Here is a 54,983-nt window from a genome sequence, read left to right as displayed (position 1 = left end):
CGAGCTGGCCAACCAGGCCGGCCTGCCGCCGGGCGTGCTGAACGTGGTGCATGGCGGCCCGGATGTGGCCAACATGGTCTGCGACCATCCCGATATCAAGGCGGTCTCCTTCATCGGCTCGACCCATGTCGGCACCCACATCTACCGTCGCGCCAGCGAAGCCGGCAAGCGCGCGCAGTGCATGATGGGCGCCAAGAACCACTGCATCGTGCTGCCCGACGCGCCCAAGGACCATGCCATCAACAACCTGCTGGGCGCGGCGTTCGGCGCGGCCGGCCAGCGTTGCATGGCCAACTCGGTGGTGGTGCTGGTGGGCCAGAGCCGCGAATGGATTCCCGAGATCGTCGAGCGCTCCAAGGCCATGAAGGTCGGCCCCGGCAGCGACCGCAAGGCCGATGTCGGCCCGCTGGTCTCCAAGGCCGCCAAGGAGCGCGTCGAACGCCTGATCGGCAGCGGCGTGGAGCAGGGCGCCAAGCTGCTGCTGGACGGCCGCAACTTCAAGGTGGCCGGCAGCGAGAACGGCAACTTCGTCGGCCCGACCGTGTTTACCGGCGTCAAGCCGAGCATGGACATCTACACCCAGGAAATCTTCGGCCCGGCGATGTGCATCGTCGAAGTCGACACGCTGGACGAGGCGATCGCCTTCATCAACGCCAACCCCAACGGCAACGGCACCTCGATCTTCACCAGCTCGGGCTATGCCGCGCGCAAGTTCCAGAACGAGATCGACGTCGGCCAGGTCGGCATCAACGTGCCCATTCCCGTGCCGGTGGCCTACTTCAGCTTCACCGGTTCGCGCGCCTCCAAGCTGGGCGACCTCGGTCCCAACGGCAAGCAGGCGGTGACCTTCTGGACCCAGACCAAGACCGTCACCTCGCGCTGGTATGCGCCGGATGAAGCCGCCGGCCAGGTCAATACCACCATCTCGCTGAAGTAAGGAGGCCGCCATGAGCGCCAATATCGCCAACGTTGTATTCATCGGCCTGGGCAACATGGGCTTGCCGATGGCGCAGAACCTGGTCAAGGCCGGCTTCTCGGTCAGCGGCCACGACCTGGTCAAGGCCAGCGTCGACAAGCTGGTGGCAGCCGGCGGCAAGACCGAAGCCGATTCCATGGCGGCGGTGGCCAAGGCCGATGTGGTCATCACCATGCTGCCGGCCAGCAAGCACGTCGAGTCGCTGTACCTGGGCGACAAGGGCTTGCTGGCCGCGGCCCGCCCCGGCGCCTTGCTGATCGACTGCTCCACCATCGCGCCGGAAGCGGCGCGCAAGGTGGCGGCAGCGGCCGGCGCCAAAGGGTTCGACATGCTGGATGCGCCGGTTTCCGGCGGCACCAACGGCGCCGCTGCCGGCACCCTGACCTTCATGGTAGGCGGCAGCAAGCAGGCGTTCGAAGCGGCCCAGCCTTACTTGCAGAAAATGGGCAAGGCGATCTACCACGCCGGCGAGAGCGGCAGCGGCCAGACCGTCAAGGTGTGCAACAACATGCTGCTGGGCATCCTGATGATCGGCACCTCCGAGGCGATCCGCCTGGGCGTGGCCAACGGCATGGACCCCAAGGTGCTGTCCGAGATCATGTCCAAGAGCTCGGGCCGCAACTGGACGCTGGAAGTCTATAACCCGTGCCCGGGCGTGATGGACACCGCGCCGGCGTCGAAGGACTATGCCGGCGGTTTCGGCGTCGACCTGATGTTGAAGGACCTGGGCCTGGCCGAGGAGAGTGCGCTGGCCACCGGCAGCGCGATCCCGCTCGGGGCGGCGGCCCGCAACCTGTATGACATCCATAGCAAGAACGGCGCGGGCAAGCTGGATTTTTCCAGCATCTATAACTTGCTGGGGAAGGTGAAGTAAGGATGTCCACGAAGTCTGTTTGATCTCCGAGGCGTTATTTTCAGCGCGGCTGCGGCTGCGCTTTTTTTTGCCTGCGTGGATGGCTCCCAACATCGTCCTCCCGGCGAAGGCCGGGATCCAGTGTCTTTCGTTGTGCCTCAATGGCCGTTGAACGACGCTGGGCCCTGACTTTCGTCAGGGCGACGGAGCGTTGCCTGACCGGTCGGCGGTCGATTATTTCTTTACTTCATCTTCAATGTGAGCACGCACGATGTCGGCGAAATTGGCATCGGCGGTAAAGCCCAGCGCCTTGGCGCGCTTGGCTTCGAAGGCGCCCGGCCAGGAGTTGACGATACGCTTGATGGCTTCGTCTTCCTTCCATTCGATCAGCTTGACGACTTCGCGGCCGGCGACCTGTTCCAGCGCGTCGACCATTTCCTTGACGGTCACGCACAGGCCGTCGATCGACAGGAAGCGGGCCAGGCCCAGGTCGGCGCCATTGATTTCATGGCCGTGGATCAGGTTGGCGATGGCCTGGCGCGGCGACATCAGCCACATGCGGGTGTCGGGCGTGACCGGGCAGACCGAAGGCTGGCCGTTGAGCGGTTCGCGGATGATGCCCGAGGCGAAGCTGGAAGCGGCCTTGTTGGGCGCGCCCGGGCGTACCGAGATGGTCGGCATGCGCAGCGCGCGGCCGTCGATGAAGCCCTTGCGGCTGTAGTCGTTGACCAGCAGTTCGCCCATCACCTTTTGCGCGCCGTAGGAGCTTTGCGGCATCAGCAGGGTGTTGTCCGGCACCACGGCCGGCAGTTCGCCGCCGAACACCGCCACCGAGCTGGTGAACACCACGCGCGGCTTGGTGCCCAGTGCGCGGGCGCGTTCCAGGATGACGCGGGTGGCGTCGAAGTTGATCTTCATGCCCAGTTCGAAGTCGGCTTCGGCGTGGCCGCTGACGATGGCGGCCAGGTGGAAGATCGATTGCGTATCGGCGGTGATCGTGCGCTCGATCACAGCGGCGTCGGCGATGTCGCCGGTCACGGCTTCGATGCGCGGGTCGTTGAAGCCTTGCGCCGGCACCACGTCGAGCAGGGTGATGCGCTTGATTTCCTGTTGCTTGCCGTCGCGGCCGGTCAGGGTGCCGCGTTGCAGGAGCTGGCGCGCCAGGCGGCTGCCCAGAAAGCCGGCGCCGCCGGTGATGACGATATGCATGTGTTCTCCTCGTTGGTCTGGTAGTGGGTAGTGGGATATCCCGGTCTGGAAACTTGTGCCGGCCGTCGGGCGGCGGGCATCGGCAGCGATTATAGCAGAAAGTTGTCATACAACTTTTGGTGGCGATGCGGCCAAAAGCGGTATCATTGCGCGCCATGAACAAGCCCGATGCCAAGACTTCCACCGCTACCGCCGCCGCCACAGCCGCCGTTTCCAAACGCGGCAAGGGCACGCTGGCCGACCACGTCACCAGCGTGCTGGCGCAGCAGATCCGCGCAGGCGAGTTCGCGCCCGACGCGCGCTTGCCTTCGGAGATGGAGCTGACCGCGCGCTTCGCGGTCAGCCGCACGGTGATCCGCGAGGCGATCTCGCGCCTGAAGTCGGAGGGCCTGGTGGGTTCGCGCCGGGGCAGCGGCACGGTGGTGCTGGGCGCTAATCAGGCTACGCCGTTCCGGCTCGACCTGCAGGTGGAGGACGTGCGCGATTCGATCCGGGCGGTGCTGCGGGTGATCGAACTGCGGCGCGGGGTGGAAGGCGAAATGGCGGCGCTGGCCGCGCAACGCCGCACGCGTGCGCAAAACCTGGCGATCCAGCAGGCCTTGCAAGACATCGACCGGGCCGCGCAAGAGGGCCGGGATGGCGTGCCGGAGGACTTCGCCTTCCATGCCGCGATCTCCAATGCCGCCCACAATCCGCTGTATACCTCGCTGGTGCAGTTCCTGAGCCAGTTCCTGCATGCCGCCATCCGGGTGGCGCGCATGAACGAGGCGCGCCGCAGCGACTTCAGCCAGCAGGTGCGCAACGAACACGCGGCCATTGCCCAGGCCATCGCCGATGGCGACGCCGCGGCGGCGCGCGCGGCGGCCCTGCAGCATATGGAAAACTCGGCGCGCCGCATTCAGGCGGCCGATAGCGAATTCTGGGCCAGCGAAGGCGGCAAGGCGGCGCGCCATCTGGCGCAGGTCAAGCCGCAGGAGTAGGGCAGCGCTCGCCGCCCGGCTTGGGGCCGGCTTGGCGGGGACGAAAAAAAACGCTGCACGAGGCAGCGTTTTTTTATTGCATCGGCGGAGGATTAACCGCGGACAACCTTCTTGTACTCGTTGGTACGGGTGTCGATTTCGATGTCGTCGTCCTGGCTGACGAACAGCGGAACCATCACGACGATCTGGTTGGCTTCGATCGCGTTTTCGATCTTGGCTTCCTTCAGGACGTTGCCCGAGGTGTTGCCCTTGACTGCCGGCTCCGAGTAGGCAACCTTGCGCACGATGGTGGTCGGCATTTCAACCGAGATCGCCTTGCCGTCGTAGAACACGGCTTCGCACTGCATGCCGTCCTTCAGGTAGCCGATGGCGTCGCCCATGTTCTCGCCTTCGATTTCGTACTGGTTGTACTCTTCGTCCATGAAGACGAACAGCGGGTCGGCGAAGTACGAGTAGGTGACCGGCTTCTTGTCCAGCACCACGACGTCGAACTTGTCGTCGCCGCGGAATACGCTTTCCATCGGGGTGTTGGTCAGCAGGTTCTTCATCTTCCACTTGTAGGTGAAGCCGGTGCGGGAAGAGCCGTTGACGTCGGAACGCAGGACGATCATGGGCTTGCTGTCAACCATGATGATGTTGCCGACGCGGATTTCTTTTGCAAATTTCATAGCGGAGTGTCGTGAAAAGTAGGTTTCTTCAAACTGTCAGTAGCCCACTGGCACAAACTGCACCGCAAGCCCACGTACGATTGAATTTCAAAAAAGTTAGCCCAGTATTTTAACCTATTTTCCGGGCGCCTCTACTACCAGCCGGGCAGCGAACTTGAGCAAATTGGCGATGAAGTCGCCATTTGCCAACAACTTGCGCTGCCAGTCCCCGGCCGCCGCGGTGAGGGCCGGCAACTCGTCCTGCAGGGCTTGCCAGCTTGCCGTCCAGTCAACGTCGGCGTGGCTGGCGTCGTTCCAGGCGCGCGCGGCCTCGGCCAGGGCGGACGAGGCCGGTGTGTAGATCTTCAGGAAAGCGTTGAGCTTGGTGTGGTGCAGGTTCTTGTCTTGCCGGTAGATATTCCAGATGAAGGGCTTGCCGGCCCATTGCGCGCGCACGAAGGAGTCTTCGCCGCGGACGAAGTTGAAGTCGCAGCTCCACAATAGCTTGTCATAGTCGGTCTGCGCCACGAAAGGCAGCACGCGCACCGTCAGGGCGCCGCGGGTGGCGGCCGCGCCGGCTTGCATCGGCGTGCCGAGGAACGCCTCGACGGCGCTGCGCGCCACGCCCTCCGGCGCCAGGCAGGTGACGGCGCGCGGCGCCTGTTGCCAGGCGTCGAACAATGCCGGCAACGGGGCGTCGTCGTAGCAGAACATGGACACCTTCAGATTGGCTTGCTCCTGCGGCGTCACGCCCAGGCCGGAAAGGAAGGCGGTGGCCTGGTTTTCCCGCAGGAAGGTTTGCCGCCGGGTTTCCAGATCGGCTTCGAAGCTCAGCCCGCCGGTGCGTTCATTGAATCCGGGGAAGAAGAAATACTTGGTCAGCTTCAGCGAGCGATGCGGCGAGGGCAGGGTATGGCAGCCTTCCACCCATTGCTCGGCCGACAATCCCTCCAGGTTGAACCACACCGGCTTGACGGCGCGCTGCGCCATCGCTTCGACATAGGCCGGCGGAATCTCGCAGCCGAAGAACTCGATCACGATGTCGGGGATGTCGGCGGCCGTGAATGCGTCGTCCTGGCCGCGCCAGTGCTGCACGGTGACGCCGTCCAGTTGCTGCACCTCGGCGGCGGGATCGACTGGCGGCCAGATGCGCCTGAAACTGGCCAGGTCATCCACCCACAGCCGGACCGAGACGCCGTGCTCGCGCACCAACTGGCGGGCCAGGCGCCAGCAAATGCCGATATCGCCATAGTTGTCGACCACCCGGCAGAACAGGTCGAGGGTCTTGAGCGGGTTGGCAGGGACGGAAATGGCGTGAGGCATGACGAGGAAGGCAGGGAATGCGGAGAAGTGCCGGAAAGCGCGAATGATACCCAAGTTGCGCGGTGCGCGCCGTTGTGTGCGAAAGCGGTTCGGCGGTGTCGAGCAACGACTTCAAGAATTTTATTTAAATTGCTTGCAATTTAATTTTGAGCTGTATATTATGCGCTGCATGGACAACGCCAACACACCGAAGCTGCCGGACGCGCTGATCGACGAAGCCTTGCTTCTCGACAACCAGTTGTGTTTCGCCATGTATTCGGCGTCCCTGGCGATGACCAAGGCCTACAAGAAACTGCTCGGCGCGCTGGACATCACTTATCCGCAATATCTGGTGATGATGGTACTGTGGGAAAAGGATCAGATCACCGTCTCCGAGCTGGGCAGCCGCCTGTATCTCGATTCCGGCACGCTGACCCCGCTGTTGAAGCGCATGGAAACCATGGGCTTGCTGCACCGGGCCCGCGACGCCGGCGACGAGCGGCGCGTGGTGGTGAGCCTGAGCGATGCCGGCCGCGCCTTGCGCGAGAAGGCCAAGGCGGTGCCGGTCCGGATGAGCTGCATGCTGCCGCCGCTGGATGAAGTGAATAAGCTGGTTGGCGAACTCAAGGATGTGCGCAAGAATTTGCTGGATGCGGAAGAGTGAGCATCGGCATGGAAGGATGCGGCAGCGTTTTGGATTGTGTTAATTTGGTTGTTCACAATTTTATTGTAAATAATTTATTTGTTTTCTCAGTTGAACCTTAGTTGAACCTCAGTTGAATTTGACGCAGCGGTAACCCGGCGAATCTTTCGCCACCTCTTATCTCCAATCTCCAATGATTGGCCTTAACTTGAAAACCGAAAGGAAAGAAAATGTCTTCCAACAAGATCGAAAAAGCCCTGTACACCGCAACTGCAACCGCAACCGGCGGCCGTGAAGGTTCCGCCAGGTCCTCCGACGGCGTGCTGGACGTCAAGCTGTCGACCCCGAAGGAACTGGGTGGCGCCGGCGGTCCTGGCACCAATCCCGAGCAACTGTTCGCAGCCGGCTATTCGGCTTGCTTCCTGGGCGCGCTGAAGTTCGTCGCCGGCCAAGCCAAGGTCGCCATTCCTGCCGACGCCAGCATCACCGGCAAGGTCGGCATCGGCCAGATCCCGGCCGGTTTCGGCATCGAAGCCGAACTCAACATCTCGCTGCCGGGCATCGACCGCGCCGTGGCGCAAGACCTGGTCGAGAAGGCGCACCAGGTGTGCCCGTACTCGAACGCCACCCGCGGCAACATCAACGTGACGCTGAACCTGGTCTAAGCCGTCTGCAAGCTGTCTTCTGCAGTAACAAAAAGCCCCGCGAAGCGATTCGCGGGGCTTTTTGCATGGCGCCGGCAACTGCGAGGAATGAGGGGGCTTATTCCGGCATCTTTTCCAACAGCGTACGCACGATGCGCCGGTGGAAAGGCATGATGACGGCCAGGTAGGCTTTGCCGGGCCAGCCCTTGGTGCGCACCACGGTGGTCGCGGTCAGCCATTGCGGCGCCTCGCCCGCAGAGCCGGATGACGATTTTTCTAGGCACAGGCGGAAATCCAGGTGGCGGTCGTCCATGCCCAGCAGCAGGTGCGATGCGTCGCCGTCCAGCACCGGAAAACCCGGCATCTGGTTATCCGCCTGCACTTCGCCGACCGCCAGTTGGGCGCCCTTGAGTCCGAACGGGGCCACCAGGCGGTTGCGCAGAGCCAGAAGCGCCGCGATCCAGGCCGGCTTGCCGCTCATCATGCGCGCGGCAATATCGGCGATCTGCCGCTGTGCCAGCGAGGCAGCCAGGGGAATGCGATAGCTGTCGGCGAAGTCGGCCCCGGGCAGCAGTTGCCAGTGGCGCGCTTCAGGGGCGATTTCAGCGGCCTTGCATGCAGGTGTTGCGTTCATCTTGCCTCCTGGCGAAAGATTGTGACGGAAAGGGCCGTCCAGGCTGGCGCCGGCCTCACTCCTTGTCGCGCCGCTCGCTATCGGCGGCGCTGGCGAAGCGCTCATGCGTTTCCTCGGCCTTGCGGCGGCCGAAGGCGTAGTTTGCTTCCAGCCACATCACGTTGATGATGCCGAAGGCCAGCGCCAGGCCGATGCCAAGTATCCAGGCGAAATACCACATAGTGTTCTCCAGGTTGCGGCGCGTTCAGTACGCCGTGTGTTGGTTGTCGTGGATGTCCTTGAGCGTGACCTTGCCCTTGACCACGCGATATACCCAGCCGGTGTAGATGATGATGATCGGCAGGAAGATCACCACCATCCAGAACATCAGGCCCAGGCTCTTGTGGCTGGCGACCGCGTCCCACATGGTCAGGCTGCTCCTGGGATCGAGCGAGGACGGCATCACGAACGGGAACAGCGAGATGCCGGCGGTCAGGATGATGCCGGTCACCGACAGGCCGCTGGCGACGAAGGCCAGGCGCGGGCGGCGTAGCAGCGCCAACAGTGCGGCCAATGCCGCGCCGGCCAAGCCCAGCGCCGGGAACAGCTTGGTGGCCGGCCAGCGCGCGTAGTTGTCGAACCAGGCTCCGGCGGTGATTTCCACGGTCTTGGCCAGCGGCGTGAAGGCGCTGTTGACGTCCGGCATGGAGGTAATGCGGTAGCCCGGCAACTGCGCCACCCAGAAGCCGCCGGCGATAAACAGCAGCAGCGTGGCGATGGCGGCGACGATGGCGGTCTTGCGCGAGCGTTCGCCCACGGCGGCATCGGTCTTGACGCAGGCGAAGGCGGCGCCATGCATCAGCAGCATGGCCACCGACAGCAGGCCGGCGAGCAAGCCGAACGGATTCAACAGGGCGAAGAAGCTGCCGGTGTATTCCACCCGCATGGTGTCGTCGTAGTGGAAGGGCACACCCAGCAGCAGGTTGCCGAACGCGACCCCGCAGATCAGCGGCGGCACGAAACCGCCGATGAACAGGCCCCAGTCCCAGGCGTTGCGCCAGCGCGGGTCGGCGACCTTGCTGCGGTAGTCGAAGCCGACCGGGCGGAAGAACAGCGAGAACAGCAGTATCATCAGCGCGATGTAGAAGCCCGAGAAGGCGGTCGCGTAGACCAGCGGCCAGGCCGCGAAGGTGGCGCCGCCGGCGGTGATGAACCAGGTCTGGTTGCCTTCCCAGGTGGGGCCGATCGAGTTGATCAGCACGCGCCGTTCGGCGTCGGTCTTGCCGGCGAAGGGCAGCATCATGCCGACCCCGAAATCGAAGCCGTCGGTCAGCGCGAAACCGATCAGCAGCACGCCGACGAAGGCCCACCAGATCAGCTTGAGTGTTTCGTAATCGAAGATCATCTTGCTTTCCTCATTTCTTGAGCGGGCGCGTCAGGCGGCGTTGCCGGAGTTGGCGTTGGGGTTGAGCGGCGGCGGCAGTACGGCGCTGTCATCGTCGGCGCGGCCCTGGGTTTCCCAGAAGTACTTGCCGGTATGCAGGCTGCTGGGCCCGATGCGCACGTATTTCACCATCAGGATCATTTCCACCACCAGCAGGAAGGTGTAGAACAGGATGAAGCCGGCCAGGCTGAAGTACAGGCTGCTCGGCTGCAGCGAGGACGCCGACAGGTGCGTGGGCAGGATGCCGGCGATGGTCCACGGCTGGCGGCCATATTCGGCCACGATCCAGCCCAGTTCGGCGGCGATCCACGGCAGCGGGATGGAGAACACCGCCAGCTTGAGCAGCCAGCGCTGCGGCGCCAGTTGCTTCCTGGCCAGGAACCAGACCGAGGAGGCGAAGATGAACAGCATCAGGAAGCCGATCGCCACCATGCCGCGGAAGGACCAGAACAGCGGCGCCACCTTGGGGATGGTGTCGTCCACGGCCATGGCGATCTGCCCGGGCGTGGCGTCGACCACATTGTTGGTGTATTTCTTGAGCAGCAGGCCGTAGCCGAGATCCTTCTTGTGCTCATCGAAGGCGGCGCGCGCGGCGTCGGACTTGTCGCCGGATTTCAGGCGCATCAGCGCCGCATAGGCCAGCATGCCGTTGCGGATGCGCGCCTCATGTTCCTTCTTCAGGTCCTTGATGCCGACCACCGGCTGGTCGGTCGAGCGGGTGGCGATCAGGCCCAGCACGTAGGGAATCTTCACCGCGTAGTCGGTGCGCTGTTCCTTGTCGTTGGGCAGGCCGAACAGCGTCAGGCCGGCCGGCGCGGGATGGGTGTCCCACTCCGCTTCGATGGCCGCCAGCTTGACCTTGTTGACTTCGCCCGCGGTGTAGCCGGATTCGTCGCCCAGCATGATCACCGACAGCGTCGAGGCCAGGCCGAAACCGGCCGCCACCGCGAACGAGCGCAGCGCGAAGGCGGTGTCGCGCGCCTTGAGCAGGTACCAGGACGACACGCCCAGCACGAACATCGACGCCGTCACGTAGCCGGCGGCCACCGTGTGCACGAACTTGACCTGCGCCACCGGATTGAAGATCACTTCGGTCATGCTGACCAGCTCCATGCGCATGGTCTCGAAGTTGAATTCGGCGCCGACCGGGTTGTTCATCCAGCCGTTGGCGATCAGGATCCACAGCGCCGACAGGCTGGAGCCAAGCGCCACCAGGAAGGTCACCAGCAAGTGCTGCTTGCGCGAGAGCCGGTCCCAGCCGAAGAAGAACAGGCCGACGAAGGTCGATTCCAGGAAGAACGCGGCCAGGCCTTCGATGGCCAGCGGCGTGCCGAAGATGTCGCCCACATAGTGCGAATAGTAGGACCAGTTGGTGCCGAACTGGAACTCAAGCGTAATGCCGGTAGCCACGCCCATGGCGAAGTTGATGCCGAACAGCTTGCCCCAGAAGCGGGTCATGTCCTTGTAGATCGGGCTGCCGGTCATGACATAGACCGACTCCATGATCACCAGGATCCACGACAGGCCCAGCGTCAGCGGGACGAACAGAAAGTGATACAGCGCCGTCACGGCGAACTGCAGCCGCGACAGCGAAACGACTTCATCGATTGGAAGCATTGTTTACCTCGGAGGTGTTGGAGGTTTCAGAGGAGAGAGCGGGAACCTGGGTATCCGGTGCGGCCGGCGCCAGCATGCGCGCCTCGACGCTGGCGGTGGGCATGCGCATGTGCTTGGCCTCGGGGTGGGCGAAGAAGGTCTTGGACAGGATGGTGATCAGCGCGATCTTGACGACCAGCAGCAGCGTGATTTCCGCGCCCAGCGGCAGCTGGGTCAGGCGCGGGATGCGAAGGCGGCGCAGGCCCGGCGGGCGCTGCTGGTCGGAGACGGATGGAGCAGGCCGGCGCATGGCTACTCCCTGCCGATCTTGTCAGTCTTGTCGTTTTTTTCCTGCGCGGCAGCGTCCCCGTCGGCGGTGCCGTCCTTGCCGCCGAAGCGGAACTTCTCGCGCACGTCCAGCAGCTTCTTGACCTTGGCGCCCATCTTCATCAACGACACCAGGGTCTCGGGCTGCAGGCGCTGCACCTCGTCGAACCATGAACTCGACAGTTCGATCAGCTCATACATCTCGCGCATGCGCTTCTGTGCCGCCTTGTCGTCGGCACTGGCGGGCGCCTCCAGCAGCGCGTCGCGCAGCATCGAAAGAGTGGGCTCGATCTCGCGGCGGCGGCGTTCTTCCAGCAGCGCCTTGAAAATATCCCAGATATCGCCCGGCGGTTCGAAATACTCGCGCCGATCGTTGGGGCGGTGCAGCAGCTTCACCAGGCGCCAGGATTGCAATTCCTTCAGGCCCATGCTGACGTTGGAGCGCGAGAAGCTCAGGTAATCCGCGATCTCGTCGGCGTTGAGCGCGCGCCCGCTGATGTAGAGCAGCGCATAGATCTGGCCCACCGTGCGGTTGATGCCCCAGCGGCTGCCCATCTCGCCGAAGTGCATGATGAAGCGCTGTATCAGGGGGGTAAGGGTATGGGGTTCCATGACTCGTCTGCCTTTCTTATATTCTGAATTTTCAGTAATTACTGAAATTTAAAACAATTGTTGCGCCGGCTCAATAGCACGCGGCCATGGTTTTTCTGATAACAGTTATACGATTTGGAAATGATTGCCTTCGGTGGCGAGCCTGCAGGCGGCAACTGTCTGGCGGCAACGCTGCCGTTGCGCCAGACAGGCAAGGGGCATTCATTGCTCCGCCCGATTGCCTGCCGGGCGAGGTAGGCCTGCGGATGTCCCGGTGTCCGTATGCTGCTTGCTCCGCCTGATTGCCGCCTGATTTGCATTGCATGGCAGCATTTTCGCGCTTTTCTGTCCATGCAGAAGGCCGCGACGGAGGCCTGGCTTGATGCCAATCAAATAAACCCTACAAACCGGCGACAGGCGTTGCGCCTTGTCGTGGCGTAGCGATAACAGATCCTAGGCGGGTATCGAGGAGGGCGATGGCGCGGATGCCGGCGGGAAGTGCAGCGTGAAGCGTATCCAGCCCGGCTGCGGGCACTCCACCGTGGCCGTGCCCCGATGCAGCGCCATGATGGCTTTCACGATCGCCAGCCCCAGCCCGTTGGACTCGGTATAGGCGCTGCGCGAGCGGTCGCCGCGGTAGAATCGGTCGAACATGCGCGCCATGGTGTGCGGCGTGGCATCGTCGCTGCGGTTTTCGACGATGATGCTGCTGCCGTTCCCGTCGCTGCGGGCGATGATGCGCACCGTGCTGTCTGCCTCGCCATAACGCACCGCGTTGATCACCAGATTGCTGACCGCACGCCGCCACATCACCAGGTTGGCGTGGCAGCTCCCCTCCGCTTCCAGCGCGAAGCGCATGCCGCGCTCGTCGGCGATGCCTTCGAAGTAATCGACGATCTTGCCCAACTCTTCCCGCAGCTCCAGCGCGGCGCAATCGACCGCCAGCGTGGCGTGGTCGGCCTGCGCCAGGAACATGATGTTCTCGACGATGCGTGAAATGCGCTGCAATTCTTCCACGTTCGATTCCAGCAACTGCTCGTACTCTTCCGGCGAGCGGCGCTGGCCCAGCGCCACCTGGCTCTGGCCCATCAGCACATTGACCGGGGTGCGGATCTCATGGGCCAGGTCGCCGGAGAATTGCGACAGGTGTTCGTAGCCGGCCTCCAGCCGATCCAGCATGGCGTTGAACGATACCGCCACGCGTCGCAGTTCTTGCGGCATGCCTTCCTGTTCCAGCCGCATCGACAGGCGGTCGGGCGTGATCTGCGCGGCGCGGCGGCTCATTTCCAGCAGCGGGCGCAAACCGTGGCGCAGCAGCAGGAAACCGAGCAGGGCGGTCAGCAGCACCGCGCCGGCGGCGGCGCCGGCGATGCGCCAGCGGTAGCTGCGCAGCATGCCGGCCTCCTGCACCATGACATAGGCGGCGACGATTTCGACCGTATCGGCGTGGTCTTGCCCGCTGCCGACCTCGGCCAGCGCCGCCACCCAGCGGATGCGTACGCCGTCGGCGCGCATGGTGGTGAACAGGTCGGCCGCCGACAGCGGCGTGCCGACCGGGACGGGTTCCATCTCCGGCGGCACCAGGTGCTCGGGATTGCTCTGGATGAAGGGCGCTTCGCCGCGGCGGCGGAAGATGCGCACGTCCTGCTCGTTGCCCATCATGCTTTCGAACAGGGCCGGGCGTTGTTCCATCTGCTCGACATTGTCGAGGTCGTGCATCAGGTTGCGGAAGTGTTCGACGCGGCCGGTCAGCGCCTGGTCGGCGCGCAGTTCCAACGCCTCGCGCACCGAACCGTACAGGTACCAGCCGAGCCCGGCCACCACCAGGCAGGCGATCAGCGCGAACAGGGCCGAGACGCGCAGCGTCAGCGTCCAGCCGCGGGCGCCGGAGCGGGGGGCTGAGATGGGAGCGCTCATGGGTTTTCCGAAAACATGTAGCCCACGCTGCGCACGGTGTGGATCAGTTTCTTCTCGAACGGCGCGTCGATCTTGGCGCGCAGGCGCTTGATGGCGACATCGACCACGTTGGTGTCGCTGTCGAAGTTCATGTCCCAGATCTGCGAAGCGATCACGCTGCGCGACAGCGCCTCGTCCCGGCGCTTGACCAGCAGATGCAGCAGCATGAATTCCTTGTTGGTCAGCGCGATGTTGACGCCCTGGCGCATGACCTTGTGGCGCACGTGGTCCAGCTGCAGGTCGGCGATTTCGAGCACCTCGGCCTCGCGCACCACGCCGCGCCGCAGTAAAGTACGGATGCGCAGCACCAGTTCAGTGAAGGAGAATGGCTTGACCAGGTAGTCGTCGGCGCCCAGTTGCAGGCCGCGGATGCGGTCGTCGACGTGGTCGCGGGCGGTCAGGAACAGCACCGGCAGGTCGCGCTTGGCGCGCAGGGCGCCCATCACCTGCCAGCCGTCGATGCCGGGCAGCATCACGTCCAGCACCACCAGGTCGTAGTCCTGCTCCAGCGCCATATGCAGGCCGTCGGCGCCGTTGCGGGCGAGGTCGACCGCATAGCCGGACTCGCGCAGCCCTTTCCTGAGATAGTCGCCGGTTTTGGGGTCGTCTTCGATTACTAGGATGGCCATGCGTAAAAGCTCGTCGGATGCGGGAAAATGCTGGAGATTTTAGAGCGCATTCGATAAAACAGCGTGGTTTTTCTTCATGACAAAATTGTCATGAGATTGCCACCCGGATGTCATCGCGCCACACTTAGCATGGCCACACGTAGCAAAGCATTGCCCGATTGCCGCATCACCCAGCGCCAACCCATTTTTGAGCGAGAGTCCCATGCTGATCAAGATACGCCCCGACCAGATCGAGATACCCACTGCCTCGGAGATCACCCCCAGGGAGATCTACCTCGCGCGCCGCAGCTTCATGGCCAAGGTCGCGGCCGGCGCGGCGCTGGCCGGCGGCTGGGGCGCTTTTCCGCAAGCGTTCGCGCAGCAGGGCCGGAAGCTGCCGGCCAAGCTCAATAACGCCTACGCGGTGATGGACAAGCAGACCGCCTACAAGGACGCCACCACCTACAACAACTTCTACGAATTCGGCACCGACAAGGCCGATCCGGGCAGGAACGCCGGCACCTTGAAGACCAACCCGTGGACGGTGGATATCGAAGGCGAGGTCAAGAAGCCCTTCACGCTGGACCTGGAGGCGCTGCTGAAACTGGCGCCGCTGGAAGAGCGCGTCTACCGCCTGCGCTGTGTCGAGGGTTGGTCGATGGTGATCCCCTGGATCGGCTATTCGCTGTCGGCGCTGATCAGGAAGGCCGAGCCCACCGGTAACGCCAAGTATGTGGAATTCGTCACCCTGGCCGACAAGAAGCAGATGCCCGGCATCTCCGACCCCATCCTCAACTGGCCCTACCGCGAAGGCCTGCGCATGGACGAGGCCAACCACCCGCTGGCATTGCTGGCCTTCGGCATGTACGGCGAGGTGCTGCCCAACCAGAACGGCGCGCCGGTGCGCATCGTCGTGCCGTGGAAGTACGGCTTCAAGTCGGCCAAGTCGATCGTCAAGATCCGTTTCGTCAAGGACGAGCCCAAGACCGCGTGGAACATGTATGCGGCGCAGGAATACGGCTTCTATTCCAACGTCAATCCCAACGTCGACCACCCGCGCTGGTCGCAGGCCACCGAGCGCCGCATCGGCGAAGACGGTTTCTTCGCGCCCAAGCGCAAGACGCTGATGTTCAACGGCTACAACGACGTGGCCGGGCTGTACTCGGGCATGGACCTGCGCAAGTTCTTTTGAGCTAAGGTTCCCATGCAACTCGCTCCCTCCGCCCTCCGCAACCTCGCGCCGCGCACGGTCAACGTGTTGTGGTGGCTGTCCCTGGCGCTGGCCTTCGTACCGCTGGCGCGGCTGGTGGCGCTGGGCTTTACCGGCGGGCTGGGCGCCAATCCGCTGGAGTTCATCACCCACAGCACCGGCGACTGGACGCTCTATTTCTTTTGCATCACGCTGGCGGTGACGCCGCTGCGCAAGATCACCGGCATCAACTGGCTGGTGAAGCTGCGCCGCATGCTGGGGTTGATGGCCTTCCTTTACCTGAGCCTGCACTTCACTACGTTTGTCTGGTTCGACCATTTCTTCGACCTTGGCGAGATCTGGAAAGACATCGTCAAGCGGCCTTTCATCACGGTGGGGGCGACGGCGCTGCTGCTGTCCATCCCGCTGGCCGCCACCAGCACCAACGGCATGGTGCGCCGCCTGGGGGGCAAGCGCTGGCAGCTCCTGCATCGCCTGATCTACCTCATCGTGCCGCTGGGCGTATTGCATTATTGGTGGGACAAGGCCGGCAAGAACCTGATCGCGCAGCCGCTGCTGTTTGCCGTGCTGGTAGGCGCGCTGCTGGCGTTGCGCCTGCTGTGGCGCCAGACGAAGAAAGGGCGGGAGAAAGGGCGGGAGCAGGCCCCGGCGGCACAGGGGCCGGCTTCGGTGACGCGCTCCTGACGGAGCGTGGCGCGGTGCCGTTGATCGGCACGTTTTGTTTTGATTTGAAGTCGACCTCACTTCCGTTGCGGAGAAAACCATGTCCATCCTGAAACCCGTCGCCATCGTATCGGCGGCCGCCGCGCTGTGCCTGGCGCTGGCATCCATGGCGCGCGTCAATGCCGCCGAACCCGCGGTTGCCGTGCCCGCCGCGGTCGGCAAGGCGCAGCTCTCCTCGACCGCGCAAAGCGAAACCATCGTGCTGGCCGGCGGCTGCTTCTGGGGCGTGCAGGGCGTGTTCCAGCACACCCAGGGCGTGTTGCGGGCGGTGTCCGGCTATGCCGGCGGCAAGCGCGAGGCGGCGACCTACGAGATGGTCAGCAGCGGCGGCACCGGCCATGCCGAAGCGGTGCAGGTGACCTATGACCCGCGCAAGATCTCCTTCGGCCAGATCCTGCAGATTTATTTTTCGGTGGCGCACGACCCGACCCAGCTGAATCGCCAGGGGCCCGACCATGGCACGCAGTACCGTTCGGCCATCTTCACCGCCGGCCAGCAACAGCAGCAGGCGGCCGAGGCCTATATCGCCCAGATCAACGCCGCGAGGGTGTTTTCCTCGCCCATCGTGACGCAGGTGACGGCGTTGCAGGGTTTCTACCCGGCCGAGGACTACCACCAGGACTACGCCACCCTGCACCCCAACCAGCCCTATATCGCCTATAACGACTTGCCCAAGATCGCCAACCTGCAAAAGATGTATCCGGCCGTCTACCGGGCCGATCCGGTCCTGGTGATGAAACGCTGACGCCGTCCATGTGCGCGGGGAAGGATGAGACAATACGGCGCATCGTATCGTCCGTCCCGCCATGAACCCGACCGAAACCCTGAGACAAGCCTTCCAGCTGTTCGAGCAAGAACATTACGCCGCCGCCGAGCAGATGCTGTTTGATCTGCTGGAGAGCGAGCCGGCCAATGTGCAGGCGCTGCATCTGCTGGGCAGCGTGGCGGCGGCGCAAGCGCACTTCGAGGAAGCGGCAGTGGTGTTGCAACGCGCCTTGCGCCTGCTGCCGGCAAACGCCCGGGAGGCATTGCCGATCCGCTATAAGCTGGGCCGCGCCTTCTACGAACTGGGCCGGGTTGAAGACGCCTTCCTGTTGTATCGCGCACTGATAGAAGCGGGCCACCGGATGCCCGAACTCTTTGTCGCCGCATCCGCCGCGCTGCAAGCGATGTCGCCCTCGGGCAAGAACGACGCGCAAGCCATTGCCTTATTGGACGAGGCCTTGCAGCTGCAGGCCGATGTGCCCGATACCTGGCACCGCAAGGCCATGCTGCACGAGCGCCTCAAGGACTGGCAAGCCGCGCGCGCCAGCGTGCAGCAGGCGCTGCGGCTGGACGACCGGCGCGCCGTCTACTGGCACGATGCCGGCGCGGCTGAGCACGCGCTGGGCGACTTCGACACGGCCCTCAAGTTCTACGACCAGGCGCTCATTCTCGATCCCGATTACGCCGATGCCCATGTCAGCCGCGGCACCAGCCTGGCGCGCCTGCGGCAATACGACGACGCCATCGACAGCTACCGCCGCGCGCTCAGGCTGAAGCCGGACGATCCCGAGGCCAAGCTCAACCTGGCGCTTTCGCTGTTGGTGCTGGGCCGTTTCGAGGAAGCCTTGCCGCTCTACGAATGGCGCTGGGAAGGGCGCAGCGCGGATCCCTACCGTCACGCGGCGATTCCCGCCTGGAACGGCGCCACGCCGCTGCGCGGCAAACGCATCCTGCTGTGGGCTGAGCAGGGCTACGGCGACATCATCCAGTTCATCCGCTATGCGCTGCAGATCGCCGAGGCCGGCGCGCAAGTGGTGCTCGAAGTGCCGGCCAACCAGTTGCCGCTGCTGGCGAGCCTGCCGTCTTCCTCGCCATGGGAAACGGTGGCCATCGGCGAACCGGTGCCGCCAGTGGATTGCCAGTTGCCGATGATGAGCCTGCCGCTGGTCTGCAATACGCGATACGGCGATATTCCCGCCCCCGTGCCCTACCTGCATGCCGACGACGCGCGCAAGCAGGCATGGATGGCGCGCATCGATGCGCTGGCGCCGCGCACGCCGGGACGTCTGCGCGTGGGCGTCGTCTGTTCGGGCAACCCCGGCAATACCAATGACTATCGCCGCTCCATCCCGCTGCAGCAATTCGCGCCGCTGGCGCAGGCGCGCCAGGAGATCGATTTCTTCGCGGTCCAGCCCGATTTGCGCGAGACCGACGCCGCCTGGCTGCACACGCAAGCGGGCTGGCACTGGCTGGGGCAGGGGATCGGCAATTTCAACGAAACCGCCGCCGTATTGTCCTGCATGGACCTGCTGATCACGGTAGACACCGCCGCCGCCCACCTGGCCGGCGCACTGGGCCTGCCGGTCTGGATCGCGCTGCCGTTCGCGCCCGACTGGCGCTGGTTCCTGAACCGCCACGATTCGCCGTGGTATCCCAGCGCCAGGCTGTTCCGGCAGCAGCAGGCCGGGCAATGGGAGGATGTGGTGCTGGCGCTGAAGGCGGCGCTGGCCATTTCGGATTTTCCCGGCCGCTAAGGAGGGCAGGGCGTGCCAAGGCGGCTTACAGTTTGTTGGCCGGCGCGTCTTCGAAGTAGCGCTTGGTGTTGACATGCACCAGCGGGCTTTGCATCAATTCATCCAGCGGCCACCAGCGCAGTTCCGAATGCTGGGCATCGGGGACGATGCGGCTTCCGGGCGGCAGGCGGCAATGGCATCCCAGCGCCACGTAGTGTGAGCCGAAACCTTCGCGGCCCAGCGCATTGTCGGCATAGATATGGTCGAACGCGCCCGACAACTCCCAGCTTGCCGGTTCCACGCCGAGTTCCACCCGTGCGATGCGTCGCACGGCATCCTTCAGTGTTTCGCCTTTGCGGATACGCCCGCCGGGAACGAACCAGCAATCGCTGGCGGGGCGGTTGCGCCGGTAGCCGAGCAGGATCTCGTTGCGCTCATTGCGAACCAGCAAATCGATCGATACCAGCGGGGTGGATTGGATCACCAGGGCAAAATCGTCGGCACTGAGGTTCATGGTCGGGGCGCAAAAAGGGGGCTTGGAAAAAGGACGTGGAATGGGGACGTAGAATGGCCAAAATAGAAAAGCCTTCCAAAGGCATGCTTTGGAAGGCTTTGAAATTCTGGTGGGGCGTCACAGATTCGAACTGTGGACCTACGGATTAAGAGTCCGCTGCTCTACCAACTGAGCTAACGCCCCGTGCTGCACGTTGTTGCTCTGTGCTGCAAGAAAGGACGCATTATAGGTAGGGTTTATCAGTTCCGCAAGTTCTTTTTTCTTTTCTTCGTCACTTTCTAATTCATAGGTCGCAGTCAAGGCTGATTGTTTGACATCCAGACCCGTCATCACAGCACATTTGACCATGTAATACGGCTTGATGGCTTCTCCCTTACGCCATTTGCTAATAGCGCCTCACTTACCCCAAGAGGCTGAGCCATACGGGAATGACTATTGTCTCCGCGTGCGGCATTATAAAAATCAATGGCTATCAACATGGCAACCTCTTGTGCTTTTTCGCTAGCGTTATGCAGTCGTGATTCTTTTTTAAGTTCGACGTTGGTATGCGTAAGGACTTTTCTTGGGTGGGAGCGACGCTATTCATGCGGTCGATATGGAACAAAAATGTTCTCCACATCCACTTATGGGCTCCTTCAATACTTCCTTACTGGAGCCACCTATGTCGAATTCGCTCACAATTCCTTTCTCATCCTCGCCTCTTGAGTGGGAGGTAACCAAGCATACGCAGGGCCAAAAAATGCAAAGTTTGTCCACCGACCAGCTATTGACGGATGCGATGAGTGCTGATGCGACACCTGATGGAAAGAGGATAGCTGGGACCGAACTGCAACGCCGTCTGGATAACGGTGAAATCGGGCAGGACCTGTCGGCGGCTGATAAAGAAGAGGTACAGAAGCTGCTTGACAGTATGAAAAATGGCGAACTCTCGCCGGATGGCGCACAACGCTTGCAGCAATTGCTGCAACCGACCGCGTTGTCATCGGGTGACAACGACGATATTCGCTGACAGCAGCGAGCCACATCAACTTTTGAAGCAAGCTAGCCTGCTTGATGCAGGCTGGTTCGCATAAGCAGCTTCAAAGAGCGGCTTTGCCCGTTGTTGCTCTGTCCTGCAAGCAAGGACGCAAGTGGGTTTTCATTGCTACGCAAGCCTTTTTCAAGAAATCTGAAAATAATGTTGGCCGATTGTTGCATGTGCAATATCCGGCCGATCTTCGCGCAGGCTTTGCGTGCAGGCGTCGTCCAATCGTTCTTCAGATACCGCTCTTGATCCCGTTGACCCAGGACTTGGCCGGCAGCCTGGTCTGCGCTTCGATCTGCGCGGCGCGTTCGTACAGGGCCGGGAAGTCGAATTGACGCTGTCCCTTGAAGGCGAGCGCGACGACGTTGCCGTCATGGACTTCGGGCAGCGAAACCACCGTATCGAATGCGAATTCCATCGCCTTCAGGTTCCTGGCGTAGCTGGGATGGTCGCCGAACAGGTTGACCGTCATGATGCCGCCGGGGGACAGGCTGTCGTAGCAGGCCTGGTAGAACTCCGGCGTATCGAGCACCGGGCCGCGCGCGGTGGCGTCGTAGAGGTCGACCTGCAGCGCATCGATGATGCCGTGCCCGGCCGCATGCAGGATGAAGTCCATGGCATCGCTTTCGATCAGCATCAGGCGCTCGTCGGGTTCGGGCAGCTTGAACATGCTGTGGCAGATGGCAACCACCGCCGGGTTCAGTTCCACCGCCGTCACTTGCGCCTGCGGGAATTCACGGTAGGCGAACTTGGTCAGCGCGCCGGTGCCCAGCCCCAACTGCACGATATGGCGCGGCGCCGGGTTGAACAGCATCCAGGCCATCATCTGCTGGGCATACTCCAGCTCGATCCAGTCCGGCTTGCGGATGCGCATGGCGCCTTGTACCCATTCGGTGCCGAAGTGCAGGTAGCGCACGCCATCCAATTCGGACAGCGTCACCGGCGCGAACCTTGGCGTGCGGGGTTTGGCGGCATCGGCGCCGAGGCGGCGGCGGTTGGGGCCGGCCTTGGTGTTGGCCTGGGCCTCGATGGATTTTCTTCTGATCAGCATGGTATGGAATCGGGTGATAGCGGTGCGGCCGGTACGGGTGCCGCCTGGAGGCGGAATGATACCTTGCCGGACGCCTCTGCCGCAGTTTTGCCGCGCTTCCCGCATATCGACATGCGGATTCATTCCTTCTTTCCGTGCCGGGCCTGTGTGACGATGCTGTCCTCATTCTTATCGGGGACATCATGCAATTGGCTGCAATCGCAAAACTGGCCGGCGCATTGGCCGCACTGAGCCTGGCGCTGGCGCCGCACACGGCATCGGCGCAGGACAAGACGAAGATCAAGGTCGGCATCTCGGTGGGTAATGCCGAGAGTACCTTCGAGGTGGTCAAGAAAGTCGCCGCGCGCGAAGGGCTGGAGATCCAGACCGTGGTCTTCAGCGACTACCTGCAGCCCAACGCGGCGCTGGCCGCCGGCGACCTGGACGCCAATGCCTTCCAGCACGTGCCTTATCTGGACAGCCAGATCAAGGCGCGCGGCTACAAGATCGTGCCGGTGGGGCTGACCATCACCGCGCCATTGGGCATTTATTCCAAAAAATACAAGTCGGTCGACCAATTGCCCAACGGCGCCACCATCGGCATCCAGAACGACCCGTCCAACGGCAACCGCGCGCTGCTGCTGTTGCAAAAGGCCGGCCTGATCAAGCTCAAGCCGGGGGCGGGCGAGAACGGCGTCAATGCCACCCCGCTGGATGTGGCGGACAACCCGAAGAAGCTCAAGCTGGTCGAACTCGACGCCGCGCAATTGCCGCGTTCGCTGGACGACCTGGCCGCCGCCTCGATCAACAATGACTACGCCTTCAAGGCCGGGCTGTCGCTGCAGAAGGACACCATCGCCGTGGAAGACCCGCGCGGCCGCTATGCCAACGTCATCGCCACCCGCGCCGAAGACAAGGACAAGCCCTGGGTCAGGAAGCTGGTGCAGGCCTACCAGTCGGAAGAGGTGCGCAAATTCATCGAAAGCGAATTCAAGGGATCGCTGGTGCCGGCGTTCTGAGAGTCCCTGGAGCGGGCAGCGCCCTGCCCGAAAACATGCTGAAGCTTTGAAAGCGGTGCATTATCGATGCCGCCCGGCGGCAATCCGGGCGGCATTTTTTCATGCCGATCCGGCCGGCGGCCGGCTGCTCATATACACTTCGGCCATGCTCAAACCTCTTATTTTCTGCATCAAGCTGGCCATCGTTTTCGCCGCCATCGTCTTCTTCGGCAAGGCGGTGCAGTACCTCATTTTCAACGGCGGCTTTTCAGGCGAGTTCTTCGATTATGTGTTTTTCCGCAAGACCTGATCGGTCGTGCACCTTGCCTGTGTGCCGGTTCCCGAGTCGCATCAAGCCGGCAGGACCCATGTAAACATGTACGTCTTTCTGTACATGTGTTAAAATCCCGTCACTTGTACAGCCTATGGAGCGGCATATGCGCACCGTTCACTTTACCGATGCCCGCAGCAATTTGAAGAGTGTGATCGACCGCGTTGTTGAAGATGCCGATGTCACGCTGATTACGCGGCGCGATGCTCCCAATGCGGTTGTGATGTCGCAGGAGTATTACGACAGCCTCATGGAAACAGTGCATCTGTTGCGTTCGCCGGCGAATGTCGCCCACCTTGAGCGTTCGATCGGACAACTTCGCGAAGGCAGCGCTGTGGAGCGCACTATCGACGAAAGCCAATGAGCAGCCGACGCATATTGTTTACCGCTGAAGCCTGGAACGACTATCAGTACTGGCAGACGCAAGACCGGAAAACATTGAAGCGCATCAATCAGTTGATCCACGAGGCCCAGCGGACTCCGTTCGAAGGCATCGGCAAGCCGGAGCCGCTCAAGGCCAATCTGTCAGGATTCTGGTCGCGTCGCATCGACGATGTGAACAGGCTGGTGTATGAAGCCAAGGAAGGGCAGATCAATATCGTCTCTTGCCGCTATCACTACGAGTAAGCCTGCCGTTATTCACCGCCGCATCGCAATCGATAAAACGTGCCGTACGCCGCGCTAGCCGGGCGCTGCGTTCGAAGCGGCCAGCCTTCGCCATATTTCCAGTTTTTGCGCATACGACAGTGAGGCATGCGCCGGACTGCTCGACGGCAAAAGCAGAGTCCGGTATCGCAGCGCCCGTTCCCCCAAAGCCTTCATCCCGATCTTCGCCGCAGTGCCGCCATTGAATGCGACGGTGGTCAAGTCAGGCAAGGTATCGATGAGCGTCACCAGATCGTTCTGCGAATGTTCTCGAATCGCGCTATCCAGGCTGCCGATCCTACGTGCATTGGCAATCACATCCCACAAACCGATGCGATGTTCCAACAAGACCGACAACCGTGTCTCATAATCCAGCCCAACCAGGTCGACGCCAATCGAATCCCCGACCAGCCGCCAAAATGCATTGCGTGGATGTCCGTAATACTGGCTGGCCGCCAGCGAAGCCACTCCCGGCAAACTCCCTAAAATCAGCGTGCGTGTATCGCGCGCCACCACCGGCGCGAAGCTGGCCAGCAGCGGATCGGCGGCGGTGAATTCGAGCGGTTGTGGTCCGGTTTTCCTGGTCGGCATGGTTTGTCCGGTCGGAGATGAAAATTATTTGACGGTGCGCCACAGGCAGCGGGGAGAGGCACAATGACACGACATCGCCCAGGCGCCGCTTGCGGCAAAACAGCGATCTTAGCGTAATTGCCGCAGGCGCAATTGCCCCAACTTCAAGCAGACATTTCACGGAGGAAGACATGGCAGGAAAAGTCATCGTAGTGACCGGCGGCAGCCGCGGTATCGGCGCGGCCACGGCCAAACTGGCGGGGCGGCAAGGTTATGCGGTCTGCGTCAACTATGTGTCCAACCGCGACGCGGCCGAGGCCGTGGCCGACGAGATCCGCCAGGCCGGCGGCCGCGCCATCACGGTAGCGGGCGATGTGGCCAGGGAGGAAGACATCGTGCGCCTGTTCGCCACCGTCGACCAGGAACTGGGCCCGGTCACCGCGCTGGTCAACAATGCCGGCATCCTGGGCCACCAGTCGCGCCTGGACGACATGAGTGCCGAGCGCATCAACCGCGTGCTGGTCGCCAACATCACCGGCAGCCTCTTGTGCGCGCGCGAGGCGGTCAAGCGCATGTCGACCAGGCATGGCGGCAAAGGCGGCGCCATCGTCAACCTGTCGTCGATGGCGGCCAAGCTGGGCGGGCCGGGCGAGTATGTCGATTACGCCGCCTCCAAGGGCGCGATCGACGCCTTTACCATCGGCCTGGCCAAGGAAGTGGCGGCTGAAGGCATCCGCGTCAACGCCGTGCGTCCGGGCCTGATCTATACTGATATCCACGCCAGCGGCGGCGAAGCCGGCCGCGTCGATCGCCTCAAGGATGCCGTGCCGATGAAACGCGGCGGCACCGCCGAAGAGGTCGCCAACGCCATCCTGTGGCTGCTGTCGGATGAGTCGTCCTACGCCACCGGCACTTTTATCGACGTGTCCGGGGGGCGCTGATCCCCGCTGCATCGGCAGCATCCACCTCGCCGGAGGCCGGCATGAGCATCGTCACCCAGCGCCGTATCGACCAGTTGCTGTTGCGTTATGCCGAAAGCCACCGGCATCCGCTCAACGAGCGGATCCACTGCGTCTGCGTTCCTGCCATCGTGCTGTCGCTGCTGGGCCTGTGCTGGACGCTATCGCCGGCCGTGGCGCTGGTGGCGGCGGCCGCCGCGCTGGCGTATTACCTCAGTTTGTCGCCGCCGCTTGCCGCCGGCATGCTGGCCATGACGGCCGTGATGCTGGTGATCCTGGCCCGTTTGCCGGCGGGCGCGGTGTTGCCGCTGTCGGCGGCGGTCTTCGTGATTGCGTGGATAGGGCAGTTCGTCGGCCACAAGATCGAGGGCAAGAAGCCTTCCTTTTTCGAGGATGTGCGCTTCCTGCTGATCGGGCCGCTGTTTGTGCTGGGAGTGCTGTACCGGCGCTGGAAAATCCGCTACTAGGGCAGCAATCCGGGCGCAATCCGGGGAAATGATGAAGAAAACAGGGGGAACGAAGCTATTGTAGTCCGGTCAACAACGGGTTTGTATTAATATGTCAAGCGTTGTTGGGTTGTTTGCCATACGGGAAATGGCGCGATCGTGCCAACCCTCAATCAGCAAGCAAAAAACAGCCCGATGACCGGGCGAATTTTCAGTTGGAGTGTCTGTATGAAGAAATTGCTTTTAATCGTTGCACTGAGCTCGCTGGCGGCCGGTTGCGCCTATACGCCGAACTCGGCCAGCGTCTATAACACCCGCCAGGCCCAGGGCGAGCAGACCGTTCGCATGGGCGTGGTGGAGTCGATCCGCAACGTGACCATCGACAAGGGCGCTTCCGGCGTGGGCACCCTGGCCGGTGGCGCGCTGGGCGGCATCGCGGCCGGTTCCAACATCGGCGGCGGCAATGGCGCGCTGGCAGCCGGCATTATCGGCGCCCTGGCCGGCGGCATCGCCGGCAACCAAATCGAATCGCGCATGGCCAATCAGGCCGGCCTGGAAATCACCGTGCGCCTGGATAACGGCGAACTGCGCGCCATCACCCAGGATGCGGACGAGGCTTTCCGCGTCGGCGAACGCGTGCGTTTGCTGTCCAACGGCCGTACTACCCGCGTCACGCATTGATGCGCTGAGCCTCACCAGCTCTGCCTGAAAGCAGGGCTTCGATCCTAATGCCGTTCAGTTAAGCGCTGAACGGCATTTGTGTTTGTGGAGGTTTGAGGAGAGCAGACTCCGTTCGCCCTGAGTAGCTGCGCAGCAGCGTATCGAAGGGCAGGCAAGGCCGCTGATGCTGGCGCGCTGGCTTCGATACGACCCTGACGGGTCTACTCAGCCCGAACGGATTCTGTGGTGAGTGCTTCAGAATTAGCCTTAACGGAACGGCATTTGTGTTTGTGCACTCCAGACCCCGTTCGCCCTGAGTAGCTGCGCAGCAGCGTATCGAAGGGCAGGCAAGGCCGCTAACGCCAGCACGCTGGCTTCGATACGGCCCTGGCGGGCCTACTCAGCCCGAACGGGCTCGGTGATGAGTGGTTCAGAATGAGCTTTAACTGAACGACATCAGGACTTCGGTCCTGCTTTTTTCGTCCATTGTTCAGGTGTCGGCGATCGCGCCGCCATGCTTTTCGCGCTCCATCCATTGCGCGCGCGAGATCCGGTACAGGCGGTGCAGGCGCAGCGGGTGTTGCGCGGGCAGGCGCGGATGCGGGAAGTCTTCGCGCATATCGCAGTGCATGCCCAGCCGGCGCATGACCGCCAGCGAATTGAGGTTGGCGGGGACGGTGAAGGCGACGATTTCCGGCAGCGCCAGGGCATGGAAGCCGTAACGCAGGGCGCAGGCGGCCGCTTCGGTGGCATAGCCTTGCCCCCACATCGACGGCGCCAGGCGCCAGGCTATTTCCACCGCCGGCGTGAAATGGGCCTCGAAAGACACGTTGAGCAGGCCCACAACGCCCGCGAATTCGCTGATGCCCGGGATTTCCACTACCCACGGCCCGAAGCCGTATCGGTCGAAATGCGCCTGGATGTGGTCGGCCAGCGCATCGCTGTCATCGCGCGCAAGCGGCGCGGGGAAGTGCTTCATGACCAGCGGATCGGCATTGATCGCGGCAAAAGGGGCGCGGTCGCCGGCGCGCCAGGGGCGCAGCCGCACCCGCGCACCCCGCAGCAATGCCGGGTCAGGCAGCGGGCGGCGCTTCGTCATGCTGTTGCCGGCGCTTGACCAGCCAGATATAGAGCACGGTTTGCAGCAGCGCCATCGTGCTGCCGACGATCACTTCTCCCACGCGCATGAAGGCCAGGTGCAGTTCCTCGTGCAAGCCGCTGCCGGTGAAGGCGGCCGACAACAGGATCACCACCGTCGCCGGCCCCAGGCGCCAGTTGCTGGGATAGTTTTGCAGCAGCATCGCCACCACCACGGCGGCCGTCAGCGCCACCAGCATCGCCAGGAAGGTGGGGCCGAAAATGACCAGCGCGATACAGGAGACCACGCAGCCGGAAATGGTGTTGATCAGCCGGGCGCGGAAGTTGGCCTTGGCCACCGTCATATCGGGCTCGGTGACAATGATCAGCGAAATCATCGCCCAGTAGGGTTCCTGGATGCCGAGCGCGCGCAGCCCGTACCACAGGATCAGGCAGCCCGAGAGGATCTTGACCAGATAGACCAGGGCGTTCTTGCGCGGATTGATGAAGTTGAATTCCATGGTGCAGTTGCCAGGCGCGCCGCCATGCGGCGATGGCATGCGCGGCTGCGCGTGGTTCAGCCGTTGTCAGTGTTATTGCGAGAGTTTGTCGCGCGCGTCTTTCAGTTCCGCCTCGGCATCGTGCAGCTTCTTTTCCTGCTGGGCGATTTTCTTCGGCTTGCCCTTGGCTTTGGCCTTGTCCAGGTCGGCCTGGCGAGCTGCGACTTTGTCTTCCTTCTTCTTCACGTCGGCTTCGCGTTCGCGGCGCAAGCCTTCGTCGGTACAGTTCGCTTCCAGCTGCTGCTGGGCGATCTTCAGTTTGGCTTCCTGCGCCTTGTTGCCGTGCGCGCGCGCCTGTTCGAGCTGGGCCTGGACATCGGCCTTCTTGGCGGCGCAGCCGGTCAGGGCTTGCGCCGACACATGGCCGGCGGCAGCCAGACCGACGATCAGGGAAAGCGACAAGGCGGGAAGTTTTTTCATGGAGGTCTCCGGATAATGGGACGAAAGGGAAATGCCGTCCTACTGTATAGCGCATGCGTTGCCGAGGCAACCTGTGAAGGTTGCGTGCGGGAGAATGCGTCCAACCGACGAAAACGGCGGCCCGGGGGCCGCCGTTTCATGATGCCGGTAGGGCGGGATTACTTCGATGCCATTCCCAGCAGCATATCGTTCAAGCGCTTGACGAATCCCGACGGATCGCCCAGCGCGCCGCCTTCGGCCAGCAGGGCCTGGTCGAACAGCAGGTGCGACCAGTCGTCGAACCTGGCCTCTTCATACTTCAGGCGCTGCACCAGCGGGTGGTCCGGGTTGATTTCCAGGGTCGGCTTGGACTCCGGCGCGTTCTGGCCGGCCGCCTTGAGCATGCGCACCAGGTTGCCCGACAGTTCGTTCTCGTCGGCCACCAGGCAGGCCGGCGAATCGGTCAGGCGGAAGGTTACGCGCACGTCCTTGGCCTTGTCGGCCAGTACGGTCTTCATCTTCTCGACCAGTTCCTTGTAGTCGGCCTGGGTTTCTTCATGCTGCTTCTTCTCGGCTTCGTTTTCCAGCTTGCCGAGGTCGAGGCCGCCCTTGGCCACGGAAGCCAGCTCCTTGCCGTCGAAGTCCTGCAGGAAGGACAGCATCCACTCGTCTACGCGGTCGGTCAGCAACAGCACTTCCACGCCCTTCTTGCGGAAGATTTCCAGGTGAGGGCTGTTCCTGGCGGCCTGGTGGTTTTCGGCGGTGACGTAGTAGATCTTGTCCTGGCCTTCCTTCATGCGGCCGATGTAGTCGGCCAAGGAAGTGTTCTGGACATCGCTGTCATTGTGGGTGGAGGCAAAGCGCAGCAGCCTGGCGATGCGTTCCTTGTTGGCGGCGTCTTCGCCGATGCCTTCCTTGAGCACCTGGCCGAACTCGGTCCAGAAGCCGGCGTACTTGTCCTTCTGCGCCTGTTCGTCGCTGTTGGCCAGTTCTTCCAGCAGGCTCAGCACGCGCTTGGTCGAGCCTTCGCGGATGGCGCGCACGTCGCGCGACTCCTGCAGGATCTCGCGCGACACGTTCAGGGGCAGGTCGGCCGAATCGATCACGCCCTTGACGAAGCGCAGGTAGACCGGCATCAACTGCTCGGCGTCATCCATGATGAACACGCGCTTGACGTACAGCTTGATGCCGCCGCGCTTGTTGCGGTCCCACATGTCGAACGGCGCGCGCGCCGGGATGTACAGCAGCTGGGTATATTCGCTGCGGCCTTCCACGCGGTTGTGGGTATAGGCCAGCGGGGCGCCGAAGTCGTGCGAGATGTGCTTGTAGAACTCCTCGTACTGCTCGGGCGTGATGTCGGACTTGCTGCGAGTCCACAGGGCGCTGGCCTGGTTGACGGTTTCCAGTTCGTCCTTCTGGACGGTTTCCTTCTTCTCTTCGTCCCATTCCTCCTTGTGCATCAGGATAGGCAGCGAGATATGGTCGGAATACTTGCGGATGATCGATTTCAATTGCCAGGCGGAAAGGAACTCGTCTTCGCCTTCGCGCAAATGCAGGATGATGTCGGTGCCGCGGTTGGGCTTGTCGATCGTTTCTATCGAGAAGTCGCCCGCGCCTTCGGATTCCCAGCGTACGCCTTCATCGGCCGGGGTGCCGGCGCGGCGGGTCTCGACCGTGATGCGGTCGGCGATGATGAAGCCGGAGTAAAAGCCCACGCCGAACTGGCCGATCAGGGCCGCATCCTTCTGCTGGTCGCCGGAGAGCCGGGAGAAGAATTCCTTGGTGCCGGACTTGGCGATGGTACCCAGGTGCGAGATCGCCTCGTCGCGGTTCATGCCGATGCCGTTGTCCGAGATCGTGATGGTGCGGGCGGCCTGGTCGAAGCTGACCTTGATCTTCAGTTCGGGGTCGTTTTCGAACAGGGCGGCGTTGTTGATGGCTTCGAAGCGCAGCTTGTCGGCAGCGTCGGAAGCGTTGGAGATCAGCTCGCGCAGGAAGATTTCCTTGTTGGAATACAGCGAGTGGATCATCAGTTGGAGCAATTGCTTGACTTCAGCCTGAAAGCCCATGGTCTGTTTTTCGGATGCCATGTTTCTTTATTTCCTTGTGATTAAAGCAAGTGGTTAGGGGAAGACAATCTTAACGGGGGCAGATATAGGGAGGGAAATGCGGTTTTCAACCGCATTTTCATGGATTTTTTGCATTCGTGGAGGGCGTCAGCGTCCCAGTTCGTGCTCCAGGAAACGCCAGATGCCCGGATCGGCCATGCTGGCCACATTGATGCGCATGCGCGTGGAGGGCAACTGGCTGGGCGAGAACAGGCTGCCCGGCGCCAGCAGGAAGCCTTGCTCCATCGCCTTCTCGGTCAGCACGTTGGTGTCGCAGTGCGTCTCCACCCACAGGAACATGCCGCAGGGCGGCGGTTCGCCCACATCCATGCCCAGTTTTTCGAGCTGGCGCACGACCTTGTCGCGGGTACTGTTCAAGCGTGCGCGCAGGCGTTCGGCATGCTTGCGGTAATGCCCTTCGGACAGGATCTTGTAGGCCACGCGCTCGCCGATCTCGCTGGTGGTCAGGGTCGACAGCATCTTGCGGTCGGCCAGGTGCCGCGCCAGTTCGGCCGAGGTGGCGATGAAGCCCACCCGCAGGTTGGCCGACAGGGTCTTGGAAAATCCCCCCAGGTAGATCACCCGGTGCAACTGGTCCAGCGCGGCGATGCGGGTGGCCGGCTGGACCGAGGAGCCGGGATGCATGTCGCAGTAGATATCGTCCTCGACGATGGTGAAGTCGTGCTCCTCGGCGATGCGCAAGACCTGGAACGCCTTGGCGGCCGACATCGAGGTCGAGGTAGGATTGTGCAGCACCGAATTGATCACGTACAGCTTGGGCTTATGCAGCGCCGCCAGCTCGGATAGCTTGGCGATGTCGGGCCCATCGGCCAGGCGCGGGATGCCGACTACCTTGGCGCCGAGCGCGGCGAAGGAGCCGAACATCAGGAACCAGGCCGGGTCGTCGACGAAGATCACATCGCCGGGGCGCAGGAAATGGCGCGCGACGGTATCCAGCGCCTGCGTCACGCCCGCGGTCATGACGATTTGTTCGGGGCTGGCGGCGATTTCATGTTCGGCCAGTTTCAATTGCAGTTGCTGGCGCAGCGGCAGGAAGCCTTGCGGCGTGCCGTAGCCCAGCAGCAGCGACTGGTTCTCGCGGCTGACGGCGCGCAGGGCGTTGGCGATCAGTTCCCCGTCCAGCCAGTCCGCCGGCAGCAGCCCGCCGCCCGGCATCTTTTGCGGCGGCATCTGGCGAAACATGTTGCGCACCAGCCAGACCACATCCAGCGCGCCTTCCGCATCCTCCTGGGCAATGGCCGCGCGCGGCGCGGCGGCGCTGAAATTGCCATGCATCGGGCCCACCGGCGAGCGCTCCCGCACGTAGAAACCGGAGCCGCGGCGCGACTCCAGGAAACCCTGCGCCACCAGCCGGTCGTAGGCTTCCACGACGGTAAAGCGCGAGACCTCGTGGGTGTCGGCGAACTGGCGGATCGAAGGCATGCGGGCGCCGGTGCGCAACAGCTTGTCGTCGATGCGCGAGCGGATGCCGCGCACGATCTGCTCCACCAGCGAGTCTCCGCTTTCGCGCGACAGCAGCGGCCAGCCGGGGGCAAGCGCGGCTTCGTTGCTGCCGGCATTGGCGGCCGGGGATGGCGGGGAAAGCAAGTTGGAGCGTTTCACTGTATTGGTCATTTTGCCGTGACAATATCCGGAGTTATTTGCTTAAGTGTATCGGTGCTGTACTGGTATTGTCGATTACGATGGCTTCCAATGCAAGGCTGATCGAAAGCAACACGGGAGCCTTGTCCAGCCATGCCACACGCCATTGCCAAGGAGACACGTCATGACCCACGCCGCCAACGAACTGCTGCCCAGCCGCGCCGAGATCGAGCAGGCAGCCAAGGTCGTCTATGGCGCGATGGCGCCGACGCCGCAATTGTCATGGCCGCTGCTGAACCAGGCGCTGGGCGCCCAGGTGTGGGTCAAGCACGAGAACCATGCGCCGACCGGCGCCTTCAAGGTGCGCGGCGGCATGGTCTACCTCGACAAGCTGGTGCGCGAACAGCCGCAAGTGCGCGGCGTGATTTCCGCCACGCGCGGCAACCACGGCCAGTCGGTCGGGCTGGCGGCCAGCCGTTTCGGCCTGCAGGCCACCATCGTCGTCCCGCAGGGCAACAGCCGCGAAAAGAACGCCGCCATGCGCGCCTTGGGCGTCGCGCTGGTCGAGCATGGCAGCGAGTTCCAGGAAAGCCGCGAACATGCCCAGCAACTGGCGCGCGAGCAGCAACTGCACATGATCCCGTCGTTCCACCGCGACCTGGTGGCTGGCGTGTCGACCTACTGGATGGAGCTGATGGCCGCCCAGCCGGAGCTGGACGTGGTGCTGGTGCCGATCGGCCAGGGCTCGGGCATGTGCGGCGCGGTGGCCGCGCGCAATGCGCTGGGATGCAAGACGCGCGTGATCGGCGTGGTGTCGGCGCATGCGCTGGCGTACAAGCTGTCGTTCGAACAGGGAATAAAGGTCGAGTCGCCGGTGTCGACCCGCATCGCCGACGGCGTCGCCTGCCGCGTGCCTGATGAAGCTTCGCTGGCGGTGCTGCGGGCCGAGGTCGATGAAGTGATCGCCGTCACCGACGACGAAGTGATGGATGCCATGAAGATGTTCTTCATCGCCACCCACAACGTGGCCGAAGGCGCCGGCGCCTGTGCGCTGGCGGCCGCGCTGCAGATCCGTGCGCGCCTGCAGGGGCGCAAGGTCGGCGTGACGCTGTCGGGCGGCAATGTCGACCACGATGTGTTCGCCCGCGTGCTGATGCGGGAAGCCGCAACCGATGTGCATGCGATGGCGCAGGTGTTGCCATTGCGGCAGCGGAGGACGGCATGAACCGGCACGGCAATCGCACGCCGTCCCAATGGCTGCTGCAGCGCCGCCAGGTGCGCGCCACGCGGGTGGCGCAGGTGTGCACGCTGGAGGTGAGCCACGGCCGCGTGTGGGTGACGCAGGAAGGCCGCGCCGACGATTTCTGGCTGGAGTCGGGCCACAGCATGGTGCTGTTGCCGGGCGCGCTGGTGGTGATCGAGGCCGACCATGTGTCCAGCCTGCGCATCGAACCGGTGCTGATGCAAACCGCGCGGGCCTGGCTGCACCTGTGCTGTGCCGGCGCGCGCGGACTGGCGGCGGCCCTGGGCGGCAAGTTCCGGCATAACGCTTCGACCTTGCTGGGCAACGGGGAGGGGCGCTGACATGGACATGTTCCTGCCATTGATGTCGTTCGCCTTCGTCTCGTCGATCACGCCGGGGCCCAACAACATCATGCTGACGTCGTCGGGCATCTGGTTCGGTTTCCAGCGTTCGGTGCCGCACATGCTGGGCATCACGTTCGGCTTCGGCGGGCTGCTGGCCTTATGCGCATTCGGTATAGGCGCGCTGGTGATCGCCGTGCCGGGACTGACCTTCATTCTCAAGCTGCTGGGCTCGGCCTATCTGCTGTATCTCGCCTGGCAATTGCGCAACATGCGCGCGGCCGGCGGCGCGGGCACGGCGGTCCGGCCGATGTCGTTCTGGGGCGCGGCAGCGTTCCAGTTCGCCAATCCCAAGGCCTGGGTGATGGCCATTACCGGCGCATCGGCCTTCATGCCGATGCTGCATAACTATCCCGTGGGATTGGCGATCCTGCTTTACTGCCTGATTTTCTGCGCCATCAACCTGCCGTGCATTTCGGTATGGGCTGCTGCGGGCGCGGTGCTGCGGCGCTATCTCGACCAGCCGCTGTGGCGCACCGTGTTCGCGGCGACGATGGTGCTGCTGACGCTGTATTCGGCGCTGGCGATCTGGTTCTGAGCGGCAATCACCCATCGGAGAAGAGGCAAACACATGCAAGCGCAGAGCAACAGCGGCGGCGCGAAGCCGGCGGCGCCATCGGCGACGGGAAGCGAATCCAGGGGCATGTGGCTGGGGCTGGTCGGCGTGGCTATTTTCAGCCTGACGCTGCCGTTCACGCGCATCGCGGTGGCCGAACTCAACCCGGCCTTCATCGCTTTCGGGCGCGCGGTGGTGGCAGGCCTGTGCTCGCTGGCGCTGCTGGCCTGGATCAAGGCGCCGCGCCCGAATGCGCAGCAACTGCGGGGGCTGGTCATCACGGCGCTGGGCGTGGTGGTGGGCTTTCCCCTGTTTTCTTCGATAGCGATGCGCTATGTGCCGGCCTCGCATGGCGCCGTGGTGGTGGGGCTGCTGCCGCTGGCCACCGCCTTGTTCGGCGCGCTGCGTTTCGGCGAGCGTCCCTCGGCCGGGTTCTGGCTGGCGGCACTGGCCGGCTCCGGCATCGTGATCGCCTTCGCGCTGCGCGCAGGCGGGGGCAGTTTCCACCTGGCCGATTTCGCCTTGTTCGCGGCGGTGGTGACGGCGGCCATGGGCTATGCCGAAGGCGGCCGCCTTTCCCAATCGATGGGAGGGCAGCAGGTGATTGCCTGGGCGCTGGTGATCTCGCTGCCGGTGATGACGCCGGTGTCGCTGTGGCTGGGCTGGCAATACGGCGTGGCGGCGTCGCCGGCGTCATGGGTCGCGTTCGCCTATGTCTCGCTGTTCTCGATGTTCATCGGATTTTTCTTCTGGTACAAGGGCCTGGCCCTGGGCGGCATCGCCCGTGTCGGGCAAGTGCAATTGTTGCAACCCGTCATGACCCTGCTGGGCGCCGCCGTCATTGCCGGCGAGACGCTGGATGCGAGCAATATGCTGTTCGCGCTGGCCGTGATCGCCGTGGTGGCCATCGGGCGGCGCATGGCGGTAAGGCGATAGCCTCGCCCTGGCCGAGCCGGGGCGTGCATTGCGGGGGCGTACATTGCGAGTCGCCGTGACGCGCAATTGTCGGGCTAAAACCCCGGATATTTGAGATAATCGTGGTCTTATTTTTTCTTAATACGCAGAGCACGTGCGGCCTACCGGCAGGCATGGTGCGATGCAAAACAAGGAGTGCCGCATGTCCGTTTATGAAAAGCTGAAAGCACTGAACATCGAACTGCCTGCCGTGGCGACCCCGGCGGCGGCTTATGTGATGTATGCGCAAACCGGCAACACCGTTTTCCTCTCGGGCCACCTGGCCAAGAAGGACGGTCGTGTGTGGGTCGGACAGCTGGGACGCGACATCGGCACCGAAGATGCGAAACAGGCGGCACGCGCAGTGGCGATCGATCTGATCGCCACCCTGCAGGCGGCTTGCGGCGGCGACCTCACCCGGGTCAAGCGCATTGTCAAACTGATGAGCCTAGTCAACTCGACCGGCGAATTCATCGAACACCACCTGGTGACCAACGGCGCCTCCGAACTGATCGGCGAAGTCTTCGGCGAGGCGGGCAAGCATGCCCGTTCCGCCTTCGGCGTGGCGCAACTGCCCATGGGCGCCTGCGTCGAGATCGAAATGATCGCCGAGATCGCCTGATCCGGCGCAACGATCGTTCATGCAGCAACCTGCACCGGGCATGAGAATCCGGACAGGTCGTTGACCCGCCAGGTGGAACCCTGGACAGAACCAGCGACCGGGCCTGACATCGGCCCATCATTTTTTGCCGCGGCCGGTCGCCATCACATCACTGCAAAAACATCATGAAACTCGAAAATCCCGCTCCGCTGCAATGGCAGTTTTCCGACCGCGCCACCAAGATGCAAAGCTCGGCCATCCGCGAAATCCTGAAGGTGACGATGCGTCCCGACATCACCTCCTTCGCCGGCGGCCTGCCGTCGCCGCTGACCTTCCCGGTGGAACAGATGAAGGCCGCGTTCGACCGCGTGCTGTCGCAGCAAGGCAAGGTTGCCCTGCAATACGGCCCCACCGACGGCTACCTGCCGCTGCGCGAATGGATCGCCGGTTCGCTCTCCACCGACGGCGCCCAGATCCTGCCGGAGCAGGTGCTGATGGTTTCCGGCTCGCAGCAAGGCCTGGACCTGCTGGGCAAGGTGCTGGTCGATGAAGGCAGCAAGGTGCTGGTCGAAACCCCCAGCTACCTGGGCGCGCTGCAAGCCTTCGCGCTGTACGGCGCCAAGTTCGAATCGGTCCCCAGCGATGAGAACGGCCTGAAGCCCGAGTCCATCGAAGCCATCGCCGACGGCGCCCGCATGCTGTATTCGCTGCCCAACTTCCAGAACCCCACCGGCCGCACGCTGCCGACCGAACGTCGCATCAAGCTGGTCGAGACCTGTGCGCGCCTGGGCCTGCCGCTGATCGAGGACGATCCGTACGGCGCCCTGAGCTACCGCAATCCGCCGCTGCCCAAGATGCTGTCGATGAACCCGTCGGGCGTGATCTACATGGGTTCCTTCTCCAAGGTGCTGACGCCCGGCATCCGCCTGGGCTACGTGGTCGCTCCGCGCCCGCTGATCCTGAAGATGGAACAGGCCAAGCAAGCCACCGACCTGCACACCGCGCAACTGACCCAGATGGTGGTGTACGAGGCGATCAAGGACGGCTTCCTCGACCAGCACGTGCCGACCATCCGCAAGCTCTACGGCGACCAGTGCCAGGCCATGCTGGACGCGCTGCAGCAGTACTTCCCGGCCGGCTGCTCGTGGAGCAAGCCGGAAGGCGGCATGTTCGTCTGGGTGACGCTGCCCAAGCACATCGACACCGGCGCGCTGTTGAACGAAGCCGTCGAACAAGAGAAGGTCGCCTTCGTGCCGGGCGCGCCGTTCTTCGCCAACACCCCGGAGAAGAACACCATGCGCCTGTCCTTCGTCACCGTGCCGCCGGAACAGATCCGCGCCGGCGTGGAACGCCTGGGCAAGCTGATCGCCTCCAAGCTGTAAGCGGCGGCCGATGAAAATCGACAACCTGCCGTTCGGCACCACCGACTGGAGCAAGATCGAACCGACCGAGCATCCCGGCGTCACCGGCAAGGCCTTCTGGCGCACGTGCAAGTTCGGCGACGTCCGGGTGCGCATGGTGGAGTACACGCCCGGCTACCTGGCCGACCACTGGTGCGTGAAGGGCCACTTCCTGCTGTGCCTGGAAGGGGAACTGCACACCGAGCTGGAGGACGGCCGCACCTTCGTCCTCACGCCGGGCATGAGCTACCAGGTGGCGGACAACGCCGAGCCTCATCGGTCGTCCACCGAGGTTGGCGCCAGGCTGTTCATCGTCGACTGAATATCGTCGATCGGGTTTGTTGGCGGCATTCGAAAAATCGCATCGGACGAAAAATGCCGTTCAGTTAAACGCTGAACGGCATTTGTGTTTGTGGAGGCTTGTGGAGGTTTGTGGAATCCAGACCCCCTTCGCCCTGAGTAGCTGCGCAGCAGCGTATCGAAGGGCAGGCAAGACTGCTAACGCTGGCACGTTGGCTTCGATACGGCCTTGGCGGGCCTACTCAGCCCGAACGGACTCGGTGATGAGTGCTTCAGAATTAGCCTTAACTGAACGGCATTAGCGTCCAACAACGCGGTGCTTTTTCGTCAAGGCTCCAGCTTCAGCGTTTCGCCATGCTTGAGCGTGATGAACTGGTCGGCCGGGAGATGCGCTTCCTTCAGCGCCTCGGCCAGTTTTTGCGGCGGCTCGTCCAGCGGCTCGTCGGCCAGTTCGAAGGTCCCCCAATGAATGCCGATGGAGCGCTTGGCGCGCACGTCCTCATGAATCAAGACCGCCTGGGCCGGATCGACGTGCTGGTTCTGCATGAACCAGCGCGGCGCATAGGCGCCGATGGGAATGAGCGCCAGGTCGAAGCCGCCGAAGCGTTCGCCGATGTCGCGGAAATCCCCGGAGTAGCCGGTGTCGCCGGCGAAGTACATCGAATACGGCTCGCTTGGTTCGGCCGCCGGCGCCTCGCTGGTGGCCGGCGCCTTCAGGTTCTGGAACACCCAGCCGCCCCATAGCGTTTCAGAGCGGTCGAACAGGCCGCGCGCCGACCAGTGCGCGGCCGGGACGAAATAGATGTCCAGGCTGCCCAGCGACAGCTTGTCCCACCAGTCCATCTCGCGCACATTGGTGATGCCGATGCCGTTCATCCAGTCGCGCACGCCCAGCGGCACCAGGAACAGCGGCGGGCCGCCCGGCTGCAGGTTCAATTGCTCGACGCTGGCGCGATCCAGATGGTCGTAGTGGTTGTGCGAGATCACCACCACGTCGATGTGCGGCAACTCGGCAATCTGCACCGGCAGCGGCGCCTTGCGTTTGGGGCCGATGAAAGAGAAGGGCGAGGCGCGTTCGGAAAACATCGGGTCGGTCAGCACGTTGCGCCCGCCAATCTGCAGCAGCGCCGTGGCGTGGCCGATCCAGGTCACGCTGGGCGCCTGGCGGTTGGCCTTGAGCCAGGCCAGGTCGGGCTTGGCCAGCGGGAACTGGTAATCGTTGGCCGGCGGCTTGGGCAAGCCTGCGGTGATGCGTTCCCACTGCCACTTCCAGAACGAGGGGCGCGGCGGTTGCGGATAGTTGTTGCGGAAACCGGTTTCGGTACGGTTCGATTTGCCGGGATCGTAATACTTGTTGGAGGAAGAGCAGCCGGCCAGCGCGGTGGCCAGCGCCAGGGCGGCAATGATGGCCAGTCGGAACCGATGTGCGGGCTTGGAAGAATGGTCGTGCTGCAGCGGAGTTTGCGGCATGGAAAAGGCGCGGGCGGGATGGCGCGATCAATATCGATAGCAGATATCCTATCAGTTCAAGCTCATCCGGGCGCAGTGCAAAAAAGCCAGCGACCAGGGTAATGCCGTTCAGTTAAGCCGAAATTTCCCCGTCGCCCTGACGAAGGTCAGGGCCCGGCGTCGCTCAGCGACCGTTGATACACAACGAAAGACACCGGATCCCGGCCTTCGCCGGGATGACGATTTGCAGATGGAAGACTTGCCTGAACGTATTACGGCAACCGGAGCATGATGCCTGTAGTGACCGGCTTGTATCATGGGCAGGCGCTTACATCACATACTGCGCCAGGCCGTGGCCGAAGGACCAGTTGCCCTTGTCGCCTTCGACCAGGCTGATCATCACGTCCTCCGGCCGCACGCCGGGATCTTTCCCCAGCCTTTCCACGATGCGCGCGAACAGCGTGTTCTTCTGCGCCTGCGTGCGGGTATTGCTGACGGTCAGTTGGATCAGCACGAAACCGTCCGAACGTTCTATGCCCATGTAATTGCGGCTGAATACCAGTTCTTCCGGATCATGCTCGGTCAGCACCATGAAGCGGTCTTCTTCCGGCACGTTGAAGGTTTCGCGCAGCGCCTGGTAGATGTTGTCCAGGATGGCGGCGCGGTAGGCGCGCGGCTTGCCGCGCAGCAGGGATACTCGGACCAGGGGCATGACGATCTCCTTTTCAGATTTACCGATTTTCAGATGACGGGATGGCAAGTGGGGGCCAGCGGCCGGCGGACATGGGCGCTGTCTACGGGCCGATGAAAAGCATGCTACGCTCCGTCAATCATTTGTAAAATAACTTATTAAGTATTTCAATGATTTGATTTTTAAATCATTGGAAGGCAGAAGGAGCCCCATGGAACGACCGCTCGACCTCGACGCCGTACAGGCCTTCGTCCTGGTGGCCGACCTGCAAAGCTTCACGCGCGCGGCGGAAGCGCTGGACAGCACGCAGTCGGCCGTCAGCCTCAAGCTCAAGAAACTGGAACAGCGGCTGGCGCGCCGCCTGATGGAGCGTACCCCGCGCCTGGTGCGGCTGTCGGCCGACGGCCAGGCATTCCTGCCGGCCGCGCGCGAACTGCTGGCCGCGCATGAGCGCGCGCTGGGCAAGCTGGCGCAGGGCGCGGCGCGTTTTTCGGTGGGCATCAGCGACCACGTGGCCGGCAGCGGTTTCGCCAAGGTGCTGGCCCAGGTCAACGGCTACGACCCGGGCGTGGTGATCGAGGCTCGGATCGCTTCCTCGCGCGATCTCATGCAGCAATACGAGCGCGGCGAACTGGACGCGGCCATCGTGCGGCGCGAGCCGCAGGACGTCGGCGGAGAGCTGTTGATGGAAGAGCGCCTGGGCTGGTTCGCCGCCCCGCAAAGCAATTGCTGGTCGGGCGATGTCTTGCGGGTGGCCACGTTCTCGTCGTCATGCCGTATCCGCGAACTCTCGATTTCCCGGCTCGACGATGCCGGCATTCCGTGGGTGGAGGTGTTCGTGGGCGGCGGCATCCAGGCGGTGGGGGCTGCGGTCACAGCCGGGCTGGCGGTGTCGGCGCTGCTGTACCGCACGGCGCCGGCCGGCGCCATCGACGTCGGCGCCCAATTGGGCTTGCCGCCGCTGCCGCTGGCGCAGGTGATGCTGCATTCGCGGCTCAAGCAGGCGCGCACGCGCGAAGCGCTGCGCACCCTGGCGGCCGCGTTGAAAGCGGCCTGATCCTTCCGAGCCGGTTCAGGCCTTGGCTGCTTGCGGCGCCATGCGGCCGGAGATGGCCATGCGGTTGAGCGCATTCATCAGCGCGATGGCGATGGTCAGCTCGGAGAATTCCTTTTCGTTGAAATGGGCGGCGGCGGCCTGGTAGTCCGCGTCCGGCGCGGCGGTTTCGCCGATGCGGGTGACCACCTCGGCCCAGGCCAGCGCCGCCTGTTCGCGCGGCGAGAACAACGTCCCGGCCTCATGCCAGACCGGCACCAGCACCAGCTTGTCGACTGTCATGCCGCTCTTGAGCAGGTCGCGCGAATGCTTGTCGATGCAATAGGCGCAGCCGTTGATGAGCGACACGCGCAGGAACACCAGCTCCACCAGCTCGGCCGGCAGGCTGCAATCTTTCAGGTAATTGTTGGCGGCCAGCAGATGGTTGTAGGGTTCGGTGGCATTTTTGTACATGTCGATGCGCTTGCTCATGGCGGGACCTTTTCCTTGGAGTGATGGTGAGCCGCCATGATGCCGGCGCATGGCCCAGTCGGGAAGTGCCAAGAATCACTATTTCATATAGTCCATGAATGGCTTGTCAGAGCAGCGCAAGGATGCGCTTGGCCAGGTGCTGCGCTTGCCGCTGCGATGCGATATTGGTGAAACTCAGCATCAGCATCGGCGGCAGGCCCGGTCGGGTTTCCAGCACGCATTCGGACAGCGCGCGGCTGAACATGCCATCGGCGCGCATGCGTTCGGCCAGGGCTCGGTCGGAGCGGCGGCCGCGCAGGCGCAGCAGCAGGTGCATGCCGCCGGGTTGGGCCTCGACCTGCATGTACTTGCCCAGCACCGCATCCAGCCCGGCGGCCGCCAGTTCGCGCCGTTCGCTGTAGAGGCGCCGCATGCGCTGGATGTGGCGGGCGAAATGCCCTTCGGCCATAAAGGCGGCGACGATGCCTTGCGTGAGCGCCGGGCTGCCGCCGGAGAAGCAGCGCGCGGTCTGCTCGAAGCGCGCCGCCTGCGACACCGGCGCCACCAGGTAGGCCAGCCGTATCGCCGGGAACAGCACCTTGCTGAAGGTGCCCGCATACAGCACGCGGTCGTCCCGGTCCAGGCTCTTCAAGGCTGGCAGCGGCCGGCTGACGTAGCGGTATTCGCCATCGTAATCATCCTCCACGATCCAGGCCTGATGGCGCGAAGCCCAGTCCAGCAGCTCGATGCGCCGCTGCAGCGACAGCGTCACGCACAGCGGGCTGTGGTGGGCCGGCGTCACCACCGCGGCCCGCGCGCGCGGCGCCCGTTCAAGCCCGGAGCGTACTTGCAGTCCCTCATGGTCGACCGGTATACCTGCCAGCGTCATGCCGGCCTCGCGCAACAAGGCGCCGGCGGGTGGATAGCCGGGGTCTTCCACCCAGACCTGGTCGCCGGGCTGGAGCAAGGCGCGCGCGGCAAGGTCGAGCGAATCGCGGTAGCCGGCGGTGACGAAGACCTGCGCCGGCGAGCACACGATACCGCGCGACAGTTGCAGGTAGCGCGCGATCTCCACCCGCAGCGCGTCCAGGCCGGCCGGCGGCGGATACAGCATGTCGGCCGGCTGGGTGGCGCGCACCGCACGCGCCGCCAGGCGTGCCCAGATCTTGCGCGGAAAGGCATCCAGCGCCGGCACGCCCATCTGGAAGGGGCGCAGCGCCGGGGCCGGAGCAGTGCCGCGCACGGCTGGCGCGGAATCATCGGGGGCAATGGAGGCGGGCAGGGCGGGTGCGGCGCCGGCGGTCACCGGGAGGGCTTTCAGCCCGCTTGCCACCACGGTGCCCGCCTGGCCGCGCGCTTCGATGTAGCCTTCCGCCGCCAGCAATGAATAGGCGCTTTCCACCGTGCCGCGCGCCAGCCCCAGTTCGGCTGCCAGCGCCCGCGCCGAAGGAATGCGGTCGCCCGGTTCCAGCAGGCCGTCGGCCATGGCCGAGCGCAGACGGGTGTAGATCTGGCGGTAATAGGGTTCGCCGGCAGCCGGGTTGAGCTGGAGGAAGTCATGCGTCGCGGTAGATTTCATGGTCCAGTTGGAATGTCGTTTCTTGGCACTGCCGATTATGCCATTCGAAAACTAAGATGGCGCCATTGCAGATCCAGGTATCCATACATCCACATATCCACACATCCAAAGAAAGCACCGGGAGGAACCATGAGCAAACGCCTGCAGGAACTGGCAAAAACACAATGGCGCATCGCCGACTCCGCGTTGCGCCATGCCGACGCCGACGATGAGCGGCGCGCCTGCTACGTCGTCATGCGCGAGCTGCGCCCGCATCTCGACAGCGAAGACGCGTTCATCGAACGCATCGGCCGCGCTGCCGACGAAAGCTATCGCATCTTGGCCGCCTGGGAAGGCGGCCAGGTCATGGCGCTGGCCGGTTACCGTTTCCAGGAGAACCTGGTGTACGGCAAGTTCCTCTATGTCGACGACCTTGTGAGCGCAGAACACGCGCGCGGCAAGCGCTGGGGCGAGCGTTTGCTCAAGGCGCTGGAGGCGGTCGCGGCGCAAGCCGGCTGCGCGCGCCTGGTGCTGGATACCGGCATGGCCAACGCGCTGGCGCAGCGCTTCTACTTCCGCCAGGGCCTGCTGACGGGAGCCATGCGTTTCGGCAAGGCCATCGGAGGCGCGGCATGAAGATCCTGCATATCTCGGCCAGCCCGAAGAGGGAAGGCTCCAGCAGCTGGTGGCTGTCGCAGCAGATTGTCGGGTGCCTGGCGCAGCGCGCGGGCCATGCCGCCGTCACGGTGCGCGACCTGTACGCGGACCCCATCGCCCACGTCGACGATGCCTACGCCGAAGCGCTGGGTTCGCCCGTCGGCAAGACGGATGAAGGCGCCGCCGGCGGCGCGCTGGGAATGTCGGAACAGCTGATCCGGGAGCTGGAGCTGGCCGACAGCGTGGTGATTGGCACGCCCATGCATAACTACACCGTGCCGTCCGCGTTGAAAGCCTGGATCGATCACGTGGTACGCGTGCGCCGCACCTTCGCCATCACGCCTGACGGCAAGGCCGGCTTGCTGCGCGATAAGCCGGTGTATGTCGGCATTGCCGCCGGCGGCAGGTTTTCCGGGCCATCGGCGCGCCAGGCGGATTTCCTCACGCCTTATCTGAAAGCGGTACTGGCCACCATCGGTTTGCATGACTTGCGGTTCTACAGCATGGAAGGCCTGGCCCAGGGCCCGGACGTTGTCGCCGCCGAACGGAAACGGATGGAGCTGGTGCTGGGCGCGGCATTTTCAAGGGCCTGAGGCGATAAAAATATCGGTGAAAAATTCCTTGAAAAGCAAAAAGCGCGTCCCTAGATTCGGGAAGAGCCTGTTACGTTAAACAGGTTCCAGCAGATGCTCAAACGCGAGGTCTGCAACAAAAACATCGCTTACTTTGAAAGGATAGTTTTATGCGTACTTTTGACTTTTCCCCCCTGTACCGTACCGCAATCGGCTTCGATCGCCTGGCCCAGATGTTCGACAACGCCCAGCGTGCCGATCAGCCCAGTTACCCGCCGTACAACATCGAATTGGTGGCCGAAGACAAATACCGGATCACGATGGCCGTCGCCGGCTTTGCCCGCAGCGAAATCGAGATCGAAACCGAGAATGAAGCCCTGAAGATCGTGGGCCGCAAGCAGAAGGAAGACCGGCAAGTCAACTTCCTCCACCGCGGCATCGCCGCCCGCGATTTCGAGCAGCGCTTCCAGCTGGCCAACCACATCAAGGTGGTCGGCGCCAGCATGGAAAACGGTTTGCTCAACATCGAACTGGTGCGCGAGATCCCGGAAGCGTTGAAGCCGCGCAAGATCGAGATCGGCGCTGCGGAAGACAGCGTCCAGCGCCTGGAGCGCGCTGCCGCCTGAACTGGCTCATCGCTGGCCGATGCCCAGTTGCAGAGTGCAGTAGTGCAAGTAGTGCAGTAGATGTAGCAGCACAGAAATAGTCGTAGTCATGGGAGGCCCGCGCGAGCGGGCCTCTTTTTTTGTGCCGGTTTTTGCGTCGGTTTTTGTGCCGGTTTATCCCGCCTGTCTCTGCCATCCCGCCGGCTCAGAACGTCCACAGCAGGCTGAAGCCTCCGGTGACGCTGGCGGTGGTGAACCCTTCCGGCCTGACCAATGGCGTGGCAAGGAAAATATCGTACGACAGCTTGTAGACGGCGCCGCGCAGGCCCAGCGCCGTGCCGGCCAGGCGCTGCCCGGTCAGGAACTGGGCGGAGGGGCCGGCGACCGCGCCGGTATCCACGCCAAGGTATAACTCCTGGCCGCTCTGTCCCAGGCCCAGGGCGATTTCATTGCGCAGGAACCAGCCGCGCTCGGCCTGCAAGGTCAGGTCGCCATCGAAGCCCCGCACCGTATACCGCCCGCCGATGGAGAACTGGTCCTGCGGCGGCAGAGCTCCCCGGTTCCATTGGGCGCGTGCCGTGCCCGCGTAGCGCAAGGCCGCCGGGCCTAATTGGAACGGCACATTCAGCGAGGCATCGGCCAGGAATAATCCATAGCGGGTGCCGATCTGCGGCAGGTCGAATTCATTGACGGGTTCCGCGCCTTGCCGATCGAGGGAGCGCCGGTAGGCAAGGGTGGCATCGGCGGTGGCGTCACCGATGAATTCGCGATGATTGATGCCGGCTTCCCAGGAAGTTGTGCGGCGTTGCTGCGGACCGATTTCGGTGTCGTCGATGGCGTTGTAGGATGTGCGCAGCAGGCCTTTCAGGTAGGGCGTGGTTTTGCGCACGCCATCGCGGTAGATCAGGCGGGAAAGCTTCAATTCGCTGGTTTCGGAACGGCCGCTGTAAATGAAATTCTCAAAGGCGCCGGCCACGGTCTGGTGATATTTGCTGCCCGATATGGTCGCCGAAAAAAGCCAGTAACCGAACGGTAGCGAATAATGCAAGGTGTAGCCATTGCTGCCTTCCTCGCCATAATGTCCCAGGCTGCGATTGACGCTTACGTAGAACAAATCGTTGAGCGTCCACCAGTTGTCATAAGCCAGCGTCAGCCCTGCCTGGTATTTCCCGGTTGCGCGCGAGCCGCCATCGTCCAGCGAGGCGGACAGCCGGAAGGGAAAAGCCTGCTGGTACTGGATCACCAGGTCGCTGTCGCCCGGCTGGGCATCCGCGCCTTCCGATGGCGTGATCTGGATGTCGGCTTGCGCGGTCGGCACGCGTTTGAAATTCTCCAGGCCTTGTTCGATATCGCGCAGATTGAGGATGTCGCCGGGATTGACCGGCAAGGCATTGCGCGCGGTGCCGCGCGGGTCGGCATCGGGCGCGAACCGTATGGTGCGCACCTTCCCGGGGAAGACGCTCAGCACCAGCCGCCCGCTGCGCAAATCTTGCGGCATCGCGACAATGCGCGTGGTGGTGTAGCCGCGCGCGATCACGGCATTTTGTACGCGCGCCAGCACAGTATTGACCCCCTTGCTGCCGAGACAGCGGCCGGATGCGCCATCCGGACCGGTCACGCTGTCGAGCGCAAATCCGAAGCGCTCGGCAGCGGGACCCTCCAGCGTGACGGAAGAGACCAACTGGCATGGCTGCTCATGTTCCGGGAACACAGGCATCGTGCTTGCCGCTTCAGGCGGGGTAATGGGTTTTACATCAGGACGCGTCTCCTGCTGCTGCCGCAGCACGCGCTCACGTTCGCGTTGCAATTGCTCCTGGTTGGCGGCGGTTTGCGCGAGGGCGGAGGCGCAGAGAAAGAAGGGCGAGGCTAACAGCGCAAGACGCGCGAGGGAAAGACGGGAAAGCATTTTTTAATTTTTATGTAAGAAAAATCCGTGACGTAGCTGAAAAAATTGCTTAAGAAAAACTATGTTGCGAAATACCTTCTTTAATTTTACTTTTTGGCAATAAAAAATTCTCATTTCTCAAGAAAGTATACACATTAATCTTGACGTAAATTAACATCCCATCCCTTGAGAAGTTATTTGTTGCGATACGGCAAGCGCGTCATGGCTCAGCGTGGGACTGAAGCAGCGGACGCGAAGATCAAAAAAGAAAAATCCAAGGGGTATCAGTTTGAACAGTCAGCGCTACAAGGTCGTCTTCAACCGACGCCGGGGCCAGTTCATGGCCGTTGCAGAAAACGCATCCACCATCAGCGGTACATCATCCACCCACTCTGCGAACCCTGCCGGCGTAGCCGCCGAGCTGCCTCGGGCGCTGCGCTTTTCGCTGCTTGCCGTGGCACTGGCCATGTCGCTCAATACGGTAGTGGCGCACGCCCAGATCTACAGCGACCGCAATGCCCCGCGCAACCAGCAGCCGACCGTGCTGTCCAGCGGCAATGGCGTGCCGGTGGTCAACATCCAGACGCCCAGTAGCGCCGGCGTGTCGGTCAACGCCTATCGCCAGTTCGATGTGAACGCCAACGGCGCCATTCTCAATAATTCCCGCGGCGCCGTGCAGACCCAATTGGGCGGTTATGTGCAGGGCAATCCCTGGTTGGCCACAGGCGCGGCCCGCGTGATCGTGAACCAGGTCAATTCGGCCAACCCCAGCTACCTGCGCGGCTATGTGGAAGTGGCCGGCGATCGCGCCCAGGTGGTGATCGCCAACCCGGCCGGCATCACCTGCTCCGGCTGCGGTTTCATCAACGCCAACCGCGCCACGCTGACCACGGGTACGCCGGTGATCTCTGGCGGCAGTCTGGAGGCTTATCGTGTGGCCGGCGGCGTGGTGACAGTGGACGGCGCGGGGCTGGACGCCAGCGGCAGCGACTACGCCGATATCATCGCGCGCGCGGTGCGCATCAACGCCGGCGTGTGGGCGCAGGATTTGAAGGTGTCGGCCGGCTTGAACACGATCAGCGCCGGCCACGACCAGGTCACCCCCGGCGTGCCGCCCGGCGACGCGGCGCCAGGTGTGGCCATCGACGTGGCGCAACTGGGCGGCATGTATGCGCGCCATATCTACCTGGCATCGACCGAACATGGCGTGGGCGTGCGCAACCAGGGCACCATCGGCGCGGCGGCGGGCGACGCCATCGTCACCGCCGACGGGCGCCTGGAAAACAGCGGCGCCCTGACGGCCACGCAAGCGCTGACCGTGCAAACCACCGGCGCCATCGCCAATACCGGTGGCATGGGCGCCAACGGCGCGGTGGCGCTGACCGCGGGTGCGCTGGACAACCGCGGCAGCATCAACTCGGCACAAGGCTCGCTCAGCCTCGCCAGCGACGGGCCGGCCATCAACCGGGGCCGCATCGAAGCGGCCCAGGCAGTGTCGCTGGCCGCCGGCGGCGTCGACAACGACGGCGGCGCGATCGGCGCCGCCAATATCGCCCTCGACAGCCGCCGCCAGGCCTTCAGCAACGTGCGCGGCAACATCGTGGCGCAAGACGGCCTGACGGTATCCAGCGGCAACCTGAACAACGACGCCGGCCTGCTGCAGGCCCTCGGCAACATCGCTATCGATACCAACGGCCAGACCGTGGCGAATACGAACTCGGGAGCCACGCAAGGCATCATCGCCCAGGGCGCGCTGACCATGACGGCCGGCGCCGTCGTCAACCAGGGCGGCTATCTGGGCGCCGGCGGCAACCTGGCGATCGCGGCGGCGACGGTGGACAACAGCGCAGGCGTCATCGGCGCCAGCGCGCTGGCAACACTGGACGCCACGGACATCACCAATGCCGGCGGCAAGATCCAGGCCAAGGGCGGCCTCAGCATCAATGCCGCAGGCGGCACGGCGGACAACAGCGGCGGCTTGCTGCGCTCCGATGGCGCCGTCACGGTGCAGGCAGCCACGCTGCGCAACGACAACACGCAGGGGCAGGAACTAGGCATCGAAGGCACAACCATCGCGCTCAACGCCCAGGACGTATCGAACCGCCAGGGCGCGATGCGCGCCGACGCCGCGCTCACGCTCGAGGCGCGCGGCCGCATCGATAACACGGCCGGCCTGCTGTCCTCATCCGGCCAGCTCGCCATCACCGACATGCAGGCCACGCAGGCCATGCGCACGCTGGCCGTGGACAACGCCGGCGGCACCATCATCGCCGCCCGGCAGGTCGATATCGCCGCGCGTGCGCTGGCCGGCAACGGCAAGGTGCTGAGCCAGAAAGACCTGAACATCGCGCTGGCCGATTCGATCGTCAACAGCGGGCAGATTGCCGCCAGCGGCGATGCCGTCGTCTCCACCGCCGGCACCTTCGCCAATGCCGGGGCGGTCGCCGCTGGCGGCAAGCTGGCGCTGACCGCCGCCACCATCGACAACCAGGCTGCCGGATCGCTGGTGGCCAGTACGCTCAACCTGAAGGCGACCGACGTCCACACCTTCACCAACCGCGGCCTGATCGATGGCGGCACGACGGTCATCGAAAGCAGCACCGTCAACAACATCGGCACCGGCCGCATCTACGGCGACAACGTGGCCATCGGCGCCGATGTGCTCAACAACGTGGCCGAAACGGTTGGCGGCGTGACCACGGCCGCGGTGATCGCCGCCCGCAACCGGCTCGACATCGGCGCCGGCGTCATCAACAACAGCGAACACGCACTGATCTATTCGGCCGGCGACATGGTCATCGGCGGCGCGCTCGACGCGTCGAAAAAAGCCATCGGCATGGCGCGCGAGATCAACAACAGCAGCGCCACCATCAACGCCGACGGCAACCTGACGATTGCCGCCAATACCATCAACAACACCAACGCGCATCTGGAGACCAGCGACCAGGTCGGGCCGGGCAACCGCATCATCACGTATCGGCTGAACGGGTCTTCCAACCTGATCGACGGCAATTCGGCGCGGCTGGTCAATCTCGGCTCCGGCCAGGTGGTCGGCCCCTATAACTGGCGTGACATGGGGGATGAAGACAATTTCCGCCTGGTTTTGCCATCGGATGCCTACCCGGTGGAGCGCTATGGGCCTCCCTTCACTTATTCCAAAGGCGTCAAATACGGGGACAATGCCATTGCGCCAGCTTATGTGCCCGATTGGCAAGAGGGAAGCAATGGTGGGGAATCGACCATCACCTATCATCCGGCCATCATCAACTACGAGAGCAGCGACCGGATCTGGACGGTGATGGGCGTGACGCCGCCAGTAGACCCAGGGGCAGGGCCCGGGGGGCCACCACAGCCGGGCGAAATGTGCTACGACTCCTGCGTTTCCATCCCGGTTGATCCGGCGGAGTATGCAGCGTGGCAGTCTGCGTATGCAGCCTGGAAACCCCGATATGACGCATACATAGCCACCCTGCAGGTTCTGAACGACAAGATCGATGCGTTCAATAACAACGTACGCAGTCGTTCAGCCCGCGAATGGACCATCTACGACGGCACCGAGCAAATCACCCGCACCGTCGTCACCAAGAGCGACCCCGGCATGATCACCTCCGGCGGCAACATGACGCTGGCCGCCGGCGCGGTGAACAACTACGCCAGCCAGATCATCGCCGGCGGCACCGTGGCCGGCGACAGCGTCAACGGCACCGCGATCAATAACACCGGCCCGCTGGGCGTGCAGAGCGTGACCTCGACCGGCTCGGCCAGCTACACCTACATCAAGAGCCACACCTTCAGCGCCGACGACCGCCGCTACGATGACGCGCCTTACCAATCGCAGACCATCGTCACCAATTTCCAATTGGACATCACGCCCACCAGCGGCGCCGGGCCCAACCGCAACAATACGGTCAAGGCGGTAGCCGCCGCCGTCTCCGGCGCGTCGGGCCAGAGCGCCGCGGCGATCAGCATCCGCACCGCCAACCTCAACCTCGCGCTGCCCAACAATGCGCTGTACCGCATTGACACCGCGCCGGGCAACCGCTACCTGGTCGAGACCGATCCGAAGTTCACCAACTACCGCAGCTGGCTGTCTTCCGACTTCATGCTCAACCAGCTGCAAAGCACGCCCGACAGCACCATCAAGAAACTCGGCGACGGCTTCTACGAGCAGCAACTGGTGCAGCAGCAGATCCAGCAAGCCATCGGCCAGCGCTACCTGGCCGGCTACACCAGCAACGAAGCGCAATACATGGCGCTGATGAACGCCGGCGTGCAACAGGCCCAGGCCTTCAACTACACCGTCGGCGTGGCGCTGAGCGACGCCCAGATCGCGCAGCTCACCTCCGACATCGTCTGGATGGTCAAGCAGACCGTGACGCTGGCCGACGGCAGCACGCAGGAAGTACTGGTGCCGCAGGTCTACCTGCGCGCCTCCAACGTCCAGGTCACCGGCCAGGGCACGCTGATCGCCGGCAACGACGTGGCATTCCAGACCGCGCAAGACATCGTCAACAGCGGCGGCACCATCGCCGCGCGCCAGACCGTTTCGCTGGCGGCGGATAACATCCAGAACCTGGGCGGGCGTATCTCGGGGACGAATGCGGTGTTGTCGGCGGCGACTGATATCAACAACCTGGGCGGCGCCATTGACGGCAGCGATCGTGTGGTACTGGCCGCCAATGGCGACATCAACATCAACAGTACACGCGTCGAAACCGCCAATGCTGTTACGACCGGCGCCAACATCAGCCAGGTCGCCAGTGTCACCGGCAAGGATCTGACGATCGCGGCCGGGCGCGATCTCGTTGCCAACGCCGCCGTGATCGGGGCCACCGGCGATGTGGCATTGTCGGCCGGCCGCGACGTCAATCTCGGCACGGTCAACCAGGGCTACCGCCAGGAGATCAACTGGGCCAGCGACAGCGGAGCCTCGAACTGGATCGGTGCGCTAACCGGCCCGAACTTCGTCGACCAATCCAACGGCGCGCATGGTACGACCGAGAGCGGCGTAAACCGGGCCACCCTGAGCGCCAGCCAGGATGTAGCCACGCAGATCACTGGCAACAACGTCACCATCAATGCCGGGCGCGATTTGAACGCCCAAGGGACACAGGTCGTGGCCGAGGCCGCGCTGGCCGCCGCCGCCGGCCGTGACATCAACATCAGCACAGCCAACGAATCGGCCAGTGCGCGCGACCAGCACCAGCACAGCTCCAGCGGGATTCTTTCCGGCTCCACTATCCAGACGGACGACGCCAGCAGCTACAGCAACCAGATCGGCAGCACCTTCTCCGGCAACACTACCGTGCTGGCTGCAGGTCGGGATGCCAACATCACCGGCAGCGATGTGGTGTCCACTCAAGGCACGCAGGTCACCGCAGGCAATGACATCAACATCGTCGCCGCCACTGATACCAGCAGCGAGTCGCATTACCGAAAGGAAACCACTTCCGGGGTCTTCAGTGGTGGTGGGTTGGGCGTGACGGTGGGCAGCAAGATGCAAAGCAGCAATTTCGCCCATAACAGCAGCACCGAAAGCGCGTCGACTGTTGGCGCGACAGACGGCAACGTGGTGCTGGTGGCTGGCAACCGCTACAGCCAAATAGCCAGTAATGTCATCGCGCCCCAAGGCGATGTAAGCATTGTCGGCAAGCAGGTCGACATCCTTGCCGGCATCAATACCGAACAGAACATTCAGGAAACACTGTTCAAGCAACAGGGCGTGACGGTACAGGTCACTAATCCGGTGATTTCCGCTATCCAGTCGGTGATGTCGCTGCAGGAATCCAAGGGCAAGACCAAGAATGGACGCGCCAAGATGCTGGCAGATGCGGCTACTGCATTGACGCTGGCCAATGCCGCTGCGCAGGTTTCCGGCAGTGCCGCGCCGGCTGGAGGCATTGACCTGGCCATCTCGCTTGGCAGCTCAAGCAACCAGAGCAAGACCGTGCAAAGCAGCACCACCACGGCCGCATCGACGGTGGCTTCGGGAGGAACGACCACGATCGCTGCCACCGGTGCAGGCACGGACAGCAACCTGACGATTGTTGGCAGCGAAGTGACGGGTACCAACATCAACCTGATCGCCGACAATCAGATCAACTTGCTGGCCCAGCGCAACACCAACGAGGAACACAGCACCAACAAAGGCAGTTCTGCCAGCGTAGGCGTGTCCATCGGCACTTCCGGCGTGATGTTCAACGCCAGTGCCTCGGGCAGCCGTGGCAAGGGTGATGGCAGCGACAGCGACTACAGCAACACGCACATCACTGCCAACAACCAGCTGACCATGGCTTCGGGCGGCGACATGACGCTCAAGGGCGCGGTCGCCGCGGGCAACCAGGTGATCGCCAATGTTGGCGGGAACCTGAATATTGAGAGCTTGCAGGACACTAGTAACTACAAGAGCCAGCAGCAAAGCTTGGGCGGTAGTGTGTCGGTCGGTCTTGGAGGCGGTTTCTCCGGCAGCATCAGTGCCAGCCAGAGCAAGGTGGATGGCAACTATCAGAGCGTGATTGAACAAAGCGCCATCAATGCCGGCGACGGCGGCTTTCAGGTGAACGTCTCCGGTAATACTGACCTCAAGGGCGCGAAGATCGCCAGCACGGATAAGGCAGTGGAAGAAGGCAGGAACCAATTCCAGACCGCCAGCCTGACAATGAGCGACATCCAGAACAAGAGCGAGTACAAGGCGGAGAGCCAGAGCGTCAGTGCTGGTGGCGGATACAGTGGTGGCAATACCTCGTTGAACGGTACGGGGCTGGGATTTGCAAATGAAAGTGGAAGCGACGCCAGCGTAACCAAGTCGGGTATTTCGGGTAGGGCAGGTGATGCCACCGTCAGGAGTGACAAGGACAGCAGCAATGCACTGGTGAAGAACTGGAATGCTCAGGCGCTGCAGGCGGATGTAGAGGCACAGGCCAAGATCGTGGAGGCCTTTGGCAAGCAGGCGGCGCTGGGCATTGGCACGTATGCTACAAGCAAGCTCAATGAACTGAACCGCAAGATCGACAGTGAAACGGATCCGCAGAAAAAAGAACAGTTGGAAGCAGAAGCAAAAAACTGGGCTGAAGGAGGTGCTTACCGTACGGCGCTGCATGCGGCAGCTGGCGCACTTGGTGGTGGTTTAGCCGGTGCTGCGGGGGCGACTTTGTCGGCGGTGTCCATGCCGGTAATTGCCGACGTGATTGGAAAGATGGATGTGCCCCAAGCAGTAAAGCAGGCCTTGGAGCAGGTCGCGGCGGCGGCGCTGGGGGCGGCTGTGGGCGGAGCGCAGGGAATGTCGTCGGCTGTGAGTGTTGAGGCTAATAATCGGCAATTGCACCAAAGTGAGCGAGATTGGGCCAAGCAAAATGCGGAAAAATATCGCCAATATCTGAACGACACAACTGGCGAAACGATAACTAATGAAGAATCCTATCAACGGTTACTTTCCGCTGGCTATGCAATTGTTGATGCTGCAGCAGAAAAGGGCGGAAAGAGTGACGAATACGCTAAGAAATTTATTGCCATCAATAAGACAGAAGATCTGTTCAAAGCCACTGCAGCTGAACGTGTGAATCCCTTCTTAGGTGGGAATGCCGATGGTAGCTGGACTCCGGAGCAACAGGCTAGGTTCGGGGCCAAGACGCCAGGAGAAGCCGCCAGTAAGCTCGTTACTCAAGCGGTCGATTATCTCAATAAACCATGTGGCAATAATTGCGGTAGTAAATTCGATGCCATCAATGACGCTGTCAATGCGCTCGAAGCTGCTAAAGTTCTTTATCAAGATGACCCCAAGAGCGTGACGTTGATCAATCAGCAGATTGATCAGCTCAAAGCAGGGATTACGCAAGATGAAATCGTACGAGGTGCGGCTCAGTCGATTAGCACCACAGATAAGGATATTGCATTTGCATTGTTAGGAGGAAGCGCGAAGCCGACACTTTCAGCCGCAGCACAAAGCAGCACAGCTAAGGCAATGCTGTTGACCGAGCTGGAACGAAGTGGAATCAAGATTACCCCTGAGAATGTGGTTGAAATTAGTAAATTGGCTAACGGAAAGATTGTGTTCCTGGAGCAGGGAAATTCCAAAGCAGGGTTGCAACACATCATTGAGCGACATGCTGTGGATTTTGAAAATAAAGGAATTCCCCAGACTGATATTCCATCGTTAGTTATGTCTGCGTTGAATCAAGGAAGAATAGTTGGAACGAATGGGAGTGCACCAGTTTACGAAGTTGTCTATAACGGATCGAAGCAGCATGTTGCAATTGGGGTTGCCACTAATGGTTATATTGTTCGTGCTAATCCTGTCAGCACATGGAGATAAATTGAAATGAGAACTATCCGACTCTTGGCAGAATATCTGGCACCACCATTTTTTGACCCATCAATAGAGAACATGGGGCATATTGATCCTAGTGATTTGCCTATTTCTAAAAATCTATGTAACGAAATTAATGATTGGAATCAGGAGTTTCAGAAAACATTTTGTGATTTTTATCCGCCCGATTCCGGTTTTCCTACCCCAGATGCCGAATTAGACTTTAAGCGGCGTGGCGCTGTATTGGCGGAGAAGTTGCAGGCGGAGTTAGGAAAGGAATTTCATATTGAATATTGTTATACATCTGAATCAGGTGGTTAGTGAATCGTCCCGACTGCATTAGGCACTTTTCAGTCTGTTGAAATATTGCTTCAGTAGTTCGGCGGGAATGGCCAGCAAGACTGCCGGACTTGCTTTCGGTTTGCGGGGCATATTCACTCCTTGGGAACATCTTATGCCCTAAATGTTGATTTGCATTGAAAACTGACCCACTTTCCCCGGAAATTTGCATCCAAAGTTGACCCATGTTTAGACCACAATCCTGCTCATGACAGCGAGC

Annotated in this window: 56 protein-coding genes and 1 tRNA gene (1 of these 57 running past the window's edge); 30 read left to right on the top strand and 27 right to left on the bottom strand. The window is 62.7% G+C overall.

Annotated features, from left to right (window positions below):
• Together FB597_RS16230 and mmsB are read left to right on the top strand one after the other, a co-directional pair.
• Positions 1-937, top strand: partial view of a CoA-acylating methylmalonate-semialdehyde dehydrogenase gene (locus FB597_RS16230; RefSeq protein ID WP_144770087.1) — the 3' portion only. The gene continues 572 nt to the left of window position 1, outside the view; only the last 937 of its 1,509 coding nucleotides appear in the window; its start codon lies off the left edge, out of view; the stop codon is at positions 935-937.
• 10 nt (positions 938-947) lie between these two features.
• Positions 948-1,850, top strand: a complete 903-nt coding sequence (mmsB, locus tag FB597_RS16225) for a 3-hydroxyisobutyrate dehydrogenase (protein WP_141914764.1) — start codon at positions 948-950, stop codon at positions 1,848-1,850.
• A 213-nt stretch (positions 1,851-2,063) separates the two neighbouring features.
• Here mmsB and denD read toward each other — a convergent pair whose 3' ends face one another.
• Positions 2,064-3,038, bottom strand: coding sequence for a D-erythronate dehydrogenase (denD, locus tag FB597_RS16220; protein WP_141914763.1), 975 nt, complete (start codon positions 3,036-3,038; stop codon positions 2,064-2,066).
• Between the two features lie 155 nt (positions 3,039-3,193).
• Between denD and FB597_RS16215 the strand changes: the two genes are divergently transcribed.
• A complete protein-coding gene (locus FB597_RS16215) occupies positions 3,194-4,018 on the top strand; it encodes a FadR/GntR family transcriptional regulator (protein WP_144770086.1) in 825 nt (274 codons plus the stop codon).
• A gap of 92 nt (positions 4,019-4,110) precedes the next feature.
• On the opposite strand, the gene FB597_RS16210 is transcribed toward FB597_RS16215, so the two are convergent.
• Positions 4,111-4,686 carry an elongation factor P gene (locus tag FB597_RS16210; protein WP_141914761.1) on the bottom strand — a complete coding sequence of 192 codons (576 nt, stop codon included), beginning with the start codon at positions 4,684-4,686 and terminating at the stop codon, positions 4,111-4,113.
• A gap of 114 nt (positions 4,687-4,800) precedes the next feature.
• Complete coding sequence (earP, locus tag FB597_RS16205) at positions 4,801-5,988, bottom strand: elongation factor P maturation arginine rhamnosyltransferase EarP (RefSeq protein WP_186442801.1); 1,188 nt, start codon at positions 5,986-5,988, stop codon at positions 4,801-4,803.
• 169 nt (positions 5,989-6,157) lie between these two features.
• Here earP and FB597_RS16200 point away from each other — a divergent pair, with 169 nt between their 5' ends.
• Together FB597_RS16200 and FB597_RS16195 are read left to right on the top strand one after the other, a co-directional pair.
• Entirely contained in the window at positions 6,158-6,631 is a 474-nt protein-coding gene (locus FB597_RS16200; RefSeq protein WP_255517198.1) for a MarR family winged helix-turn-helix transcriptional regulator, read from the top strand.
• A gap of 209 nt (positions 6,632-6,840) precedes the next feature.
• Positions 6,841-7,275, top strand: coding sequence for an organic hydroperoxide resistance protein (locus FB597_RS16195; RefSeq protein ID WP_141914759.1), 435 nt, complete (start codon positions 6,841-6,843; stop codon positions 7,273-7,275).
• A gap of 97 nt (positions 7,276-7,372) precedes the next feature.
• On the opposite strand, the gene FB597_RS16190 is transcribed toward FB597_RS16195, so the two are convergent.
• From FB597_RS16190 to FB597_RS16155, 8 genes are all read right to left on the bottom strand, one after another.
• On the bottom strand, positions 7,373-7,888 hold the full coding sequence (locus FB597_RS16190; RefSeq protein WP_141914758.1) for a DUF2867 domain-containing protein: 516 nt from the start codon (positions 7,886-7,888) through the stop codon (positions 7,373-7,375).
• Between the two features lie 55 nt (positions 7,889-7,943).
• On the bottom strand, positions 7,944-8,108 hold the full coding sequence (cydX, locus tag FB597_RS16185; RefSeq protein ID WP_061286738.1) for a cytochrome bd-I oxidase subunit CydX: 165 nt from the start codon (positions 8,106-8,108) through the stop codon (positions 7,944-7,946).
• Between the two features lie 24 nt (positions 8,109-8,132).
• Positions 8,133-9,272, bottom strand: a complete 1,140-nt coding sequence (gene cydB, locus FB597_RS16180) for a cytochrome d ubiquinol oxidase subunit II (RefSeq protein ID WP_144770085.1) — start codon at positions 9,270-9,272, stop codon at positions 8,133-8,135.
• A 30-nt stretch (positions 9,273-9,302) separates the two neighbouring features.
• Positions 9,303-10,928 carry a cytochrome ubiquinol oxidase subunit I gene (locus FB597_RS16175; RefSeq protein WP_144770084.1) on the bottom strand — a complete coding sequence of 542 codons (1,626 nt, stop codon included), beginning with the start codon at positions 10,926-10,928 and terminating at the stop codon, positions 9,303-9,305.
• On the bottom strand, positions 10,912-11,217 hold the full coding sequence (gene cydP / locus FB597_RS16170) for a cytochrome oxidase putative small subunit CydP (RefSeq protein WP_255463898.1): 306 nt from the start codon (positions 11,215-11,217) through the stop codon (positions 10,912-10,914). The genes FB597_RS16175 and cydP overlap by 17 nt, the downstream gene beginning before the upstream one ends.
• Before the next feature lie 2 nt (positions 11,218-11,219).
• Positions 11,220-11,846 carry a GbsR/MarR family transcriptional regulator gene (locus FB597_RS16165; RefSeq protein ID WP_144770083.1) on the bottom strand — a complete coding sequence of 209 codons (627 nt, stop codon included), beginning with the start codon at positions 11,844-11,846 and terminating at the stop codon, positions 11,220-11,222.
• 432 nt (positions 11,847-12,278) lie between these two features.
• Positions 12,279-13,742, bottom strand: coding sequence for a heavy metal sensor histidine kinase (locus FB597_RS16160; RefSeq protein WP_186442800.1), 1,464 nt, complete (start codon positions 13,740-13,742; stop codon positions 12,279-12,281).
• Positions 13,739-14,410, bottom strand: a complete 672-nt coding sequence (locus tag FB597_RS16155; protein ID WP_144770082.1) for a heavy metal response regulator transcription factor — start codon at positions 14,408-14,410, stop codon at positions 13,739-13,741. Before FB597_RS16155 ends, FB597_RS16160 begins: the two co-directional genes overlap by 4 nt.
• Positions 14,411-14,612: 202 nt before the next feature.
• Between FB597_RS16155 and msrP the strand changes: the two genes are divergently transcribed.
• The 4 genes from msrP to FB597_RS16135 all read left to right on the top strand — a co-directional run bounded on the left by msrP (position 14,613) and on the right by FB597_RS16135 (position 18,841).
• Positions 14,613-15,581, top strand: coding sequence for a protein-methionine-sulfoxide reductase catalytic subunit MsrP (gene msrP, locus FB597_RS16150; protein WP_144770081.1), 969 nt, complete (start codon positions 14,613-14,615; stop codon positions 15,579-15,581).
• 12 nt (positions 15,582-15,593) lie between these two features.
• Entirely contained in the window at positions 15,594-16,283 is a 690-nt protein-coding gene (locus FB597_RS16145; protein WP_144770080.1) for a sulfite oxidase heme-binding subunit YedZ, read from the top strand.
• A 79-nt stretch (positions 16,284-16,362) separates the two neighbouring features.
• The gene (gene msrA / locus FB597_RS16140; protein ID WP_144770079.1) at positions 16,363-17,067 is read left to right on the top strand and encodes a peptide-methionine (S)-S-oxide reductase MsrA; all 705 of its coding nucleotides are present in this window, start codon (positions 16,363-16,365) and stop codon (positions 17,065-17,067) included.
• 61 nt (positions 17,068-17,128) lie between these two features.
• Positions 17,129-18,841, top strand: a complete 1,713-nt coding sequence (locus tag FB597_RS16135; protein ID WP_144770078.1) for a lipopolysaccharide assembly protein LapB — start codon at positions 17,129-17,131, stop codon at positions 18,839-18,841.
• Positions 18,842-18,866: 25 nt separating this feature from the next.
• Here FB597_RS16135 and FB597_RS16130 read toward each other — a convergent pair whose 3' ends face one another.
• Entirely contained in the window at positions 18,867-19,334 is a 468-nt protein-coding gene (locus FB597_RS16130; protein ID WP_144770077.1) for a GDP-mannose mannosyl hydrolase, read from the bottom strand.
• Positions 19,335-19,441: 107 nt separating this feature from the next.
• Positions 19,442-19,517, bottom strand: a tRNA-Lys gene (locus FB597_RS16125).
• Positions 19,518-19,995: 478 nt separating this feature from the next.
• Between FB597_RS16125 and FB597_RS16120 the strand changes: the two genes are divergently transcribed.
• Complete coding sequence (locus FB597_RS16120; RefSeq protein WP_141914747.1) at positions 19,996-20,343, top strand: hypothetical protein; 348 nt, start codon at positions 19,996-19,998, stop codon at positions 20,341-20,343.
• A gap of 32 nt (positions 20,344-20,375) precedes the next feature.
• Here the strand turns inward: FB597_RS16120 and FB597_RS20315 are convergent, their stop codons facing one another.
• Both FB597_RS20315 and FB597_RS16115 read right to left on the bottom strand, forming a co-directional pair.
• Positions 20,376-20,531 (bottom strand): hypothetical protein, encoded by a 156-nt coding sequence (locus tag FB597_RS20315; RefSeq protein ID WP_186442799.1) that lies wholly within the window; start codon positions 20,529-20,531, stop codon positions 20,376-20,378.
• A gap of 59 nt (positions 20,532-20,590) precedes the next feature.
• Positions 20,591-21,409 carry a spermidine synthase gene (locus FB597_RS16115; RefSeq protein WP_144770076.1) on the bottom strand — a complete coding sequence of 273 codons (819 nt, stop codon included), beginning with the start codon at positions 21,407-21,409 and terminating at the stop codon, positions 20,591-20,593.
• Positions 21,410-21,591: 182 nt separating this feature from the next.
• On the opposite strand from FB597_RS16115, the gene FB597_RS16110 reads away from it, so the two are divergent.
• From FB597_RS16110 to FB597_RS16095, 4 genes are all read left to right on the top strand, one after another.
• Positions 21,592-22,407 carry a MetQ/NlpA family ABC transporter substrate-binding protein gene (locus tag FB597_RS16110; RefSeq protein WP_144770075.1) on the top strand — a complete coding sequence of 272 codons (816 nt, stop codon included), beginning with the start codon at positions 21,592-21,594 and terminating at the stop codon, positions 22,405-22,407.
• Positions 22,408-22,453: 46 nt separating this feature from the next.
• Positions 22,454-22,696 carry a hypothetical protein gene (locus FB597_RS16105; protein WP_144770074.1) on the top strand — a complete coding sequence of 81 codons (243 nt, stop codon included), beginning with the start codon at positions 22,454-22,456 and terminating at the stop codon, positions 22,694-22,696.
• A gap of 127 nt (positions 22,697-22,823) precedes the next feature.
• Complete coding sequence (locus FB597_RS16100) at positions 22,824-23,081, top strand: type II toxin-antitoxin system Phd/YefM family antitoxin (RefSeq protein WP_141914743.1); 258 nt, start codon at positions 22,824-22,826, stop codon at positions 23,079-23,081.
• A complete protein-coding gene (locus FB597_RS16095; RefSeq protein WP_144770073.1) occupies positions 23,078-23,344 on the top strand; it encodes a Txe/YoeB family addiction module toxin in 267 nt (88 codons plus the stop codon). Before FB597_RS16100 ends, FB597_RS16095 begins: the two co-directional genes overlap by 4 nt.
• A gap of 54 nt (positions 23,345-23,398) precedes the next feature.
• Here FB597_RS16095 and FB597_RS16090 read toward each other — a convergent pair whose 3' ends face one another.
• Positions 23,399-23,953 carry a DNA-deoxyinosine glycosylase gene (locus tag FB597_RS16090; protein WP_144770072.1) on the bottom strand — a complete coding sequence of 185 codons (555 nt, stop codon included), beginning with the start codon at positions 23,951-23,953 and terminating at the stop codon, positions 23,399-23,401.
• Between the two features lie 170 nt (positions 23,954-24,123).
• On the opposite strand from FB597_RS16090, the gene FB597_RS16085 reads away from it, so the two are divergent.
• From FB597_RS16085 to FB597_RS16075, 3 genes are all read left to right on the top strand, one after another.
• Positions 24,124-24,873 carry an SDR family oxidoreductase gene (locus FB597_RS16085; protein ID WP_141914740.1) on the top strand — a complete coding sequence of 250 codons (750 nt, stop codon included), beginning with the start codon at positions 24,124-24,126 and terminating at the stop codon, positions 24,871-24,873.
• A gap of 41 nt (positions 24,874-24,914) precedes the next feature.
• A complete protein-coding gene (locus FB597_RS16080; protein ID WP_186442798.1) occupies positions 24,915-25,358 on the top strand; it encodes a DUF962 domain-containing protein in 444 nt (147 codons plus the stop codon).
• Between the two features lie 207 nt (positions 25,359-25,565).
• Positions 25,566-26,018: a glycine zipper 2TM domain-containing protein gene (locus tag FB597_RS16075; RefSeq protein WP_050466195.1), complete on the top strand. Its 453-nt coding sequence runs from the start codon at positions 25,566-25,568 to the stop codon at positions 26,016-26,018.
• A 469-nt stretch (positions 26,019-26,487) separates the two neighbouring features.
• Here the strand turns inward: FB597_RS16075 and FB597_RS16070 are convergent, their stop codons facing one another.
• The 5 genes from FB597_RS16070 to FB597_RS16050 all read right to left on the bottom strand — a co-directional run bounded on the left by FB597_RS16070 (position 26,488) and on the right by FB597_RS16050 (position 31,776).
• Positions 26,488-27,096: a GNAT family N-acetyltransferase gene (locus tag FB597_RS16070; RefSeq protein ID WP_144770071.1), complete on the bottom strand. Its 609-nt coding sequence runs from the start codon at positions 27,094-27,096 to the stop codon at positions 26,488-26,490.
• Positions 27,071-27,595, bottom strand: coding sequence for an FUSC family protein (locus FB597_RS16065; RefSeq protein WP_141914738.1), 525 nt, complete (start codon positions 27,593-27,595; stop codon positions 27,071-27,073). Before FB597_RS16065 ends, FB597_RS16070 begins: the two co-directional genes overlap by 26 nt.
• A 72-nt stretch (positions 27,596-27,667) precedes the next feature.
• Positions 27,668-28,054: a DUF1090 domain-containing protein gene (locus FB597_RS16060; protein ID WP_141914737.1), complete on the bottom strand. Its 387-nt coding sequence runs from the start codon at positions 28,052-28,054 to the stop codon at positions 27,668-27,670.
• Positions 28,055-28,212: 158 nt separating this feature from the next.
• On the bottom strand, positions 28,213-30,123 hold the full coding sequence (gene htpG, locus FB597_RS16055; RefSeq protein WP_144770070.1) for a molecular chaperone HtpG: 1,911 nt from the start codon (positions 30,121-30,123) through the stop codon (positions 28,213-28,215).
• A gap of 126 nt (positions 30,124-30,249) precedes the next feature.
• On the bottom strand, positions 30,250-31,776 hold the full coding sequence (locus tag FB597_RS16050; RefSeq protein ID WP_144770069.1) for a PLP-dependent aminotransferase family protein: 1,527 nt from the start codon (positions 31,774-31,776) through the stop codon (positions 30,250-30,252).
• Between the two features lie 151 nt (positions 31,777-31,927).
• On the opposite strand from FB597_RS16050, the gene FB597_RS16045 reads away from it, so the two are divergent.
• The 7 genes from FB597_RS16045 to FB597_RS16015 all read left to right on the top strand — a co-directional run bounded on the left by FB597_RS16045 (position 31,928) and on the right by FB597_RS16015 (position 37,220).
• Positions 31,928-32,968: a threonine dehydratase gene (locus FB597_RS16045; RefSeq protein WP_144770068.1), complete on the top strand. Its 1,041-nt coding sequence runs from the start codon at positions 31,928-31,930 to the stop codon at positions 32,966-32,968.
• Complete coding sequence (locus FB597_RS16040; RefSeq protein ID WP_144770067.1) at positions 32,965-33,327, top strand: DUF2917 domain-containing protein; 363 nt, start codon at positions 32,965-32,967, stop codon at positions 33,325-33,327. Before FB597_RS16045 ends, FB597_RS16040 begins: the two co-directional genes overlap by 4 nt.
• Position 33,328: 1 nt before the next feature.
• Positions 33,329-33,925, top strand: a complete 597-nt coding sequence (locus FB597_RS16035) for a LysE family translocator (protein ID WP_141914732.1) — start codon at positions 33,329-33,331, stop codon at positions 33,923-33,925.
• Between the two features lie 33 nt (positions 33,926-33,958).
• Positions 33,959-34,879, top strand: a complete 921-nt coding sequence (locus FB597_RS16030; RefSeq protein WP_144770066.1) for a DMT family transporter — start codon at positions 33,959-33,961, stop codon at positions 34,877-34,879.
• Positions 34,880-35,060: 181 nt separating this feature from the next.
• A complete protein-coding gene (locus FB597_RS16025; RefSeq protein ID WP_141914730.1) occupies positions 35,061-35,519 on the top strand; it encodes a RidA family protein in 459 nt (152 codons plus the stop codon).
• Between the two features lie 164 nt (positions 35,520-35,683).
• Complete coding sequence (locus tag FB597_RS16020) at positions 35,684-36,880, top strand: PLP-dependent aminotransferase family protein (protein WP_141914729.1); 1,197 nt, start codon at positions 35,684-35,686, stop codon at positions 36,878-36,880.
• Between the two features lie 10 nt (positions 36,881-36,890).
• The gene (locus tag FB597_RS16015; protein ID WP_144770065.1) at positions 36,891-37,220 is read left to right on the top strand and encodes a DHCW motif cupin fold protein; all 330 of its coding nucleotides are present in this window, start codon (positions 36,891-36,893) and stop codon (positions 37,218-37,220) included.
• A 305-nt stretch (positions 37,221-37,525) separates the two neighbouring features.
• Here FB597_RS16015 and FB597_RS16010 read toward each other — a convergent pair whose 3' ends face one another.
• Positions 37,526-38,668, bottom strand: coding sequence for an MBL fold metallo-hydrolase (locus FB597_RS16010; protein ID WP_144770064.1), 1,143 nt, complete (start codon positions 38,666-38,668; stop codon positions 37,526-37,528).
• A 307-nt stretch (positions 38,669-38,975) separates the two neighbouring features.
• A complete protein-coding gene (locus FB597_RS16005; protein ID WP_141914726.1) occupies positions 38,976-39,359 on the bottom strand; it encodes a tautomerase family protein in 384 nt (127 codons plus the stop codon).
• A 190-nt stretch (positions 39,360-39,549) separates the two neighbouring features.
• On the opposite strand from FB597_RS16005, the gene FB597_RS16000 reads away from it, so the two are divergent.
• Entirely contained in the window at positions 39,550-40,395 is an 846-nt protein-coding gene (locus tag FB597_RS16000; protein ID WP_144770063.1) for a LysR family transcriptional regulator, read from the top strand.
• A gap of 15 nt (positions 40,396-40,410) precedes the next feature.
• On the opposite strand, the gene FB597_RS15995 is transcribed toward FB597_RS16000, so the two are convergent.
• The 3 genes from FB597_RS15995 to FB597_RS20600 form a co-directional block, all read right to left on the bottom strand.
• On the bottom strand, positions 40,411-40,863 hold the full coding sequence (locus tag FB597_RS15995) for a carboxymuconolactone decarboxylase family protein (protein WP_141914724.1): 453 nt from the start codon (positions 40,861-40,863) through the stop codon (positions 40,411-40,413).
• A 106-nt stretch (positions 40,864-40,969) separates the two neighbouring features.
• Entirely contained in the window at positions 40,970-42,421 is a 1,452-nt protein-coding gene (locus FB597_RS15990; protein WP_144770062.1) for a PLP-dependent aminotransferase family protein, read from the bottom strand.
• 35 nt (positions 42,422-42,456) lie between these two features.
• A complete protein-coding gene (locus FB597_RS20600; RefSeq protein WP_144770061.1) occupies positions 42,457-42,594 on the bottom strand; it encodes a hypothetical protein in 138 nt (45 codons plus the stop codon).
• Between FB597_RS20600 and FB597_RS15980 the strand changes: the two genes are divergently transcribed.
• The 3 genes from FB597_RS15980 (at position 42,551) to FB597_RS15970 (ending at position 44,255) form a co-directional block, all read left to right on the top strand.
• Positions 42,551-43,036 (top strand): GNAT family N-acetyltransferase, encoded by a 486-nt coding sequence (locus tag FB597_RS15980; RefSeq protein WP_144770060.1) that lies wholly within the window; start codon positions 42,551-42,553, stop codon positions 43,034-43,036. The genes FB597_RS20600 and FB597_RS15980 overlap by 44 nt on opposite strands.
• On the top strand, positions 43,033-43,650 hold the full coding sequence (locus FB597_RS15975) for an FMN-dependent NADH-azoreductase (protein WP_144770059.1): 618 nt from the start codon (positions 43,033-43,035) through the stop codon (positions 43,648-43,650). The genes FB597_RS15980 and FB597_RS15975 overlap by 4 nt, the downstream gene beginning before the upstream one ends.
• A gap of 149 nt (positions 43,651-43,799) precedes the next feature.
• Positions 43,800-44,255: an Hsp20 family protein gene (locus FB597_RS15970; RefSeq protein WP_141914720.1), complete on the top strand. Its 456-nt coding sequence runs from the start codon at positions 43,800-43,802 to the stop codon at positions 44,253-44,255.
• Between the two features lie 184 nt (positions 44,256-44,439).
• Here FB597_RS15970 and FB597_RS15965 read toward each other — a convergent pair whose 3' ends face one another.
• Entirely contained in the window at positions 44,440-46,140 is a 1,701-nt protein-coding gene (locus FB597_RS15965) for a ShlB/FhaC/HecB family hemolysin secretion/activation protein (protein ID WP_186442797.1), read from the bottom strand.
• 268 nt (positions 46,141-46,408) lie between these two features.
• Here FB597_RS15965 and FB597_RS15960 point away from each other — a divergent pair, with 268 nt between their 5' ends.
• Positions 46,409-54,430: a hemagglutinin repeat-containing protein gene (locus FB597_RS15960; RefSeq protein WP_144770058.1), complete on the top strand. Its 8,022-nt coding sequence runs from the start codon at positions 46,409-46,411 to the stop codon at positions 54,428-54,430.
• Between the two features lie 6 nt (positions 54,431-54,436).
• Positions 54,437-54,745, top strand: coding sequence for a hypothetical protein (locus tag FB597_RS15955; protein WP_144770057.1), 309 nt, complete (start codon positions 54,437-54,439; stop codon positions 54,743-54,745).
• The last annotated feature ends 238 nt before the right edge of the window (positions 54,746-54,983 follow it).

It is taken from the genome of Herbaspirillum sp. SJZ099 (genome assembly GCF_007828355.1).
GTDB lineage: Bacteria > Pseudomonadota > Gammaproteobacteria > Burkholderiales > Burkholderiaceae_D > Herbaspirillum.
This window is presented reverse-complemented; position numbering and strand designations above follow the sequence as displayed.

Excerpts from the sequence above, each read along its gene's own strand:
- mmsB (WP_141914764.1), top strand. The coding sequence starts at position 948 with ATGAGCGCCAATATCGCCAACGTTGTATTCATCGGCCTGGGCAACATG.
- denD (WP_141914763.1), bottom strand. The coding sequence starts at position 3,038 with ATGCATATCGTCATCACCGGCGGCGCCGGCTTTCTGGGCAGCCGCCTG.
- FB597_RS16215 (WP_144770086.1), top strand. The coding sequence starts at position 3,194 with ATGAACAAGCCCGATGCCAAGACTTCCACCGCTACCGCCGCCGCCACA.
- FB597_RS16210 (WP_141914761.1), bottom strand. The coding sequence starts at position 4,686 with ATGAAATTTGCAAAAGAAATCCGCGTCGGCAACATCATCATGGTTGAC.
- earP (WP_186442801.1), bottom strand. The coding sequence starts at position 5,988 with ATGCCTCACGCCATTTCCGTCCCTGCCAACCCGCTCAAGACCCTCGAC.
- FB597_RS16200 (WP_255517198.1), top strand. The coding sequence starts at position 6,158 with ATGGACAACGCCAACACACCGAAGCTGCCGGACGCGCTGATCGACGAA.
- FB597_RS16195 (WP_141914759.1), top strand. The coding sequence starts at position 6,841 with ATGTCTTCCAACAAGATCGAAAAAGCCCTGTACACCGCAACTGCAACC.
- FB597_RS16190 (WP_141914758.1), bottom strand. The coding sequence starts at position 7,888 with ATGAACGCAACACCTGCATGCAAGGCCGCTGAAATCGCCCCTGAAGCG.
- cydX (WP_061286738.1), bottom strand. The coding sequence starts at position 8,108 with ATGTGGTATTTCGCCTGGATACTTGGCATCGGCCTGGCGCTGGCCTTC.
- cydB (WP_144770085.1), bottom strand. The coding sequence starts at position 9,272 with ATGATCTTCGATTACGAAACACTCAAGCTGATCTGGTGGGCCTTCGTC.
- FB597_RS16175 (WP_144770084.1), bottom strand. The coding sequence starts at position 10,928 with ATGCTTCCAATCGATGAAGTCGTTTCGCTGTCGCGGCTGCAGTTCGCC.
- cydP (WP_255463898.1), bottom strand. The coding sequence starts at position 11,217 with ATGCGCCGGCCTGCTCCATCCGTCTCCGACCAGCAGCGCCCGCCGGGC.
- FB597_RS16165 (WP_144770083.1), bottom strand. The coding sequence starts at position 11,846 with ATGGAACCCCATACCCTTACCCCCCTGATACAGCGCTTCATCATGCAC.
- FB597_RS16160 (WP_186442800.1), bottom strand. The coding sequence starts at position 13,742 with ATGAGCGCTCCCATCTCAGCCCCCCGCTCCGGCGCCCGCGGCTGGACG.
- FB597_RS16155 (WP_144770082.1), bottom strand. The coding sequence starts at position 14,410 with ATGGCCATCCTAGTAATCGAAGACGACCCCAAAACCGGCGACTATCTC.
- msrP (WP_144770081.1), top strand. The coding sequence starts at position 14,613 with ATGCTGATCAAGATACGCCCCGACCAGATCGAGATACCCACTGCCTCG.
- FB597_RS16145 (WP_144770080.1), top strand. The coding sequence starts at position 15,594 with ATGCAACTCGCTCCCTCCGCCCTCCGCAACCTCGCGCCGCGCACGGTC.
- msrA (WP_144770079.1), top strand. The coding sequence starts at position 16,363 with ATGTCCATCCTGAAACCCGTCGCCATCGTATCGGCGGCCGCCGCGCTG.
- FB597_RS16135 (WP_144770078.1), top strand. The coding sequence starts at position 17,129 with ATGAACCCGACCGAAACCCTGAGACAAGCCTTCCAGCTGTTCGAGCAA.
- FB597_RS16130 (WP_144770077.1), bottom strand. The coding sequence starts at position 19,334 with ATGAACCTCAGTGCCGACGATTTTGCCCTGGTGATCCAATCCACCCCG.
- FB597_RS16120 (WP_141914747.1), top strand. The coding sequence starts at position 19,996 with ATGTCGAATTCGCTCACAATTCCTTTCTCATCCTCGCCTCTTGAGTGG.
- FB597_RS20315 (WP_186442799.1), bottom strand. The coding sequence starts at position 20,531 with ATGCAACAATCGGCCAACATTATTTTCAGATTTCTTGAAAAAGGCTTG.
- FB597_RS16115 (WP_144770076.1), bottom strand. The coding sequence starts at position 21,409 with ATGCTGATCAGAAGAAAATCCATCGAGGCCCAGGCCAACACCAAGGCC.
- FB597_RS16110 (WP_144770075.1), top strand. The coding sequence starts at position 21,592 with ATGCAATTGGCTGCAATCGCAAAACTGGCCGGCGCATTGGCCGCACTG.
- FB597_RS16100 (WP_141914743.1), top strand. The coding sequence starts at position 22,824 with ATGCGCACCGTTCACTTTACCGATGCCCGCAGCAATTTGAAGAGTGTG.
- FB597_RS16095 (WP_144770073.1), top strand. The coding sequence starts at position 23,078 with ATGAGCAGCCGACGCATATTGTTTACCGCTGAAGCCTGGAACGACTAT.
- FB597_RS16090 (WP_144770072.1), bottom strand. The coding sequence starts at position 23,953 with ATGCCGACCAGGAAAACCGGACCACAACCGCTCGAATTCACCGCCGCC.
- FB597_RS16085 (WP_141914740.1), top strand. The coding sequence starts at position 24,124 with ATGGCAGGAAAAGTCATCGTAGTGACCGGCGGCAGCCGCGGTATCGGC.
- FB597_RS16080 (WP_186442798.1), top strand. The coding sequence starts at position 24,915 with ATGAGCATCGTCACCCAGCGCCGTATCGACCAGTTGCTGTTGCGTTAT.
- FB597_RS16075 (WP_050466195.1), top strand. The coding sequence starts at position 25,566 with ATGAAGAAATTGCTTTTAATCGTTGCACTGAGCTCGCTGGCGGCCGGT.
- FB597_RS16070 (WP_144770071.1), bottom strand. The coding sequence starts at position 27,096 with ATGACGAAGCGCCGCCCGCTGCCTGACCCGGCATTGCTGCGGGGTGCG.
- FB597_RS16065 (WP_141914738.1), bottom strand. The coding sequence starts at position 27,595 with ATGGAATTCAACTTCATCAATCCGCGCAAGAACGCCCTGGTCTATCTG.
- FB597_RS16060 (WP_141914737.1), bottom strand. The coding sequence starts at position 28,054 with ATGAAAAAACTTCCCGCCTTGTCGCTTTCCCTGATCGTCGGTCTGGCT.
- htpG (WP_144770070.1), bottom strand. The coding sequence starts at position 30,123 with ATGGCATCCGAAAAACAGACCATGGGCTTTCAGGCTGAAGTCAAGCAA.
- FB597_RS16050 (WP_144770069.1), bottom strand. The coding sequence starts at position 31,776 with ATGACCAATACAGTGAAACGCTCCAACTTGCTTTCCCCGCCATCCCCG.
- FB597_RS16045 (WP_144770068.1), top strand. The coding sequence starts at position 31,928 with ATGACCCACGCCGCCAACGAACTGCTGCCCAGCCGCGCCGAGATCGAG.
- FB597_RS16040 (WP_144770067.1), top strand. The coding sequence starts at position 32,965 with ATGAACCGGCACGGCAATCGCACGCCGTCCCAATGGCTGCTGCAGCGC.
- FB597_RS16035 (WP_141914732.1), top strand. The coding sequence starts at position 33,329 with ATGGACATGTTCCTGCCATTGATGTCGTTCGCCTTCGTCTCGTCGATC.
- FB597_RS16030 (WP_144770066.1), top strand. The coding sequence starts at position 33,959 with ATGCAAGCGCAGAGCAACAGCGGCGGCGCGAAGCCGGCGGCGCCATCG.
- FB597_RS16025 (WP_141914730.1), top strand. The coding sequence starts at position 35,061 with ATGTCCGTTTATGAAAAGCTGAAAGCACTGAACATCGAACTGCCTGCC.
- FB597_RS16020 (WP_141914729.1), top strand. The coding sequence starts at position 35,684 with ATGAAACTCGAAAATCCCGCTCCGCTGCAATGGCAGTTTTCCGACCGC.
- FB597_RS16015 (WP_144770065.1), top strand. The coding sequence starts at position 36,891 with ATGAAAATCGACAACCTGCCGTTCGGCACCACCGACTGGAGCAAGATC.
- FB597_RS16010 (WP_144770064.1), bottom strand. The coding sequence starts at position 38,668 with ATGCCGCAAACTCCGCTGCAGCACGACCATTCTTCCAAGCCCGCACAT.
- FB597_RS16005 (WP_141914726.1), bottom strand. The coding sequence starts at position 39,359 with ATGCCCCTGGTCCGAGTATCCCTGCTGCGCGGCAAGCCGCGCGCCTAC.
- FB597_RS16000 (WP_144770063.1), top strand. The coding sequence starts at position 39,550 with ATGGAACGACCGCTCGACCTCGACGCCGTACAGGCCTTCGTCCTGGTG.
- FB597_RS15995 (WP_141914724.1), bottom strand. The coding sequence starts at position 40,863 with ATGAGCAAGCGCATCGACATGTACAAAAATGCCACCGAACCCTACAAC.
- FB597_RS15990 (WP_144770062.1), bottom strand. The coding sequence starts at position 42,421 with ATGAAATCTACCGCGACGCATGACTTCCTCCAGCTCAACCCGGCTGCC.
- FB597_RS15980 (WP_144770060.1), top strand. The coding sequence starts at position 42,551 with ATGAGCAAACGCCTGCAGGAACTGGCAAAAACACAATGGCGCATCGCC.
- FB597_RS20600 (WP_144770061.1), bottom strand. The coding sequence starts at position 42,594 with ATGCGCCATTGTGTTTTTGCCAGTTCCTGCAGGCGTTTGCTCATGGTT.
- FB597_RS15975 (WP_144770059.1), top strand. The coding sequence starts at position 43,033 with ATGAAGATCCTGCATATCTCGGCCAGCCCGAAGAGGGAAGGCTCCAGC.
- FB597_RS15970 (WP_141914720.1), top strand. The coding sequence starts at position 43,800 with ATGCGTACTTTTGACTTTTCCCCCCTGTACCGTACCGCAATCGGCTTC.
- FB597_RS15965 (WP_186442797.1), bottom strand. The coding sequence starts at position 46,140 with ATGCTTTCCCGTCTTTCCCTCGCGCGTCTTGCGCTGTTAGCCTCGCCC.
- FB597_RS15955 (WP_144770057.1), top strand. The coding sequence starts at position 54,437 with ATGAGAACTATCCGACTCTTGGCAGAATATCTGGCACCACCATTTTTT.